At 56.5% G+C, this 57671-nt stretch carries 49 protein-coding genes (2 of these 49 running past the window's edge); 34 read left to right on the top strand and 15 right to left on the bottom strand.

Going from position 1 to position 57671, the window contains the following annotated elements:
• The 3 genes in view from nagC to nagB are tightly spaced (at most 27 nt apart) and all read right to left on the bottom strand, a layout consistent with a single transcriptional unit that may run on beyond the window.
• On the bottom strand, positions 1-292 hold the 5' end (the start) of the coding sequence (gene nagC, locus ACUTSW_RS09835; RefSeq protein ID WP_445584288.1) for a DNA-binding transcriptional regulator NagC. 929 nt of this gene lie to the left of the window's left edge; the window shows 292 of its 1221 coding nt (coding positions 1-292); it begins with the start codon at positions 290-292; its stop codon lies beyond the left edge, outside the window.
• A gap of 27 nt (positions 293-319) precedes the next feature.
• Positions 320-1459: an N-acetylglucosamine-6-phosphate deacetylase gene (gene nagA / locus ACUTSW_RS09830; RefSeq protein WP_445584287.1), complete on the bottom strand. Its 1140-nt coding sequence runs from the start codon at positions 1457-1459 to the stop codon at positions 320-322.
• 18 nt (positions 1460-1477) lie between these two features.
• A complete protein-coding gene (gene nagB, locus ACUTSW_RS09825) occupies positions 1478-2278 on the bottom strand; it encodes a glucosamine-6-phosphate deaminase (RefSeq protein ID WP_006324089.1) in 801 nt (266 codons plus the stop codon).
• Positions 2279-2612: 334 nt separating this feature from the next.
• On the opposite strand from nagB, the gene nagE reads away from it, so the two are divergent.
• The 8 genes from nagE (at position 2613) to ACUTSW_RS09785 (ending at position 15857) form a co-directional block, all read left to right on the top strand.
• Positions 2613-4649, top strand: coding sequence for an N-acetylglucosamine-specific PTS transporter subunit IIBC (gene nagE, locus ACUTSW_RS09820; protein ID WP_445584286.1), 2037 nt, complete (start codon positions 2613-2615; stop codon positions 4647-4649).
• A gap of 241 nt (positions 4650-4890) precedes the next feature.
• Positions 4891-6555, top strand: coding sequence for a glutamine--tRNA ligase (gene glnS, locus ACUTSW_RS09815; protein WP_004949671.1), 1665 nt, complete (start codon positions 4891-4893; stop codon positions 6553-6555).
• A 577-nt stretch (positions 6556-7132) separates the two neighbouring features.
• Complete coding sequence (gene chiP / locus ACUTSW_RS09810; RefSeq protein WP_006324091.1) at positions 7133-8536, top strand: chitoporin ChiP; 1404 nt, start codon at positions 7133-7135, stop codon at positions 8534-8536.
• A 48-nt stretch (positions 8537-8584) separates the two neighbouring features.
• Complete coding sequence (gene chiQ, locus ACUTSW_RS09805; protein ID WP_063202542.1) at positions 8585-8911, top strand: ChiQ/YbfN family lipoprotein; 327 nt, start codon at positions 8585-8587, stop codon at positions 8909-8911.
• An 18-nt stretch (positions 8912-8929) separates the two neighbouring features.
• Complete coding sequence (locus tag ACUTSW_RS09800) at positions 8930-11587, top strand: beta-N-acetylhexosaminidase (protein ID WP_445584285.1); 2658 nt, start codon at positions 8930-8932, stop codon at positions 11585-11587.
• A 71-nt stretch (positions 11588-11658) separates the two neighbouring features.
• Positions 11659-12813 (top strand): sugar efflux transporter, encoded by a 1155-nt coding sequence (locus tag ACUTSW_RS09795; RefSeq protein ID WP_445584284.1) that lies wholly within the window; start codon positions 11659-11661, stop codon positions 12811-12813.
• Positions 12814-12861: 48 nt separating this feature from the next.
• Positions 12862-13893: a UDP-glucose 4-epimerase GalE gene (gene galE / locus ACUTSW_RS09790; RefSeq protein ID WP_445584465.1), complete on the top strand. Its 1032-nt coding sequence runs from the start codon at positions 12862-12864 to the stop codon at positions 13891-13893.
• Positions 13894-13895: 2 nt separating this feature from the next.
• Positions 13896-15857, top strand: a complete 1962-nt coding sequence (locus tag ACUTSW_RS09785; protein ID WP_445584283.1) for a glycosyltransferase — start codon at positions 13896-13898, stop codon at positions 15855-15857.
• 205 nt (positions 15858-16062) lie between these two features.
• On the opposite strand, the gene fur is transcribed toward ACUTSW_RS09785, so the two are convergent.
• The 4 genes from fur to ybfF form a co-directional block, all read right to left on the bottom strand.
• Positions 16063-16509, bottom strand: coding sequence for a ferric iron uptake transcriptional regulator (gene fur / locus ACUTSW_RS09780; protein ID WP_004949689.1), 447 nt, complete (start codon positions 16507-16509; stop codon positions 16063-16065).
• A gap of 322 nt (positions 16510-16831) precedes the next feature.
• Positions 16832-17371, bottom strand: coding sequence for a flavodoxin FldA (gene fldA, locus ACUTSW_RS09775; protein ID WP_004949690.1), 540 nt, complete (start codon positions 17369-17371; stop codon positions 16832-16834).
• A gap of 229 nt (positions 17372-17600) precedes the next feature.
• Positions 17601-17888: a LexA regulated protein gene (gene ybfE / locus ACUTSW_RS09770; protein WP_004949692.1), complete on the bottom strand. Its 288-nt coding sequence runs from the start codon at positions 17886-17888 to the stop codon at positions 17601-17603.
• 256 nt (positions 17889-18144) lie between these two features.
• Positions 18145-18918 (bottom strand): esterase, encoded by a 774-nt coding sequence (gene ybfF, locus ACUTSW_RS09765; protein ID WP_445584282.1) that lies wholly within the window; start codon positions 18916-18918, stop codon positions 18145-18147.
• 284 nt (positions 18919-19202) lie between these two features.
• Between ybfF and seqA the strand changes: the two genes are divergently transcribed.
• The 4 genes from seqA to ACUTSW_RS09745 all read left to right on the top strand — a co-directional run bounded on the left by seqA (position 19203) and on the right by ACUTSW_RS09745 (position 22600).
• Positions 19203-19742: a replication initiation negative regulator SeqA gene (gene seqA, locus ACUTSW_RS09760; protein ID WP_013811904.1), complete on the top strand. Its 540-nt coding sequence runs from the start codon at positions 19203-19205 to the stop codon at positions 19740-19742.
• A 77-nt stretch (positions 19743-19819) separates the two neighbouring features.
• Entirely contained in the window at positions 19820-21463 is a 1644-nt protein-coding gene (gene pgm / locus ACUTSW_RS09755; protein WP_311993576.1) for a phosphoglucomutase (alpha-D-glucose-1,6-bisphosphate-dependent), read from the top strand.
• A gap of 187 nt (positions 21464-21650) precedes the next feature.
• Entirely contained in the window at positions 21651-22301 is a 651-nt protein-coding gene (locus tag ACUTSW_RS09750) for a PadR family transcriptional regulator (RefSeq protein WP_004949702.1), read from the top strand.
• Positions 22301-22600, top strand: coding sequence for a DUF3861 domain-containing protein (locus ACUTSW_RS09745; protein WP_445584281.1), 300 nt, complete (start codon positions 22301-22303; stop codon positions 22598-22600). Before ACUTSW_RS09750 ends, ACUTSW_RS09745 begins: the two co-directional genes overlap by 1 nt.
• A gap of 27 nt (positions 22601-22627) precedes the next feature.
• Here ACUTSW_RS09745 and kdpE read toward each other — a convergent pair whose 3' ends face one another.
• The 6 genes from kdpE to ACUTSW_RS09715 all read right to left on the bottom strand — a co-directional run bounded on the left by kdpE (position 22628) and on the right by ACUTSW_RS09715 (position 30566).
• Complete coding sequence (kdpE, locus tag ACUTSW_RS09740) at positions 22628-23317, bottom strand: two-component system response regulator KdpE (protein ID WP_004949708.1); 690 nt, start codon at positions 23315-23317, stop codon at positions 22628-22630.
• Between the two features lie 18 nt (positions 23318-23335).
• Positions 23336-26029, bottom strand: coding sequence for a two-component system sensor histidine kinase KdpD (kdpD, locus tag ACUTSW_RS09735; RefSeq protein ID WP_445584280.1), 2694 nt, complete (start codon positions 26027-26029; stop codon positions 23336-23338).
• Positions 26030-26102: 73 nt separating this feature from the next.
• Positions 26103-26672 carry a potassium-transporting ATPase subunit KdpC gene (kdpC, locus tag ACUTSW_RS09730; RefSeq protein ID WP_006324099.1) on the bottom strand — a complete coding sequence of 190 codons (570 nt, stop codon included), beginning with the start codon at positions 26670-26672 and terminating at the stop codon, positions 26103-26105.
• 19 nt (positions 26673-26691) lie between these two features.
• Entirely contained in the window at positions 26692-28761 is a 2070-nt protein-coding gene (gene kdpB / locus ACUTSW_RS09725; protein WP_062869933.1) for a potassium-transporting ATPase subunit KdpB, read from the bottom strand.
• Between the two features lie 27 nt (positions 28762-28788).
• The gene (gene kdpA, locus ACUTSW_RS09720; protein ID WP_166728372.1) at positions 28789-30477 is read right to left on the bottom strand and encodes a potassium-transporting ATPase subunit KdpA; all 1689 of its coding nucleotides are present in this window, start codon (positions 30475-30477) and stop codon (positions 28789-28791) included.
• Positions 30477-30566: a K(+)-transporting ATPase subunit F gene (locus tag ACUTSW_RS09715; RefSeq protein WP_004949718.1), complete on the bottom strand. Its 90-nt coding sequence runs from the start codon at positions 30564-30566 to the stop codon at positions 30477-30479. The genes kdpA and ACUTSW_RS09715 overlap by 1 nt, the downstream gene beginning before the upstream one ends.
• Before the next feature lie 444 nt (positions 30567-31010).
• On the opposite strand from ACUTSW_RS09715, the gene ACUTSW_RS09710 reads away from it, so the two are divergent.
• The 12 genes from ACUTSW_RS09710 to nei all read left to right on the top strand — a co-directional run bounded on the left by ACUTSW_RS09710 (position 31011) and on the right by nei (position 41299).
• The gene (locus ACUTSW_RS09710; RefSeq protein WP_004949720.1) at positions 31011-31217 is read left to right on the top strand and encodes a YbfA family protein; all 207 of its coding nucleotides are present in this window, start codon (positions 31011-31013) and stop codon (positions 31215-31217) included.
• A gap of 143 nt (positions 31218-31360) precedes the next feature.
• Positions 31361-32317, top strand: a complete 957-nt coding sequence (locus tag ACUTSW_RS09705; protein WP_445584279.1) for a YbgA family protein — start codon at positions 31361-31363, stop codon at positions 32315-32317.
• A 15-nt stretch (positions 32318-32332) separates the two neighbouring features.
• Positions 32333-33763 (top strand): deoxyribodipyrimidine photo-lyase, encoded by a 1431-nt coding sequence (gene phrB, locus ACUTSW_RS09700; RefSeq protein WP_445584278.1) that lies wholly within the window; start codon positions 32333-32335, stop codon positions 33761-33763.
• A 22-nt stretch (positions 33764-33785) separates the two neighbouring features.
• The gene (locus tag ACUTSW_RS09695) at positions 33786-34766 is read left to right on the top strand and encodes an MBL fold metallo-hydrolase (protein WP_445584277.1); all 981 of its coding nucleotides are present in this window, start codon (positions 33786-33788) and stop codon (positions 34764-34766) included.
• A gap of 17 nt (positions 34767-34783) precedes the next feature.
• Positions 34784-35527, top strand: coding sequence for a type 2 GTP cyclohydrolase I (locus tag ACUTSW_RS09690; RefSeq protein ID WP_445584276.1), 744 nt, complete (start codon positions 34784-34786; stop codon positions 35525-35527).
• Positions 35528-35679: 152 nt separating this feature from the next.
• Positions 35680-36342, top strand: coding sequence for a 5-oxoprolinase subunit PxpB (gene pxpB / locus ACUTSW_RS09685; RefSeq protein WP_445584275.1), 663 nt, complete (start codon positions 35680-35682; stop codon positions 36340-36342).
• Positions 36336-37268, top strand: coding sequence for a 5-oxoprolinase subunit PxpC (pxpC, locus tag ACUTSW_RS09680; RefSeq protein ID WP_445584274.1), 933 nt, complete (start codon positions 36336-36338; stop codon positions 37266-37268). Before pxpB ends, pxpC begins: the two co-directional genes overlap by 7 nt.
• The gene (gene pxpA, locus ACUTSW_RS09675) at positions 37258-37995 is read left to right on the top strand and encodes a 5-oxoprolinase subunit PxpA (RefSeq protein WP_062869940.1); all 738 of its coding nucleotides are present in this window, start codon (positions 37258-37260) and stop codon (positions 37993-37995) included. The genes pxpC and pxpA overlap by 11 nt, the downstream gene beginning before the upstream one ends.
• Positions 37996-38050: 55 nt before the next feature.
• Positions 38051-38782, top strand: coding sequence for a DUF969 domain-containing protein (locus ACUTSW_RS09670; RefSeq protein ID WP_445584273.1), 732 nt, complete (start codon positions 38051-38053; stop codon positions 38780-38782).
• Positions 38779-39798, top strand: coding sequence for a DUF979 domain-containing protein (locus ACUTSW_RS09665; RefSeq protein WP_445584272.1), 1020 nt, complete (start codon positions 38779-38781; stop codon positions 39796-39798). Before ACUTSW_RS09670 ends, ACUTSW_RS09665 begins: the two co-directional genes overlap by 4 nt.
• 8 nt (positions 39799-39806) lie before the next feature.
• The gene (pcp, locus tag ACUTSW_RS09660; protein ID WP_004949741.1) at positions 39807-40451 is read left to right on the top strand and encodes a pyroglutamyl-peptidase I; all 645 of its coding nucleotides are present in this window, start codon (positions 39807-39809) and stop codon (positions 40449-40451) included.
• A 56-nt stretch (positions 40452-40507) separates the two neighbouring features.
• Positions 40508-41299, top strand: a complete 792-nt coding sequence (gene nei, locus ACUTSW_RS09655) for an endonuclease VIII (protein WP_445584271.1) — start codon at positions 40508-40510, stop codon at positions 41297-41299.
• 59 nt (positions 41300-41358) lie between these two features.
• Here the strand turns inward: nei and ACUTSW_RS09650 are convergent, their stop codons facing one another.
• Positions 41359-42651, bottom strand: a complete 1293-nt coding sequence (locus ACUTSW_RS09650) for a citrate synthase (protein ID WP_445584270.1) — start codon at positions 42649-42651, stop codon at positions 41359-41361.
• 735 nt (positions 42652-43386) lie between these two features.
• On the opposite strand from ACUTSW_RS09650, the gene sdhC reads away from it, so the two are divergent.
• The 8 genes from sdhC to sucD all read left to right on the top strand — a co-directional run bounded on the left by sdhC (position 43387) and on the right by sucD (position 53102).
• Positions 43387-43776 carry a succinate dehydrogenase cytochrome b556 subunit gene (gene sdhC / locus ACUTSW_RS09645; RefSeq protein ID WP_004949747.1) on the top strand — a complete coding sequence of 130 codons (390 nt, stop codon included), beginning with the start codon at positions 43387-43389 and terminating at the stop codon, positions 43774-43776.
• Positions 43770-44117: a succinate dehydrogenase membrane anchor subunit gene (gene sdhD, locus ACUTSW_RS09640; protein ID WP_004949748.1), complete on the top strand. Its 348-nt coding sequence runs from the start codon at positions 43770-43772 to the stop codon at positions 44115-44117. Before sdhC ends, sdhD begins: the two co-directional genes overlap by 7 nt.
• Complete coding sequence (gene sdhA / locus ACUTSW_RS09635) at positions 44118-45884, top strand: succinate dehydrogenase flavoprotein subunit (protein WP_062869946.1); 1767 nt, start codon at positions 44118-44120, stop codon at positions 45882-45884.
• A gap of 16 nt (positions 45885-45900) precedes the next feature.
• The gene (locus ACUTSW_RS09630) at positions 45901-46617 is read left to right on the top strand and encodes a succinate dehydrogenase iron-sulfur subunit (protein WP_063202493.1); all 717 of its coding nucleotides are present in this window, start codon (positions 45901-45903) and stop codon (positions 46615-46617) included.
• 276 nt (positions 46618-46893) lie between these two features.
• Entirely contained in the window at positions 46894-49701 is a 2808-nt protein-coding gene (gene sucA / locus ACUTSW_RS09625; protein ID WP_004949754.1) for a 2-oxoglutarate dehydrogenase E1 component, read from the top strand.
• Positions 49702-49719: 18 nt separating this feature from the next.
• Positions 49720-50946, top strand: a complete 1227-nt coding sequence (gene odhB, locus ACUTSW_RS09620) for a 2-oxoglutarate dehydrogenase complex dihydrolipoyllysine-residue succinyltransferase (protein WP_445584269.1) — start codon at positions 49720-49722, stop codon at positions 50944-50946.
• Positions 50947-51063: 117 nt separating this feature from the next.
• Positions 51064-52230 carry an ADP-forming succinate--CoA ligase subunit beta gene (sucC, locus tag ACUTSW_RS09615; protein WP_004949756.1) on the top strand — a complete coding sequence of 389 codons (1167 nt, stop codon included), beginning with the start codon at positions 51064-51066 and terminating at the stop codon, positions 52228-52230.
• Positions 52230-53102: a succinate--CoA ligase subunit alpha gene (gene sucD / locus ACUTSW_RS09610; RefSeq protein ID WP_004949757.1), complete on the top strand. Its 873-nt coding sequence runs from the start codon at positions 52230-52232 to the stop codon at positions 53100-53102. The genes sucC and sucD overlap by 1 nt, the downstream gene beginning before the upstream one ends.
• Before the next feature lie 62 nt (positions 53103-53164).
• Here the strand turns inward: sucD and ACUTSW_RS09605 are convergent, their stop codons facing one another.
• The gene (locus ACUTSW_RS09605) at positions 53165-55063 is read right to left on the bottom strand and encodes a bifunctional metallophosphatase/5'-nucleotidase (RefSeq protein WP_445584268.1); all 1899 of its coding nucleotides are present in this window, start codon (positions 55061-55063) and stop codon (positions 53165-53167) included.
• A 683-nt stretch (positions 55064-55746) separates the two neighbouring features.
• Between ACUTSW_RS09605 and cydA the strand changes: the two genes are divergently transcribed.
• Both cydA and cydB read left to right on the top strand, forming a co-directional pair.
• Positions 55747-57315: a cytochrome ubiquinol oxidase subunit I gene (cydA, locus tag ACUTSW_RS09600; protein WP_004949759.1), complete on the top strand. Its 1569-nt coding sequence runs from the start codon at positions 55747-55749 to the stop codon at positions 57313-57315.
• A 14-nt stretch (positions 57316-57329) separates the two neighbouring features.
• On the top strand, positions 57330-57671 hold the 5' end (the start) of the coding sequence (gene cydB / locus ACUTSW_RS09595) for a cytochrome d ubiquinol oxidase subunit II (protein ID WP_004949760.1). Its footprint extends 798 nt past the window's final position; only the first 342 of its 1140 coding nucleotides appear in the window; the start codon lies at positions 57330-57332; its stop codon lies off the right edge, out of view.

Here is a 57671-nt window from a genome sequence, read left to right as displayed (position 1 = left end):
CGTCGTGACGCCCAAGACGCACCGCTACGGTGTGGAAGTACCGGGTTTCGGAGACAATGGAAATGGCGCGACGGCCGCCGGTGGAGGCTTGCTGATCGACTTCTTTGATCAGCCCGCGCTCCAACAGCTGGCGAGTAATTTTTGTGACACTGGCGGGCGCTAGCTGGCTGAGTTCGGCTATCTGAATGCGCGAGATCGGACCCTGCTGGTCGATCAGGCGGTACACTGCTGCGCCGTTGAGTTGCTTGACTAAGTCAACGTTCCCTATTTGTGCCTGTCCGCCAGTACTCATCAATAATTTTACTCGCTGTTCATTAAGTTAAACCTCGTTACCGTTAACGAGCGTTTTGGTGATATTAAAATCACGGGTAAATGCGGTCAGGTTTGCCACCTTGCCGGCTTCGATTGTGCCTAACAGGTGGTCTACGCCGATGGCGCGCGCCGGATACAAGGTCGCCATCCGCAGCGCTTCGTCCAGCGCAATGCCGACGTGCTCTACGCTATTTTTCACCGCGTCGATCATGGTCAGCGCAGAGCCGCTCAGGGTGCCGTTCTCATCCACGCACAGCCCGTCGCGATAGTATATTGTTTTACCGGCAAAAATAAATTGGTCAATCTCTGCGCCCGCCGGGGCGGTGGCATCGGTGACCAGCACCAATTTATCACCTTTCATGCGCTTGGCGTTACGGATACTCGCCCAGGCCACGTGATGGCCGTCGGCAATGATGCCGGTATACACTTCAGGCGTATCGAAAATCGCCCCCATCAACCCAGGTTCGCGCCCGGTGATATACGGCATGGCGTTATACAGATGGGTCGCGAAGGTGACGCCGGCGGCAAAGCCGGTGCGGGCCTGATCGTAGGTGGCGTTCGAGTGGCCGGCGGAGACCACGATGCCCGCCGCGGTCAGCTGTTTGATAAAGTGCGGCTCCACCATCTCCGGTGCCAGCGTGACTTTGGTGATCACATCGGCGTTGGCGCACAGATAGTCGATCATCTCGCGGGTCGGTTTGCGGATAAACGCCGGGTTGTGGGTGCCTTTTTTCAGCGGGCTAAGATACGGCCCTTCCAGATGCAGGCCAAGCGCCTGATTCGGGTGTTTTTTCAGATAAGTGCGCATCACATCGATGCTGTGCTTCATAAACTCGTCGCTGCTGGTGATCAGCGTCGGCAGATAGCTGGTGCAACCGGATTTTTCGTTGGCGCGCTGCATGATTTCCAGCGTCTCTTCCGAAATGGCTTCCAGCGAATCGTTAAATTGTACGCCGCCACAGCCGTTAAGCTGCACGTCGATCAAACCGGGGGCCAGGATAGCGCCACCCAGATCGCGCGTTTCCATGCCGGCCGGCAGTTCAGCCAGCGGACAGACTCGTTCAATCAGTCCATCAGCGATGATTACCGCATGGTCGTCAAGCACGTCGTGGCCGGTGAAAATCCGGCATTGGGTTAAAGCGAACATCGTAGCCCCCTGCAAAAATTAAAGACTCTTAACGCTTTCCGCTTCTAATTCGCGGAAGTATTTAACGGTTTTGACTTTCAGTTCCATGGTGGAAGGCTCATCGCACACCACAACCGCCTTGGCGTGCAGCTGCAGGCAACTGATGGTCCACATATGGTTGATATTGCCTTCCACTGCGGCTTCCAACGCCTGTGCCTTGGCATGGCCGGTCACCAGGATCATCACTTCTTCTGCGTCGAGCAGCGTACCTACACCTACGGTCAGCGCGTATTTCGGCACCAGGCTGACATCCCCGCCGAAGAAGCGGGAGTTGGCGATACGGGTATCTTCAGTCAGCGTTTTGATGCGGGTACGCGACGCCAATGATGAAGCCGGCTCGTTAAACGCGATATGACCGTCAACGCCGACGCCGCCCATGAACAGATGGATTTTACCGTAAGATTTGATTTTTTCTTCGTACTTACGGCATTCGGCGTCAACGTCCGGCGCATTGCCATTCAGCAGGTTGATGTTTTCACTTGGAATATCAACGTGATCAAAGAAATTACGGTACATGAAGGTATGATAGCTTTCCGGGTGCTCCTGCGGCAGGCCAACGTATTCATCCATGTTGAAAGTCACAACATGCTTAAAGCTTACTTCACCTGCTTTGTGCATCGCAATCAGATGTTTGTAGGCTTCGAGCGGAGTACCGCCGGTTGGCAGGCCGAGCACAAACGGACGCTCCGCAGTGGGTTTGAATGCGTTGATGCGCTGGACGATATGGCGAGCGGCCCATTTGCCGACTTGTGCAGTATCTTTCAGTGGGATAAGTCTCATCTAACACCTCTTTGGGTAAGTAAACTAAAGCTATACTGTACGGGCCTGTATAAGAGTCTAAGCGTAATCCAACTTTATGATTCTCACGTGAAGCGTCAGTCCCGATGATTTTTCGAATGATAAAATAAGTTTTGTGTGATGGCTAGCAATGTGGCAGCTTAAGACTACTTTTTGGTGATATAAATCACAAAAAAGGAGCTTTTAATTTGCGATACGAAATAATTTTTTTACACTCCGCATGAGTGATACGTGCCATGCGTTATTTCTAAAAGGTAGTGAGAGAGTTAAATAAACTACTAATAGGGTCCGTCCGCGGACAACATAGGGGGAAAAGGTGAACATTCTTAGTTATTTGCAAAAAGTGGGCCGCGCCTTGATGGTGCCGGTTGCCACGCTGCCCGCCGCCGCGATCTTGATGGGCGTCGGGTATTGGATTGACCCTACTGGTTGGGGCGCCTCCAACGCTCTCGCTGCTTTCTTTATTAAATCCGGCTCTGCCATTATCGAACACATGTCGGTGCTGTTCGCCGTCGGTGTGGCTTACGGCATGTCCAAAGACAAGGACGGCGCCGCTGCGCTGACCGGCTTTGTCGGCTTCCTGGTATTAACCACCCTGTGTTCACCGGCCGCCGTGTCGATGATTCAGAAGATCCCTCTCGACCAGGTGCCTGCCGCGTTTGGCAAGATTGAGAACCAGTTCGTCGGTATTCTGGTGGGTATCATCTCCGCCGAAGTCTACAACCGCTTTAGCAGCGTTGAGTTGCCAAAGGCGTTGTCGTTCTTCAGCGGCCGCCGTCTGGTGCCTATCCTGATCTCCTTCCTGATGATCCTGGTGGCCTTCATCCTGATGTATCTCTGGCCGATGATCTTCGGTGGCCTGGTTAACTTCGGTGAACACATTCAGAAGCTGGGCTCTGCCGGCGCCGGTATCTATGCATTCTTCAACCGTCTGCTGATCCCGGTCGGTCTGCATCATGCGCTGAACTCGGTATTCTGGTTCGACGTGGCCGGCATTAACGACATCCCTAACTTCCTCGGCGGCCAGCAGTCTATCGAATCCGGTAAAGCGGTTGTCGGCATCACCGGCCGTTACCAGGCGGGCTTCTTCCCAATCATGATGTTCGGTCTGCCGGGTGCGGCGCTGGCGATCTACCACTGCGCGCGTCCGGAAAACAAAGCCAAAGTGCTGGGTATCATGATGGCGGGCGCCTTTGCCGCCTTCTTTACCGGGATCACCGAACCGCTGGAATTCTCCTTCATGTTCGTGGCTCCCGTGTTGTATGTGATCCACGCGATACTGACCGGTATTTCGGTATACATCGCCGCCAGCATGCACTGGATTGCCGGTTTCGGCTTCAGCGCCGGTCTGGTGGATATGGTGCTGTCGTCACGTAACCCATTGGCGACCCACTGGTTTATGCTGATCCCGCAGGGCCTGGTGTTCTTCGCCATTTACTACGTGGTGTTCCGCTTCACCATCAACAAGTTCAACCTGATGACCCCAGGGCGCGAACTGGCGGTTGCCGGTGACGAAACCGACGGTTATGACGTCAACGTTGGTACCGACGGCGGTAAAGACGAAAACGAAACCACTACCCTGGCACGCCGTTACGTGGGCGCCATCGGCGGTTCTGACAACCTGACCGGCATCGACGCCTGTATCACCCGTCTGCGTCTGAACGTGAAAGACTCTGCGCTGGTGAACGACGCGGTGGCGAAACGTCTGGGCGCTTCCGGCGTGATCCGCCTGAACAAACAAAGCGTGCAAGTGATTGTCGGCACCCGTGCGGAGCTGATTGCCAGTGCCATGCGCAACGTGGTCGCCGCAGGTCCGATAGCGGCCACTGTAGTGCCGGCTGCCGCGCCTGTTGCCGAAGCCAAGCCGCAAGCAGTGCCTAATGTGCCTAAGGTGGCTTTTGAGACGCTGGTGGCACCGGTAAGCGGTGAAGTGGTGTTGTTGGATCAGGTTCCTGATGAAGCCTTTGCCAGCAAAGCGGTGGGTGACGGCGTGGCTATCCGCCCGACCGACAAAACCGTGGTGGCGCCGGCGGACGGCACTATCGTGAAAATCTTCAACACCAACCATGCTTTCTGTCTGGAAACCGACAAGGGCGCGGAGATCGTGGTGCACATGGGTATCGACACCGTGGCGCTGAACGGTCAGGGCTTCAAACGTCTGGTAGAAGAGGGCGCTGAGGTGAAAGCCGGCCAGCCGATTCTTGAGCTGGATCTGGACTTCCTGAACGCCAATGCCCGCTCGATGATAAGCCCGGTGGTGGTCAGCAACTCTGACGACTACGCCGGTCTGGCGGCGCTGGCGACCGGTTCCGTGGTGGCCGGCCAGACCAAGCTGTTCGACATCCAGAAGTAAAGTGTTTTACCTGAGTAGTACCCAGGGTGTTTAACGAGTCATGACGGAACACACCCTACCTTTGGCGGGAAGAGAGCGATCTCTTCCCGCTTTTTTATGGGCGCAATTTGCCCCGTTGTGGTGCTGTGGTCTATTGCGGTGCAGCGCGGCGCATTTTTCGTGAAACAAACGGTTGTTTCCGGGCGTGGCTTGTTGGATCATAGGCGGTTATGTGTAGCGCTTTGCATTGAGGAATAGTCAAATGAGTGAGGCTGAAGCCCGCCCAACCAATTTTATCCGTCAGATCGTCGATGAAGATCTGGCGTCAGGGAAACACGCGTCGGTACATACCCGTTTCCCGCCGGAGCCAAATGGCTATCTGCATATTGGCCATGCCAAATCCATCTGCCTGAACTTCGGCATCGCCCAGGATTATCAGGGGCAGTGCAACCTGCGTTTCGATGACACCAACCCGGTAAAAGAAGACATCGAATTCGTTGAGTCAATCAAGCACGACGTAGAGTGGCTGGGCTTTGAGTGGAGCGGCAACGTCCGTTACTCCTCGGATTACTTCGATCAATTGCACCACTATGCGGTTGAGCTGATCAACAAAGGTCTGGCCTATGTCGACGAACTGTCGCCTGAGCAGATCCGCGAATATCGCGGCAGCCTGACGGCGCCTGGCAAAGACAGCCCGTATCGCGGCCGCAGCGTGGAAGAGAATCTGGCGCTGTTTGAGAAAATGCGCAAGGGCGAGTTTGCCGAAGGCGCTGCCTGCCTGCGAGCCAAAATCGACATGGCTTCACCGTTCATCGTGATGCGCGATCCTGTGCTGTACCGCATTAAATTTGCGGAACACCATCAGACCGGCAACAAGTGGTGCATCTACCCGATGTACGATTTCACCCACTGCATTTCCGATGCGCTGGAAGGGATCACCCATTCGCTGTGTACGCTGGAGTTCCAGGACAACCGCCGTCTGTATGACTGGGTGCTGGATAACATCACCATCCCTTGCCATCCGCGTCAGTACGAGTTCTCGCGCCTCAATCTTGAGTACGCCATCATGTCGAAGCGCAAGCTGAACCAGTTGGTGACCGAGAACATCGTTGAAGGCTGGGATGACCCGCGTATGCCGACCGTTTCCGGTCTGCGCCGCCGTGGTTATACCGCAGCGTCGATCCGTGAGTTCTGCCAGCGCATCGGCGTGACCAAGCAGGATAACAACGTCGAAATGGTGGCGCTGGAAGCATGCATTCGTGAGGATCTGAACGAGAACGCGCCGCGTGCGATGGCCGTGCTGGATCCGGTGAAAGTGATCATCGAGAACCGGGCGGAAGGTGTGGAAATGGTCACCATGCCAAACCACCCGAACAAGCCGGAAATGGGCAGCCGCGAAGTGCCGTTCAGCAGTGAGATTTATATCGATCGCGCCGACTTCCGCGAAGAAGCCAACAAGCAATACAAGCGTCTGGTGCTGGGCAAAGAAGTGCGTCTGCGCAATGCGTATGTGATCAAGGCTGAACGCGTTGAGAAGGATGCCGAGGGTGAGATCACCACCATCTTCTGCAGCTACGATGCGGACACGCTGAGCAAGGATCCTGCCGATGGCCGCAAGGTGAAAGGCGTGATCCACTGGGTCTCCGCTGCACATGCGCTGCCGGCGGAAATCCGCCTGTACGATCGCCTGTTCAACGTGCCGAACCCGGCGGCGGCAGAGGATTTCCTCGCCACCATCAACCCGGAGTCGCTGGTCGTCAAGCATGGCTTCGTGGAGCCAAGCCTGGCTGCCGCACAGCCGGAAAAAGCCCACCAGTTCGAACGTGAAGGCTATTTCTGCGCCGACAGCCGCGACTCTTCGGCTGAGCATCTGGTGTTTAACCGCACCGTTGGCCTGCGTGACACTTGGGCGAAAATCGACGCCTGAGCCTGATACACCGCTGATGGATGAAAGCGCAACTTCGGTTGCGCTTTTTTTATGGTGTTTGCCTCTTTTCCCCTCCGATCATGCCTCATTTCATCAATCTGAATTAAAACTTTCATCACAGCGGTTAATCATCAATTCCTTGATATAAAGCATCCTTCAGTTAATATTATCTTATATATTCGTGATGCGAATTAATGTCATTTGGAGAGCGCTCTCATGGTTTCCTTTCTGGCTGACGATTTTCATTGAGCTGAAACCATTAATCGTCTCTGGTTGACCTTGTATCAGTATTTATTCTGATTTTATTGAATTTTTTATTCGACACCCTCATTGCATAGCGGCGTAACGGTATCTCATCGATATGTGCTCTTTGTCATACTTTGACAAATCTCTCTCATTTTTCATTTGATAATTCGCGTCGCGAAAAATAGTCTGTCTGTAGCAATAAGTGCTGTGGGGATTTCACCCCGCCGCAATATTTTTTTACCCGATTGGGTTTTTTATTGGCAGTCGTGCAGGGCAGTGGTGAACACGGGCGGCTGCAACTTTTAAAGTTAAGTCAAAGAGGAATTTCATTATGGGTACGCACGGTGCTCAGCGTAAAACGCTGGCGCTCGCTATAGCGGGTGCGCTGTTGGGAACAGGGTTTGCCATGGCCCCTGAGGCGAAAGCCGCAGGGTTTGTCGATGATTCCACGCTGACCGGCGGTATTTATTACTGGCAACGTGAGCGCGACCGTAAAGATCTCAATCCGACCAGTGACGATTACAATAAATACACCACCAACCTGTCGCACTCGACGGCTAACCTGAGCCTGGATTTCGCTTCGGGCTATGCCTGGGATATGTTCGGTCTGGACGTGGGCGCGTTCACCGCCATTGAGCTGGCCGAGTCCAGTGCCAGTGGCCACCCGAACGAAATCGCATTCTCCTCGAAAAACCGTACCTATGATGAAGACTACAGCGGCGACAAAGGCGGCATCAGCCTGTATAAAGCGGCCGGTAAGTTCAAATACGGCCCGCTTTGGGCGCGTGCCGGTTATATCCAGCCAAGCGGTCAGACGCTGCTGGCGCCGCACTGGAGTTTTATGCCTGGCACCTATCAGGGGGCCGAGGCCGGCGCCAAGTTTGACTACGGCGATGCCGGCGCGTTGAGCTTCTCCTACATGTGGACCAACAAATACAAGGCGCCATGGCATATCGAGATGGACGACTTCCGCCAAAACGATAAAAAAACCGGCGTGTCTTACCTGCACTCATTAGGCGCCAAGTACGACTTCAAAAATGATTTGGTGCTGGAAGCGGCGTTCGGTCAGGCCCAGGGCTATGTAAACCAATACTTCACCAAGGCGTCTTATAAGTTCGATCTGTTGGGCAACCCGTTAACCACCAGCTACCAGTTCTACGGTGCGGAAGACCGCATCAGTGACAAAAACGATGCTAACAGCATTTACGACGGCCTGGCCTGGCTGCAGGCGTTGACCTTCGGCTACACCACCGGTCAGTTCAACTGGCGGCTGGAAGGCACCATGGTGAAAGCCGAAGGCAATCAGGGCTTCTTCCTGCAGCGTATGACGCCAACCTACGCCTCCTCCAACGGCCGCCTCGACGTGTGGTGGGATAACCGCTCCGACTTCAACGCCAACGGCGAGAAAGCCGTTTATGCCGGCGTGATGTACGACCTGAGCAACTGGAATCTTCCGGGCATGGCAGTGGGCGGTTCTTACGTGTATGCCTGGGATGCCAAACCAAGCACTAACCCGATCTACGATCAGAGTCAGCGCCTGAAAGAGAGCGCCTGGAGTCTGGACGCCATGTACACCGTTCAGGAAGGCCGTGCCAAAGGCACCTTGCTGAAACTGCATTACACCCAGTACGACAATCACACCAATATCCCAAGCTGGAGCGGCGGTTACGGCAACATCTTCCAGGATGAGAAAGACGTCAAATTCATGGTTATCGCGCCATTCACCATCTTCTGATGCCTTCCCCGGCGGTGACGCCGGGGATGCTTAAAAGGGAATATAACGATGAAAAAAATGATGCTGACGTTGGCCGCTGTGGTCACGTTGAATGCCTGTGTGCAGCCCGCCGCACCGCCGGAAGATACCAAATTGAAACAGGCGTACAGCGCCTGCATTAACACTGCGGAAGGTTCGCCGGAAAAACTGCAGTCGTGCCAGGCGGTGCTGAACGTGCTGCGGCAAGAAAAGCAGCACCAACAGTTTGCCGCGCAGGAAACGGTGCGCGTGATGGATTATCAAAGCTGCATTCAGGCAGCCCACAGCGGTAACGGCCAGGCTTACGACGCCAAATGCGGCAAGATTTGGAAAGAGATCCGCGAAAATAACAATTAATTAAGGATGATGTTAACGATGAACAAATTTAAATTGAACGCGCTTGCTGCCCTGACGGCGACCGTTGGATTGTTTGGCGGCGTGGGGAACGCAATGGCCGATCAACAACTGGTGGATCAACTGAGCCAGTTAAAACTGAATTTAAAGATGGTGGACAACCGCGCGGCCGACAGCGGCCTGGATTGTGGCAAGTTGGGTGCCGACTGGGCGGCCTGCAATAAAGTCGTGATCAGCCTGACCAACGATAATCAGGACATTAAAGGCCAAGACTGGGCGATTTATTTTCACAGTGCCCGCCAGACCATGAGAGTGGATAACGACCAGTTTAGGGTCTCTCATTTGACCGGGGATCTGTACAAACTGGAACCGACCGATAAATTTACCGGGTTCCCGGCCGGTAAAGCGGTGGAAATTCCGATTATTGCGGAATACTGGCAGCTGTTTAAAACCGACTTCGTGCCGCGCTGGTACGCGACCTCCGGCGATGCCAAGCCAAAAGTTCTGGTTAATACCGATACCGAAGATCTGAATCAGTTCGTTGCGCCCTTTAGTGGCGACCAGTGGAAGCGCACCAAGGATGACAACAATATCCTGATGACGCCGGCCTCTCGCTTCACTAAAAACGCCGAATTGAAAACCTTACCGGCAGCGTCGCTGCGTGGCCAAATCGTGCCGACGCCGCTGGAAGTGAAAGTGCACCCGCAGGATGTGGATCTGAGCAAAGGCGTGGCGCTTGAACTGAGCGCGTTGAGCAAGCCCGCTGCCGACGCGGCGGCTGAACGCTTTGCGCTGCTGGGGGTGACCGATAACGCGGGCGGCTACCCAATAAAAACCGATATCCAGCCAGGTAAATTTAAAGGTGAGCTGGCGGTGCCGGGCGCTTATGAGCTGAAGATTGGCAACAAGGAAGCGCGGGTCATCGGCTTCGATCAGGCCGGGGTGTTCTATGGCCTGCAGTCTATTTTGTCGCTTGTCCCGACAGACGGCAGCGCCAATATTGCCACGCTGGACGCTAAAGATGCGCCGCGCTTCCAGTATCGCGGCATTTTCCTCGACGTCGCGCGCAACTTCCACCAGAAGGATGCGGTGCTGCGTTTGCTCGATCAGATGGCGGCTTACAAACTCAATAAATTCCACTTCCACCTGAGCGATGACGAAGGCTGGCGCATCGAGATCCCGGGCCTGCCTGAGTTGACCGAAGTAGGGGGACAACGTTGTCACGACCTGAGCGAAACCACCTGTCTGCTGCCGCAATACGGTCAGGGGCCCGACGTGTATGGTGGGTTCTTCTCGCGCCAGGATTACATCGACATTATCAAATACGCCCAGGCGCGCCAGATTGAGGTGATCCCGGAAATCGATATGCCGGCGCATGCCCGTGCGGCGGTGGTTTCGATGGAGGCGCGCTACAAAAAACTGCATGCCGCCGGGAAAGAGAAAGAGGCCGACGAGTTCCGTCTGGTGGACCCGACCGATACCTCGAACACCACTTCGGTGCAGTACTTTAACCGACAGAGCTACCTGAATCCGTGCCTGGACTCATCCAAGCGCTTTGTCGACAAGGTGATCGGCGAGATTGCCCAGATGCACAAAGAGGCCGGGCAGCCGCTGCACACCTGGCACTTTGGCGGCGATGAGGCGAAAAACATTCGCTTGGGCGCGGGCTATACCAATCTGACCAAGCCGGAGGCGGGCAAAGGCATCATCGATCAGAGCAAGGAAGACAAACCTTGGGCGAAATCTCAGGTGTGCCAAGCGATGATTAAAGAAGGCAAAGTGGCCGATATGGAGCACCTGCCAAGCTACTTCGGGCTGGAAGTCAGCCAACAGGTGAAGGCGCACGGCATTGACAGAATGCAGGCTTGGCAGGATGGCCTGAAAGATGCGAAAGACGCCAAGGCATTCGCTACCCAACGCGTTGGGGTGAATTTCTGGGATACCTTGTATTGGGGCGGTTTCGATAGCGCGAACGATTGGGCGAACAAAGGTTACGAAGTTATCCTTTCCAACCCGGATTACGTCTACATGGACTTCCCGTATGAGGTGAACCCGGACGAACGCGGCTACTACTGGGGGACTCGCTTCAGCGACGAACGGAAAATGTTCAGCTTCGCGCCGAACAACCTGCCGCAGAACGCCGAAACCTCGGTTGACCGCGACGGCAATCACTTTACCGCCAAGAGCGACAAGCCGTGGCCGGGCGCTTACGGCATCTCCGCACAGATGTGGAGTGAAACCCAACGCACCGATCCGCAAATGGAATATATGATTTTCCCTCGCTCATTGTCGGTGGCCGAACGCGCATGGCACCGTGCCGGTTGGGAACAGGATTACCGGGCGGGGCGTGAGTATAAAGGCGGGGAAACTCATTTTGTCGACGGCAAGCAATTGGATCGGGACTGGCTGCGTTTTGCCAATATCCTGGGGCAGCGCGAGTTGGCGAAGTTGGACAAGGGTGGGGTGAGCTATCGCTTGCCGGTGCCGGGCGCCCGTGTGGTGGGCGGCAAGCTGGAAGCCAATATCTCGCTGCCGGGCTTGGGCATTGAGTATTCCATCGATGGCGGCAAACAGTGGCAGCGTTATGACGCCAAAGCCAAACCTGCGGTAGCCGGCGAAGTGCAGATTCGGGCGGTAAGCCCGGATGGCAAGCGTTATAGCCGTGCAGAGAAAGTGTAAGCCTTAACCGTGGCCCGTCTGATTGCAGGCGGGCCATTTTTTTCAACGGTAGCGTTCGGCGGTAATCAATCATGAATTCGATACGGCTGACGTTTCTGGTAGTCGCTTTTTGCTCCGGTATTGCCGGCGCACTGCAAATACCGACGCTGAGCCTGTTTCTTACTACTGAAGTGCAGGTCACGTCGTTATGGGTCGGGCTTTTTTACGCGGTTAACGCCGGCACGGGCATTGTGGTCAGTTTCTTGCTGGCAAAAAAATCTGATCGCCTGCGTGATCGGCGCAATCTGATTTTAATCTGTTATTTATTGGCTGCGGGCAACTGCCTGCTGTTTGCGTTTAACCGCAATTATTTGACGTTAATTACGGCAGGTGTGTTGTTAACCGCTATCGCCAATACGGCGATACCGCAATTATTTGCCCTGGCGCGTGAATATGGAGAGAAAACGTCGCATAACGTGGCGATGTTCAGCGCAATGATGCGCGCCCAGCTTTCGCTTGCCTGGGTCTTTGGTCCGCCATTGGCTTTTATGCTGGTGGTGAATTACGGCTTTACGGCCATGTTTATGTTTGCCGCTGGGATATTCCTGTTGGTCACGCTGCTGGCCTGGCGGATATTGCCCGGGGTGGTGCTAGCCGAAGAGGGCTGCGTCGGTATTGCTCCGCCGCTGCGGCAAAAAGGGGCCTTCGATAAAGACGTTGGCCTGTTGTTTTGCGCCTCGGTATTGATGTGGACCTGCAGCGCCATGTATTTGATCGACGTGCCGCTGTATATCACAGCCGGGCTGGGCTTGCCGCATAGCCTGACCGGTTGGATCATGGGGCTTGCCGCCGGAGTCGAGATCCCGATCATGATTCTGGCCGGGCGTTATGTGAACACAATAGGCAAACGCCCGATGATGGCGGGTGCCATGGTGGCCGGCATTGTGTTTTACGCCGGCATGTTGTGGTGTACCTCGGCCGGCGGATTACTGGTTTTACAGGTGTTTAACGCGATATTTATCGGCATTATCGCCACCGTCGGCATGTTGTATTTTCAGGATCTGATGCCGGATCGTGCAGGAATGGCCACCACGTTGTTTACCAACAGTATTTCAACCGGCGTGATCCTGGCCGGAATATTACAAGGTTTTCTGACCGAATATGGGCCGCACTTCTCCGTTTATTTGTTAGCCGTAGTACTGCTTTTAATTGCTTTGCCCGTGGGGGGGAAAGTCCGGGAAGTTTAGTAGTTTCTGAGTGAGTCGTTTATTTTTAAACACAAACAAGGATACATGATGGCTATATTAGTGACGGGTGGTGCCGGTTATATCGGTTCGCATACGGTATTGGCATTGCTGGAAAGGGGAGAGGAGGTTGTCGTGTTGGACAATTTGTCCAACAGTTCGCCGGAGTCGCTGTTTCGGGTAGAGAGGCTGACCGGTAAAAAAGTGATTTTCTATCAAGGGGATATTCAAGAACACCATTTACTGGATCACCTCTTTCGCCAGCATGATATTCAGGCGGTTATTCATCTCGCCGGGTTGAAGTCGGTTCGAGAATCTACCGAGGAGCCGCTGAAATATTATCAAAATAACATTTCCGGCTCGCTGATCGTGCTGGACAGAATGCGCCATGCCGGTGTTCGGAAATTTATTTTCAGCTCTTCCGCCACCGTTTACGGGCCGGCGGAATATACCCCGCTCACGGAGAGTTGCCGCGTCGGGCAGACGACGAATCCTTATGGCACCTCCAAGTTTATTGTGGAACAGATTTTGGCGGAGTTTGCCAGAACCGCACCGCAGATGGCGATCACCGCGCTACGTTATTTTAACCCGGCCGGGGCGCACGAGTCTGGTTTGATCGGTGAAGATCCCGCAGGCATTCCCAATAATCTTCTGGCTTATCTGGCACAGGTGGCTATTGGCAAACTTGCGGTGTTGCCGGTGTATGGCAACGACTATCCCACCAGCGATGGCACCGGGGTACGTGATTATATTCACGTTATGGATCTGGCCGAAGGGCATTTGAAAGCGCTGGATAATCTGCGACCGGGTTTTAACGTGTATAACCTGGGCACCGGCAAAGGCTATTCGGTGCTGGAGATTATCCAGGCATTTGAGCGCGCCTGCGGATTTAAAATCGCCTATCAAATTAACCCGCGCCGTGCAGGAGATATTGCCGAGTGTTGGTCTGATCCGACGCTGGCGGCGGAAAAATTAGGCTGGAAAGCCAAAAGAAGCCTGGAAAAAATGGTTCGCGACGCCTGGCATTGGCAGAGCAAGAATCCACAGGGATACGGCCATTGCACACCGCTGCTGGGAGGCTGACGATGAAGCTTGATGACGAGCATTTGGGATTGATGCAGCATGAGCTGTTTCGTGCCGACTATGAGGCCTGGATTAATAACCTGAAGTTAGCGTTCGTGAAATCTCAGCGCCAGCGTTCCCCGGCGTTGCTGGAACAGTACCGGCGTGGGGTCAGCCAGCTGCGGGCGTGGCTGGTTGAGCAAGGGCGTTTATTCGATGCCGCGCAGTGTTCCTCGTTGTTCTGCGTTCCTACTCGTCCGCTGGCCGCGCAGGAAAAATTGCTGCACCGCATTTGGCTGGGCGGGGCGATTCCCGACGATGCCAGAGAGGTTATTTCCCAATGGGGAGATGCGCAGCAGGCTGTTCGCAACACAATCGCCGACGAATGGGTCGGGATGTTGTGGGTATGGGATGCGCGGCAACTCAAAAATGAGGCGTACTTTTCCCCAGCTTCGGAAGTGAAAGGCGGTCTGCTGGGGGAGTTCGATGCCGGCAACCACCGGTTGCAGGTGCATTCGCTGAGCGAACTGGCGCAAAAAAGGCTCGGCGGCAACCTGGATTTTATCCACGCGCTCCATGATAAGCGCTATTACGCCACGCTTTCTGACTACTTTCGCTTTTTGATCCTGATTGAAATGGGCGGAATGTATATGGATATCGACACTCTTCCGCACCGTTCGGCGACGTTTTTCCTGCTGAAACCCGAAGTGCCGGATTACCTTCAGTTTCTGCCCAATGGCGAGGTCAGCCACGTCAGCGGGTTGAATTTGTTTCTGGATGAAACCGGGATGATCATTGGCCGCAGCGGCGATAGGTCGCTGTGCAAAATATTGGCGGGTCTGGATCAGATCTATGCGGCGCAAAGCGGTGACGTGCCGGATAAAAACCCTCTTTATGAAAGAAGGCTGTTCGACGCGTTTTATCTGTTGTGGTGCCGCCACATCGGCAGGACTGTCCTTAGCCACGATCGTTTCTGCAAGGATCATGGGGTTCATTATGACGCTGTTCCGCAGGCGGTGACCTGTGGTATCCGCGGCATGCGCCTGTTGGAGGATGTGCTAACCAATGAGACGTTGCCGCTCGGGGAGGAGGAACTGCGCAGCTATCGACAGTGTATAAGCCGGCTGGAGCAGGTGGATTGGCAGCTTGAGCAACCGACGGATCTGGCGCGCCATGCGGAAATATTTACCGTCGATGAAGTGCCGCGCATGGCCTACCCGGCGCAGATAAGGTCCGATATCGATCACTACCATTACTATTCGGTGCTGTCCCATGACCGCGCGCTGGATCGGGTGAACCAGCTTTTTGGCGAGTATTTGATAGCCGATAACCGGCGGCAGATCGACGAGGGCAATTACTGGCGGTTAACCGTCGGAGCGGGCGATGCGGCATTGCCGCTAGCGCAGGGCGGGCTGCATTTTCTGCCGGGGCGGCAAGCTGGCGAAGCGGACAGGATCCGCATGGCGAAGCTGCTTTTTGCCACCAGCTACCTGGAATACTGCTCTGCCGGCAACCCGGCCGGGATGGATCTGGTATCGCTGCAGCAGGCGCAAAATATCGACCCCTATCTGGACCTGATTACCCTGGCTTACGATCGGTGCGGGGCGTTTATCGGATTTTTCACTGCGGCGAGTCTCGACGAGTTGTATGGCGTTGAGGCGAGCTATCTATATCGCGATGAAATAAAGCCGCTTGATGAGGCCTACGACGATTTTGTGCACAGCCAGTGCGGTGCGGACGATTACTTTGTCTGCAGTCTGGCCATTGAGAGCCGATTCCGCGGACAGGGTCATTTTAACCCCCTGTTTGCCCTGATTAAGCAGCAGGCGCAGCAGCGCCGGGCGAAACATATTGTGCTGTGCGTATGGCAAAGCAGCGATGCCTGCCAAATCTACCTGAATAAAGGGTTCCGCGTTCGCGGCGTTTTCGACTATGCCTGGCCAATTTTCTTCGATCGGCTGCTGTTTCTTGAATATGCATTGTGACGAGTTTGCCCATCCGCGTGTCGGCGGGTGAGTTGACGGTGACGTGAGCGTCAGTGGGAAGTGAGAGAAGTACCGTGGAGAAGTGCCGCTGCAATTGTTGTCTTTCTGATGTGATTTTCCCCGGGCCTGTCCGGGGATTTTTTTGCCCTGATCTGGAGGCATAAAAAAACCGCCGTTAAGGCGGTTCTCAATGCCGGTCAGGGCATTATTTTTTGTCGTGCAAGGTGTCGTCTTCACGGCAATCACCGATTTCACAGTGACCATACAGGTAGAGGCTATGGTTGGTGAGCTTGATGCCGTGCTGCTTGGCGATATCACGCTGACGCACTTCGATAGACTCATCGCTGAATTCGATCACTTTGCCGCAATCCAGGCAAATCAGGTGATCGTGGTGATGCTGTTGGGTCAATTCGAACACGGACTTGCCGCCTTCGAAGTTGTGACGGGTCACAATCCCGGCATCATCAAACTGGTTCAGTACGCGGTAAACCGTCGCCAGGCCAATTTCTTCGCCCATGTCGATCAGTTTTTTGTACAAATCTTCCGCACTGACGTGATGGCATTCCGGATTTTGCAGTACTTCCAGGATTTTGAGTCGCGGAAGCGTGACTTTTAGGCCGGCCTTCTTCAATGCGGTGTTGTTGTCAGTCATGCGGATTCAGTCCTGTTACTATGCTAATCAAGTTGAGGCATTCTTGCCTGTGGCATCGGTCGGCACAAAGAGTTAATTGCGTGTCATTATAGAACCGGTTGCCCTAAATGGAAACCGCCGGTTGTTAACAAAGATATCATGGCACAATTGCATGTTACACACGCAACGTCTTGATGGATGGGATAAACCGATATCTCAGTCTACCTTGACGATGTGGGAAGTTACAAACATGTAGCTTCTATTGCAGAAATCCGTGCTGCCGATGAACGGCCCTGCTGGCAACACTATGCACTTTGCAGGGCTTTTGTTCAACCTTTGAGGGTTAGCCGACGATATCGGCCAGGCTCAGTTCTTCGCTGATCTGCTTCACCCAGGCTGCGACGCGTTCGTTGGTCAATTCCGGTTGACGATCTTCGTCAATCGCCAGGCCGATGAAGAAATTGTCATCCGCCAAACCTTTCGATGCTTCGAAGTGGTAACCCTTGGTCGGCCAGTGGCCTACAATCGCGGCGCCGCGTGGCTCGATGATGTCGCGGATGGTGCCCATCGCATCACAGAAATATTCCGCATAGTCTTCCTGATCGCCACAACCGAACAGCGCAACCAGCTTGCCGTTGAAATCGATTTCTTCCAGCGTTGGGAAGAAGTCATCCCAATCGCACTGGGCTTCGCCGTAGTACCAGGTAGGAATACCCAACAGCAGAATGTCGAAAGCTTCCAGATCCTCTTTGCTGCTTTTGGCGATGTCGCGGATTTCCGATACCTCTTTGCCAAACTGCTGCTGAAGAATTTTCTGGATCATCTTGGCAATGTTTTCGGTATTGCCAGTGTCGCTGCCAAAGAAAATGCCTACATTAGCCATATCGCGTATAACCTTTAAATTCAATTAATTGCATTGCACGATGTTAGCGTTGAACGCGATAACACCGATTAAAATGATGACATGGCAAGAAGCTGCCTCTTACCGGTAAGTGCGTATCATGCCAGAGATTTACCCCGGGGTTTTATCGCGTTTATGCGATGCCGGGAGGAATAAAACGGTGTTGATCGGTGTCATCCATAACACCGCGCCGCATGTGCGGCTGCAAAGATCAATGTTCCGGCTGTTCATCCGCCAGTTGTGCCAGCAGCATTTGCTCAATAAGCTCGCTGCGGCTGATATTGCGCTGTTCCGCCAGTTTGTTCAGGGCGTCCACCGCATCCGCGTTGATTTTCAGTTCCACACGCCGTAAGCCACGGACTTTATCGCGTCGAAGCTGATTACGCTTATTGATTCTAAGCTGTTCATCTCGGGATAGCGGGTTGGTTTTCGGGCGCCCCGGACGGCGTTCATCTGCGAACAGATCCAGCGTCGTGCGATCCGTTTGTTCTTTTGCCATAGGTAGCGGTACTGCAAGGGAGTTTGCATCAAAAAGCGTATACGCTTCCGGACGGTTCGGTTAACACACTTCGGGCCAATAAACCCTAACCCAAATTTACCCCCAGCCTGGCGTTACTGAACACGCTGAGCAGGGCGGCAAAATTATAGCGCGCCATATTACCCCAGCAGATAGAGCAACGACAATGTTTAACTGAGCCGAAAACGCGCTAAGCCGTTATCTTTAGCGCGTTTTTTCGCCAGAGGGCAGTTTTTATTCAGGCTTCGTCGAGAAAACGGTGGATGGCGCGCAGTACCGCCTCCGGTTTTTCCGCGTGAACCCAGTGGCCTGTGCCGGCAACCACGTGCGCTCGCGCCTGCGGGAACTGACGCGCGATATCTTCACGGTAGCTGTCCTGCACATAGGGCGACAGGCCGCCGCGGATAAACAGCGTCGGGTGCGGCCATGCGGGGACGTCCTGCCAGCCGGTGACGTTTTCGTATTGGTCTATCAGTACCGGCAGGTTAAAGCGCCACTCGCCCTGATGAAAGGATTTCAACAGGAACTGGATCACGCCTTCTTCTTGCAGGTAGCTGCGCATCAACTCCGCGGCCTGCTGGCGTTGGGTGATGCCGGTCGCACTCACCGCTTTTAAGGCGGCGAAAATCTCGTCGTGGCGACGAGTGCGGTAATCCACTGGCGCCACGTCGATAACAATGAGCTTTTCAACCCGTTCTGGGGCGATCGCCGTCAGCGCCATTGCCGCTTTGCCGCCCATAGAGTGGCCGATCACAATCGCCTTCTCCAACTGCAACTCATCGAGCAGCGCCAGCAGGTCCTGCGCCATTTCCGGATAGGTCATTACCGCAGAACGCGGCGAAAGGCCGTGGTTACGCAGATCGACTTTAATCACGCTGTGCTGTTGATTCAGATCGCGCGCCAGCACGCCCAGGTTGTCCAGATTGCCGAACAGCCCGTGGATCAGCACGACCGGCAGGGCGGCGGAGTCGGTGGCCAGTAGTTGATAATGTAATTTCATGGCGAAGTTCATACTGAGAGAGATTCAGATTAGGGTATCATGATTAAAACACACGACGAATATACCCGTCGCCTTTCAGGCAGCAGCGTGGTTAGCGGAAACTTGAAATCCATAGGGGATAACACGGATTTTTCTCGTTTCGGGCTTGGCAGCGCCGGCTATAGGTATTAGTCTGCTTTTTCCGCCCGCAGGCACATAGTTGTGTTCGCCCTTGCGCTTTTAACCTTATAATCCCATGGCTTGAATGCAGGATCTGGCTTCAGGTTCTAAGTAGAAAAAAACAGTACTGGATAAAGATGAAAACTATTGAAGTCGACGAAGAGCTTTACCGTTATATTGCCAGCCACACGCAACATATTGGTGAGAGCGCGTCCGATATTTTGCGCCGTATGTTGAAGTTTACCGCAGGCCAGCCATTGCGCGCCGTGCCTGCCGCCAGTGCTCAGAGCGCCGAGCAGGAAAAAGTCGTCGCCGCGCAGCGTCCTCGCGATCGTGTGCGCGCGGTACGCGAGCTGCTGCTGTCGGACGAATATGCCGAGCAGAGCAGAGCTGTGAATCGTTTCATGCTGGTTCTTTCGACCCTGTATACCCTCGATGCGGCGGGCTTTGCCGCAGCTACCGATGCATTGCATGGTCGTACCCGCACCTATTTTGCCGGCGATCAACAAACCCTGCTGGCGAACGGAACGCATACCAAGCCAAAGCACGTTCCGGGGACGCCTTACTGGGTGATCACCAATACCAACACCGGTCGTAAACGCAGCATGGTTGAACACATCATGCAGGCTATGCAGTTCCCTGCGGAACTGACAGATAAAGTTTGCGGCACTATCTAATTTAGCGAACAGCCCGTCATGGTGGCCGTGAGCGACATATTGCCCGGTTGCCGGACAGGGAATAGGGAGATATGTCGATGGCGAATAACCCACGTGCCGGGCAGCCGGCTCAGCAAAGCGATTTGATCAACGTGGCCCAGCTGACGTCGCAGTACTATGTACTGCAGCCGGAAGCGGGCAACGCCGCACACGCGGTGAAGTTCGGTACTTCAGGGCATCGCGGCAGCGCCCTGCGCCACAGCTTCAATGAAGCCCATATCCTCGCTATCGCTCAGGCGATTGCCGAAGTGCGTCGCCAGCAAGGGGTTACCGGCCCTTGCTACGTCGGTAAAGACACCCACGCGCTGTCGGAACCGGCTTTCATTTCTGTGCTGGAAGTCCTGACCGCCAATGGCGTAGACGTGATCGTGCAGGAAAATAACGGCTTTACGCCAACCCCTGCGATATCTCATGCCATTTTGTGCCACAACCGCAACGGCGGGGCGCTGGCCGACGGCATCGTCATTACCCCTTCGCACAACCCACCTGAAGACGGCGGCATCAAGTATAACCCGACCAACGGCGGCCCGGCCGACACCAACCTGACCTCGGTGATTGAAAAGCGCGCCAACGAGCTGCTGGCGCAACAGCTGAAAGGCGTTCAGCGCCAGTCGCTGGACAAAGCCTGGAACAGCGGTCATCTGCACGCGCAGGATTTGGTACAACCTTATGTGGAAGGGCTGGTGGACGTGGTTGACATGCCCGCCATTCAGCGTGCCGGCCTTAAGCTGGGGGTTGATCCGCTGGGCGGCTCCGGCATTGCCTACTGGCAGCGCATTGCCGAGCACTACAAGCTGGATCTGACGTTGGTCAACGACTCTATCGATCAGACCTTCCGCTTTATGCACCTGGACCACGACGGCATTATCCGCATGGACTGCTCGTCGGAATCTGCGATGGCCGGCCTGCTGGCGTTGCGCGACAAGTTCGATCTGGCGTTCGCCAATGACCCGGACTACGATCGCCACGGCATCGTCACGCCTAAAGGCCTGATGAACCCGAACCACTATCTGGCCGTTGCCATCAACTACCTGTTCCAGCATCGCCCGCAGTGGGGCGCGGATGTGGCCGTGGGTAAAACGCTGGTTTCCAGCGCGATGATTGACCGTGTAGTGGCCGATCTGGGCCGCAAACTGGTGGAAGTGCCGGTCGGTTTCAAATGGTTTGTTGACGGTCTGTTCGACGGCAGCTTCGGTTTTGGCGGCGAAGAGAGCGCCGGGGCTTCGTTCCTGCGTTTCAATGGCACCCCGTGGTCGACCGACAAAGACGGCATCATCATGTGCCTGCTGGCGGCGGAAATCACCGCAGTGACTGGCGAAAACCCACAGAATCATTACGAAGATCTGGCCAAGCGTTTCGGCGCACCGAGCTATAACCGTATTCAGGCACCGGCTACCCATGCGCAGAAAGCCGCATTGGCCAAGCTGTCGCCGGAAATGGTCAAGGCCAACACGTTAGCGGGTGACCCGATCACCGCTCGTCTGACGGCGGCTCCAGGCAACGGCGCCTCCATCGGCGGCCTGAAAGTGATGACCGACAACGGCTGGTTTGCCGCGCGTCCTTCAGGTACCGAAGAAGCCTACAAAATCTATTGCGAAAGCTTCCTGGGTGCCGAGCACCGCGAAAAGATCGAGCATGAAGCGGTAGAGATCGTCAGCGAAGTGCTGGCCTCCGCCAAATAATCTCTTCTTTTTCCTGATGAAAAGCGCTGTTTTTACAGCGCTTTTTTTATGCCTGCAATTTAGATATATCTATTTACAAAGAGCCGTTGCACATTTCGATATATCGATCTAGATTAGATATATCGAAGTGAGTTAGATATATCTAAATCACCTCGTCAACTGACTATTCATTGAGAGGTAAAACCCTATGTTCCATCGATTAGGTTTACACCGCCGGCACGGTTGCCACCATGACGGCGAAGAAGGGCACGAACATCGTCGTCGCGGCGGGCGCCATCACTTTGGCGGCGAGCACGGCGAAGAACACGGACGTGGTGGGCGTGGCGGCCGTGGTGGGCGTCACCGCATGTTTGAACATGGCGATTTGCGGTTGGTGTTGCTGGCGCTGGTGGCGCGCAAACCGAGCCACGGCTATGAGCTGATCAAGGCGATCGACGAGGCTTCCTCCGGTTTGTACGTGCCAAGTCCAGGCGTTATTTATCCGACCCTGACGCTGTTGGAAGAGCAGGACTTCCTCGAGCCGATAACCACCGGTAACGGCCGCAAAAGCTACCAAATCACCGCGTTGGGCCAGAGCGAACTGCAAAAGCACCAGGCTGCCGTCGATCTGATCCTTGCCCGTTTGGCCGGGGCCGGCCGCAGTCATCATCATCACGGTAACCTGGCGGAAGGTATCTCAGAAGCCATGAACCGTCTGCGCAGTTTGCTGCGCGGCAACGTAATGCGCGCCGATCTCTCGCCGCAGCAGGTTGAACGTATCAATCAGGCGTTGCTCACTGCAGTAACGGCGATCGAAAGCGAAATGAACATTAACACGACAACGCAGGAGAACGACTGATGCCAGGCCACCGTTTCCGTATCACCGTTGAAGCCCTGAACGATCGCAAAGGCGATCCGGTCGATAAAGCGCCGTTGAGTTTTGAAGTGGAAAATCACGACGATATTCTCGGCATCGTCGAGCGAATCAAATTGCGTGAAGATCTGAATTTTGGCGAAGATAAAAGTGCGGCCTTCGCCGTCGGCCTGAAGCTGTTTTCGGAGGTGATGATCGAGAACCGCAAGTATCCGGTGTTCGCACCGCTGCGCGAGGCGTTCAAGGAGTTCATGGTGGGGTTGAAGAAGGGCCCACAACAGTAGGGGAGCCGCATGCGGCCCCCGTCAACCTCAAGGCATAAACCGGTACCCGACGCCGGTTTCGGTCAGCAGATGTTTCGGCCGGGCCGGGTCGGCTTCCAGCTTTTGCCGCAGGTGCCCCATATAAATGCGCAGATAGTGGCTGTGTTCGACGTAGTTCGGCCCCCAGACGTGGCTCAGCAACTGACGTTGGGTGATCACTTTGCCGGAGTTGGCCAGCAATTCGGCCAGCAGGCGAAACTCTATTGGCGTCAGGTGCAGATCTTCGCCATTGCGCAGCACCCGGCGGTTGATCAGATCGACGGTGATTTCGGAAAAACTGACCAGCGGGCTTTCTTGTTGGCTGCCGGAGTGGCGGCGCAAGGCAACCCGCACCCGCGCCAGCAATTCGCCGATGCCGAAGGGCTTGCTGAGATAGTCGTCCGCCCCGGCGTCCAGTGCGGCGATTTTGTCCTCTTCGGCATTGCGCGCCGAGAGAACGATCACCGGAATGGCGCTCCACTGCCGCAGATCGCGGATATAGCTCAACCCGTCGCCGTCCGGCAACCCTAAATCGAGAATAATCAGATCCGGTTTACGCGTGCCGGCTTCAATCAGCCCACGCTGTAGCGTCTCGCTTTCAAACACCCGCAGACCTTCGCTTTCCAATGCGATGCGCACGAAACGCCGGATCTCTTTTTCATCTTCGACAATCAGAATGTTGGTTGGCGTGCTGCTCACAGTGCTCCCAGGGGGTGATTACAGATCAAAGGATTCGCCATCAATTTCGGGCGGTTTCTCCAGCGGAAGAACAAAACGGAAACTGGCGCCGCCGTTGGCGCCGTTTTCCGCCCAGATGCGGCCGCCGTGCACTTCAATAATGGCACGGCAAATCGCTAACCCCAACCCCACGCCGGGGATTGCCGACTCTTTATTGCCGCGGGCGAATTTATCGAAAATCAGCTGTTTTTTCCCTTCGGGAATGCCGGGGCCATTGTCCCAGACTTCGACTTCCAGCCACTCCGGCAGAGCATGGGCGCGAATGCCGATAATAGCATCGATGCCGGCGTATTTATTGGCGTTTTCCAACAGGTTAGTGAAGACGCGTTCCAGCAGGCTGCCGTCGCAATTGACCAGCACCAGCTCAGGCGGCAGCTCGACCTTGATCTGGTGTTGGGTCAGCAGCGGCTCCAGCATATGCAGCGATGCGCCGACGATCTCTTCCAGCGATTGCCACTCTTTTCGCAGGTTAAAGCCGCCGGACTGAATGCGCGCCATATCCAGCAGGTTATTCACCAGCCGGGTGGTGCTCAGCACCTGCTGGCGGATCTGGCTGGCCTGCGGCGCATGACTGGAGCCTTCGGCCGCCAGATCGAGCGTCAAAATCTCCGCCTGACCGAACAGCACCGTCAGCGGGGTGCGTAAATCGTGGGACAGCGCCGCCAGCAGGGAGTTGCGCAATTGTTCGCGCTCGGCGTCCAGCTTGGCCTCTTCGGCGCTGCGCGCCAGGTGCAGCCGCTCCAGCGCGCTGGCGATCAGCACCGCAAAGGTCTGCAGCAGCCGCTGCTGCTCCGGCACCATTAACTGGCGCAGGTTGCCGGGTTCGATAGCCAACAGGCCGAAGGTCTGCTTCGAGGCGGTTAACGGCAGCAGTTGATAAGGCACACCGGGCAGGGTGTCGGTGCCTGCGCCGGCCGGCATCCCCTTGTCAAAGCTCCAGCGGGCAATGGCTTCATCCACCGACAACAAGCCTCCGGCCTCGCCGACCATCTGTTGCAGCTTGCCGTCCTCTTGTGGCAGCAGCAGCACGGTTTTGGCCTGGAAACTGCTGGAGAGGAAATGGCGGCTGGTTTTGGCGATATCTTCGGGGGTCAGCGCCTGGCTCAGACCGCGTGAAATCTCATACAGGTGGCGGGCCCGCTGTTCGCGGTAGCGGGCGACGCGAGCCTGGTAACGCACCCCGGCGGTCAGGTTACCTATGGTAATGCCGACGATCAACATAACGCCGAAGGTCAGCAGATACTGCATATCGCTGACGGCAAACGACCATTGAGGTTGAACGAAAAACAGATCGAAACTGGCGACGTTGATCACTGCGGCCAGCACAGACGGCCAGCGGCCGAAGAACAACGCGACGATCGCCACGCCGAGCAGATACACCATCACCAGGTTAGCCTGGTCAAAGCCCGGCAGCAGCCACTGGGAGAGCAGGGTAATCAGGGCGCACAAAGCTACGGCGACGGCACAGCCGCGCAATTGCATACGCCACTTTTCGGTGAAGTTACGGTTGTCGTGCTCTTTGCCGGGCGGCGGGAAGCTGTCGTTTTCCAGTGCGACAATCACCAAATCGAGATCCGGCCCCAGGCGGCCAAGACGATCGGCGAAGCTGCCGCGCAGTTTCCAGCGCTGTTCGCCACGCCGGCCGATAATGATTTTGCCCAAGTTATGCTCGCGGGCGTAGCGCAGCACCGCACGTTCTTCGGAAGGATCGGACAGGGTGGCGGTTTCTGCACCCAGCTCCTGCGCCAGTCGCAATGCCCGCAGGATCGCCCTGCGTCGGTTTTCCGGCAGCCGGTGCAGCTTCGGCGTTTCCACATACACCGCATGCCAGTGGCAGCCCAGACGCGCCGCCAGCCGGGCGGCGATGCGCACCAGCTTTTCGTTGCCGCTGTTGTGGCCGACGCACAGCAAAATGCTGTCGCGGGTGTGCCACACTTTTTCTCGGCCCTGGGTATCGCGAAAGGCGCGCATTTGGTCATCGACCCGATCGGCGGTGCGGCGTAGCGCCAGCTCGCGCAGGGCGATCAGGTTGCCCTTGCGGAAGAAGTGCTCGATGGCGCGTTCGGCCTGGCCGGGGATATACACCTTGCCTTCATTGAGCCGCTGGCGCAGATCGTCCGGCGGCAGATCGACCAGCACCACTTCGGTCGCTTCGTCGAATACGTGATCGGGCACGGTCTCGCGTACCCGCACCCCGGTTACGCCGCCGACCACGTCGTTCAGGCTCTCCAGATGCTGCACGTTCACGGTGGTGAGCACGTCGATACCGGCGTCCAGCAACTCTTCTACATCCTGCCAGCGTTTCGGGTGACGCGAACCCTGGGCGTTGCTGTGCGCCAGTTCGTCCATCAGCACCAGCGCAGGATGGCGCGCCAGCGCGGCATCGAGATCAAACTCCTGCACCAGCCTGCCGCGATACTGGATACGCTTTTTCGCCAGCACGTCCAGCCCGGTCAACAGCGCGGCGGTTTCGCTGCGCCCGTGGGTTTCGACTACGCCAACCAGCACGTCCAGCCCCTGGCCGCGCAGGCGCTGCGCTTCTTGCAGCATGGCGTAAGTTTTACCCACCCCGGCGCAGGCACCGAAGAACACCTTCAGCCGGCCGCGCGGTTTTTCATTGGCTACCGCGAGCAGGCTGTCAGGATCGGGGCGCTGCTGTTCTTCTTCGACCATTACAATTCCTTGCGTAACAAAGCAAAAATGGGTTCGGCAAGCCGAACCCTCTCACTATGCTGAATGCGGCGTATTACCGCAATGCGTCGAGCGCCAGGTTCAATTTCAGCACGTTAACCACCGATTCGCCCATAAAGTTGGGGGTTGCCTGATCGGTGCTTTCGTCAATCAGCTTGGCGATCTGCTCCTGCGGCAATTGGCGCGCTGCGGCAACCCTGGCCAGTTGATATTGCGCCGCAGCGATGGAAATCTGCGGATCCAGCCCGCTGCCGGAGGCGGTCAGCAGATCGACCGGGATCGGGCCTTTCGCCGCCGGGTTGGCTTGACGCAACTGTGCCGCACGTTCGGCGATGGCTTTATCCAGCGCCGGGTTGGTGGCGGCCAGATTGCTGCCGGCGGACGCCATGGCATTATAGGCTGAATCACCGGTGGCTGAAGGGCGACCCCAGAAATACTCCGGTTTGGTAAAGTTTTGGCCGATCAGTGCCGACCCCACCACCTTGTCGCCCTGATACAACAGCGAGCCGTTTGCCGCGCCGGAAAACAGCAACTGCGACAGCCCGGTGGTCAACAGCGGATAGGCAATGCCGGTAATCAACGTCAGCAGAATCAGCATCACCAGCGAAGGACGTAAATATGACATGTTCATTTCCTCTTAATTCTTAACCGGCGATATGCAAGGCGACCAGAACCAGATCGATCAGTTTGATGCCGACAAAGGGCACCAGTAGGCCACCCACACCGTACATCCACAGGTTACGGCGCAGCAGCGCTGCGGCGCTCATTGGCTTATAGCTCACCCCTTTCAGCGCCAGCGGGATCAGGAACACGATCACCAGGGCGTTGAAAATGACCGCCGACATAATGGCGGAAGCGGGGGAGTGCAGGTGCATCACATTCAGCGCGTTCAACTGCGGATAGGTTGCCGCGAACGCCGCCGGGATAATGGCGAAATACTTCGCCACGTCGTTGGCGATACTGAAGGTGGTCAGCGAGCCGCGCGTCATCAGCATCTGTTTACCGATATGCACCACTTCAATCAGTTTGGTCGGGTTGGAGTCCAGATCGACCATGTTGCCCGCCTCTTTGGCGGCCTGGGTGCCCGAGTTCATCGCCACCGCCACGTCGGCCTGCGCCAGCGCCGGGGCATCGTTGGTGCCGTCGCCGGTCATCGCCACCAGCCGGCCTTCCGCCTGGTACTGGCGGATCAGCGCCAGTTTGGCTTCCGGCGTGGCTTCCGACAGGAAGTCATCCACACCGGCTTCGGCAGCGATCGCCGCAGCGGTCAAGGGGTTATCGCCGGTGATCATCACCGTTTTGATGCCCATTTTACGCAGCTCGGCGAAGCGCTCTTTAATACCGCCCTTGACGATATCTTTCAGCGCCACCACGCCCAACACCCGTGGCCCTTCGGCCACCACCAGCGGCGTACCGCCGGTGCGCGCTACACTAGCCACCAGATCGTCCACCGCCTGCGGGAAGTGGCCCTGATTGGATTCCACATGGCGGCGAATGGCATCCACCGCCCCTTTACGGATCATGCGGTCCTGCACGTTGACGCCGCTCATGCGCGTCTGAGCGGAGAAGGGCACGAAAGTGGCGTTCAGTGCCTGCAGGTCGCGCTCGCGCAGGTTAAAGCGCTGTTTGGCCAGCACCACAATGCTGCGGCCTTCCGGCGTTTCATCGGCCAGTGAGGACAACTGCGCCGCATCGGCCAGATCCTGTTCCTTCACGCCAGGTGCAGGCAGAAACTCGGAGGCCTGACGGTTGCCTAGCGTGATGGTGCCGGTTTTGTCCAGCAGCAGCACGTCGACGTCGCCGGCCGCTTCCACCGCACGGCCGCTGGTGGCGATCACGTTTGCGCCCAGCATCCGGCTCATCCCCGCCACGCCGATGGCAGACAGCAGGCCACCGATAGTCGTTGGGATCAGGCAGACCAGCAGCGCCACCAGTACGGTGATGCTGACGACTGACCCGCCCTTGGCGGCATCCACGCTGTATTGCGAGAACGGGAACAGCGTAGCGGTCGCCAGCACGAACACGATGGTCAGCGCCACCAGCAGAATGGTCAGTGCCACCTCATTCGGGGTTTTACGCCGCTTGGCGCCTTCCACCATGGCGATCATCCGATCGAGGAAGGTTTCGCCCGGGTTGACGCTGCACTGCACCACCAGCCAGTCGGACAGCACGCGGGTGCCGCCGGTCACTGACGAGAAGTCGCCGCCGGATTCGCGGATCACCGGCGCAGACTCACCGGTAATGGCGCTTTCATCTACTGACGCGCCGCCTTCCAGCACCTCACCGTCACAAGGGATGGTATCGCCGGCTTCCACCAGCACCACGTCACCCTTGCGCAGGCTCTCGGCGGACACTTTCTCGGTGGCGCCGTCACGGCGCGGCGCGGCCAGTTTCTTCGCCCAACTGGTTTTCTTGGTGCCCCTCAGGCTTTCTGCCTGCGCTTTGCTGCGCCCCTCGGCCAACGCTTCGGCAAAGTTGGCGAACAGTACGGTGAACCACAGCCACAGGGCGATACTGCCGGTAAAGGCGGCGCTGCCGTCGGTCTGTTTGGCCAGGATCGCCAGCCAGATGACGGTAGTCAAAATGCTGCCGATATACACCACGAACATCACCGGGTTACGCCATTGGGTGCGCGGATCCAATTTTTTCACCGCATCGATCAGCGCGGTACGGACCAATGCCGGTTCAAACAGTGCGCGTTGTTTGCGAGTCATTTCTTTATTCTCTCTCTATGACGTCTGTTAGTTTGCCAACCAGAGCTGCAGGTGCTCGGCCACCGGTCCCAGCGCCAACGCCGGTACGAAGGTTAATGCGCCTACCAGCAGCACGGTGCCGATCAGCAAGCCGATAAACAGCGGTCCGTAGGTCGGCAGGGTGCCGTTGCCCGCAGGCTGACGTTTTTTCGCGCACAGCGAACCGGCAATGGCCAGCACCGGCAGGATGACCCCGAAGCGGCCGACGAACATGGCGCATGCCAGCAGCAGGTTGTAGAACGGCGTGTTGACGCTCAAGCCGGCAAAGGCGCTGCCGTTGTTGTTGGCGGCGGAAGACAGGGCATACAGCACTTCGCTGAAGCCATGCGCGCCTGGGTTAAGGATGCCTGCACGGCCTGCGTCGGTGGCGATGGCCAGCGCCGTGCCCAGCAACACCAGGGTCGGCGTGACCAGGATCGCCAGCGCGGTCATTTTCATGTCATAGACGTCGATCTTTTTGCCCAGGTACTCCGGCGTGCGGCCGATCATCAGCCCGGCGATAAACACCGTCAGCAGCACGAACAGCAGCATGCCGTACAGGCCGGAGCCCACGCCGCCGAATACCACCTCGCCAATCTGCATCAGCCACATCGGCACCATGCCGCCCAACGCGGTGAAGGAGTCGTGCATCGCATTGACCGCACCGCAGGAGGCTGCGGTGGTCACCACCGAGAATAGGCTGGTGGCGAGAATGCCAAAGCGTGATTCCTTGCCTTCCATATTGATGTTGCTGTCGGCGCCCAGCGCGCTCAGATGCGGGTTACCGGCCAATTCGGCGAACATCACCACGATCACCGCCACCACGAAGATCAGCGCCATCGCCCAGATCAGCGCGTGTCCCTGACGGTTCTCACCGGCAACCTGACCGAAGGCAAAGCACAGCGCGCACGGGATCAGGAAGATCGCCAGCATCTGTACAAAGTTGGTCAGGACGGTCGGGTTCTCGAACGGATGCGCCGAGTTGGCGCCAAAGAAGCCGCCGCCGTTGGTGCCGAGCATCTTGATCGCTTCCTGCGAGGCTACCGGCCCCATCGGCAGCGTCTGCTGCGCGCCTTCCAGCGTAGTGGTGTGCAGATAAGGCAGGAAGTTTTGCAGCGTGCCCTGGCTGACGAAGAACAGCGCGATCAGCAGCGAAATCGGCAGCAATACGTACAGCGTCACGCGGAAAATGTCGATCCAGGCGTTACCTATGGTGGCGCTGGAACGGCGAGTGAAGGCACGGATCAGCGCAAAGGCCACTGCGATGCCGGTGGCGGCGGACAAGAAGTTTTGCACTGCCAGCCCGGCCATCTGGCTGAGGTAACTGAGGGCGCTTTCGCCGCTGTAAGCCTGCCAGTTGGTATTGGTGACAAAGCTGACGGCGGTATTGAACGCCAGATCCCACGACAACCCAGGGAAACCCTGCGGGTTAAGCGGCAGCGAGCCCTGGCCCATCAGAAGTGCGAACAGCAGTACCAGGCCAAGCAGGTTGAACCACAGGATCGCCAGCGCGTATTGCCACCAGTTCATCTCGGCGGTGTCATTGCCGCAGCAGCGCCAGACGGTGGCTTCCACCTGGCGCAGGGCGGGCAGCGGTTCGCCTTCGATCAGGCGTGCCAAAAAGCTGCCCAAAGGCCGGGCCAGCAGCACAAGCACCAGCAAGAAGCTGGCAATCAGTAAAAAGGCTGAAGCTGCCATCAGAAATCCTCCGCGTTGAACAGGGCATAAACCAGATAGCCCAACAGCAGCAGAACCAACAGCGCACCACCAATAACGCTGATACTCACAGGACACCTCCAGAGGTGTAGTTTTTGATACTGCGAGTGTAGGGAGGGCGGTAAAAAGAAGATGAAAAAATAGCGCTGGGCAGTGTAAAAAAAGTATAAAAATGGCTGAAATTACAGCGAAAAATGGCTTTTTAACGGCGGCTTTGTGAGCGGGTGGCGCGTTTCAGCCTGTGTTCTGCGCTGCCTGGGGAAGCGGTACGCGTAAACAGGCTGTAAATAACCATAATATAACCAATGGTTAGTTAGTTATTAACCTGGGTGTAACAAAATTACGGAATGGCGGATTTTTTTGCGATTTTTTGTACAATTTAGTGGTCGGATGAGTAGTAAACTTTCATCAGTTGCGCTAAAATTTTGTTCAGTTACCAAATTGTCGCATTTACATTGTCTACGCCAGCGCTGTTTTCAGAAAATCAACGGCCGGGCGTTTTCGAGGAGGTTCGCATGTCTACTTATCACGCTTATTCATTGCATCGGATTCTCCTGCGCCGCAGCGCAGTGATCCTGGCAGGGACTTTGGCTTTACCGGTTATGCTGTTCCGCAGCGACCGGGCACGTTTTTACAGCTATCTGCACCGCGTCTGGTCTAAAACCAGCGATAAGCCGGTCTGGCTGCAACAGGCGGAGCTGGCGTCCTGCGATTTCTACTGATCGCCGCCAGAGTCCCCTGAAACCCTCGCCTTGCGGCGGGGGTTTTTTTATGTGCGCAGCCTGCTCATTACGCAGCTAACTGTCGTTTCCCCGCGTGAATTCCTCTACACTTTTAGCATCGTCCAGGACTGTGGGAGCACATCATGAGTGACAAAATTCCGATCGGGATCAGCGCCTGCCTGTTGGGCGACGCGGTGCGTTTTGATGGCGGCCATAAACGCCTGGCCTTTGCGGTGGAGCAACTGGCGCCCTATGTGCGCTTTGAGTCGGTGTGCCCGGAAATGGCGATCGGTTTGCCCACCCCACGCCCGGCACTACGGTTGAGCAAACAACAACATCCGTCGCCGGTGATGCGCTACAGCAACGACGACAGCGTCGACGTGACCGACAAAATGCAGCGGTTTTCCGAGCAACGCGTCGCGGAACTGGGGCATTTGTGCGGCTATATCGTCTGCGCCAAGTCCCCGAGCTGCGGTATGGAGCGAGTGCGGGTTTACAGCGAAAACGGAAAAGAGTCGCGCAAAAACGGCGTCGGGCTATTCACGGCCGAACTGCTGTGCCAGATGCCCTGGCTGCCGGTAGAAGAAGACGGGCGGCTGAATGATGCCACCCTGCGGGAAAATTTTGTCGAGCGGGTTTACGCGCTGTATGAACTGAATATGTTGTGGCGCAAGGGGCTGACCCGTGGCGGACTGATCGCTTTCCACAGCCGTTATAAGCTTTCGCTGCTGGCGCATTCGCAGCCGGAATACCGCGAACTGGGCCGTTTTGTCGCCGATATCGAAAAGTGGGAGTCGCTCGAGGCATTCGCCATTGAATACCGCAGCCGCCTGATGAGGCTGTTGGCGCACAAGGCGACGCGCCGCAATCACACCAATGTGTTGATGCACGTGCAGGGGTATTTCCGCCGCCAGCTCAGCTCGGCTCAGCGGCAGGAGTTGGCGCAACTGATCGACCGCTATCGCCAGGGAATGCAGCCGCTGTTGGCGCCGATCACCCTGCTTAAACATTACATGGCCGAATACCCGGATCGCTATCTGGCCGATCAACGTTATTTCGAACCCTATCCCGAAGCGTTGCGTTTGCGTTACGGCCACTAACCGACAAGGAGTTTTATGGCCACGCATCTGGTCTGGCTACGTAACGATCTGCGTATAACCGACAACAAAGCGCTGCACGCCGCCTGTTGCGATCCCGCCGCCCGCGTGCTGGCGGTGTTTATCGCTACCCCTGGACAGTGGCGGCAGCATGAGATGGCACCGCGTCAGGCGGCATTTATTCATGCCAACCTGCAGCAGGTTCAGCAGGCGCTGGCGGATCGCGGTATCCCGCTGGTCTGCCATCAGTGCGATGATTTTTCCGCCGCTGTTGACTGGCTGGTGGCGTATTGCGCGCAAGAGCGGGTGAATGCGCTGTTTTATAACCGCCAGTACGAGATTAATGAACTAAAGCGTGATCAACAGGCGCAACGGCGTTTATCCGGGCAGGTGATTTGCCAAAGCTTCGATGACAGCCTGCTGTTACCGCCGGGCAGCGTACAAACCGGCGGCGGAGAGATGTACAAAATTTATACGCCGTTCCGTAAGGCTTTTATCCAACGGCTGACCGAATCCGACGTCCGTTCCTTGCCGGCGCCCAAACGTCGTGAAGGCGGCGCGTTGCCGGTGTCAGCTGCGCCGGCGGCGTTCGATTATCCGCAGGTTGAGGCGGGTGCAGATTTTCCCGCCGGGGAAGAGGCGGCGCTGCAGCGGCTGCGCGCTTTCTGCCGCGAGCAAGTGCAGGATTACCTGCAACAACGCGACTTTCCCGCTATTACCGGTACCAGCAGCCTGTCGCCGTATCTGGCGATTGGCGTACTGTCGCCGCGCCAATGCTTTAACCGCCTGCGCGCCGAATGCCCGCAGGTGCTGGAAAACAGCGACAGCGGCGCTTTTGGCTGGCTGAACGAATTGATCTGGCGCGAATTTTATCGGCATCTGATGGTGGCCTATCCTGCGTTATGCAGGCACCGTCCCTTTATCGAGTGGACGGATAGGGTACGCTGGAGGAATAACGACGCACTGTTGCTGGCCTGGCAGCAAGGTGCGACCGGCTACCCGATCGTCGATGCCGCCATGCGTCAGCTGAATAAAACCGGCTGGATGCATAACAGGTTACGCATGATCAGCGCCAGTTTTTTGGTGAAAGATCTGCTGATCGACTGGCGCGCCGGCGAACGCTATTTCATGTCGCAGCTGTTGGACGGCGATCTGGCGGCGAATAACGGCGGCTGGCAGTGGGCGGCCTCAACCGGCACCGACGCCGCGCCGTATTTCCGCATCTTTAACCCGACCACCCAGGGCGAACGTTTTGATCCGCAAGGCACTTTTATCCGTAAATGGTTGCCCGAGCTGGCGGATGTACCGGACAATGCTCTTCATCAGCCCCATCTCTGGGCGGAAAAACAGCAACGCATGCTGGATTATCCTTTGCCGATTGTCGATCACAAGCAGGCCCGGCTGGAGACGCTGGCGGCCTTTGAAGCGGCCAAGCGGGGGGAATATTAAGGCAACAGCAAGGAGCGAAAGAATGATGAACAAGGTGCTGGCCCTGTGCCTGAGCGGCTATTCAGCCCTGGCGCTGGCCGGCTTTGACGTGGTAGCACTTGGCGTTGACGGCGGCGTCAGCGACGGCAATCTGACATCCTATCTGATCCGCAGCGACAACCAGCCGCAGTACCTGGCGCTCGATGCCGGTTCACTGTTGCCGGGCATTGCCAAAGGGCTGGAAAAAGGCAGTTTCCCGCAGGTGACCCCCGAACTGGCGGCGCCTTATACCCCTCAGGGTTACGTGTTCCGGCAACTGATCGGTGGTTACTTTATCAGTCACGGTCATCTGGACCACGTGGCCGGGCTGATTATCGGTTCGCCGGAGGACGGCAAGAAAAATATTTATGCCCAGGCCGATACCATCCTGACCTTGCGCAATCATTACTTTAACTGGAAGGCTTGGCCGAACTTCACCGACGCCGGTAACGGATCGCGGCTGGGCACCTATCGGTTGCAAACGGTGCGGCCGCAGCAGCGCTTTACCCTGGGCGTCACCGGCCTGAGCGGCGTGATGTATCCGCTCAGCCACGATCGTTATTCCTCCTCGATGCTGCTGGTGTCCGATCGCAGCGGCTCCTTCGCCTATTTCGGCGACACCGGGCCGGATGCGCTCGAGCAGTCGCGCAATCTGGATACCGCCTGGCGCGCGCTGGGGCCGTTAATTGAACAGAAAAAGCTGAAGGGGATGATTATTGAAACCTCTTACCCCAATGGCGTTGAAGATAAAAACCTGTACGGCCACCTGACGCCGGCGTGGCTGTTGAAAGAGCTGAAAAGTCTGGCTCAGTACAGCGGCGGCGAAGGCTCGCTGAAGGGTTTTCCGGTCGTGATCAGCCATATCAAACCCAGCCTGAAGCAGGGCGAAGACGTGCGCGCTACCATTAAACAGCAGTTGGATCAGGGCAACGATCTGGGCGTGAAGTTTATCCTGATGGCACAGGGCGATCGGCAAACATTTTGAATTGAAGAGAGAAGATTATGCGTAACCTCGATCTGGAAAATTTGATCAACAGCGAACTGAACAGCGCCGCGTTTCAGGACTATGCGCCGAATGGCCTGCAGGTAGAAGGGCGGCCGCATGTGAAACGCATCGTCACCGGCGTGACCGCCTGTCAGGCGCTGCTGGATGCGGCGGTGGAGCAGCAGGCGGACGCCATCCTGGTGCATCACGGGTATTTCTGGAAAAACGAAGCGCCGGCGGTGCGCGGCATGAAACGCAATCGGCTGAAAACGCTGCTGACCAATGACATCAACCTGTACGGTTATCATCTGCCGCTGGATGCCCACCCGGTGCTGGGCAACAACGCGCAACTGGCGCACCTGCTTGGCATTCGCGTTATCGGTGAAGTGGAACCGCTGGTGCCGCACGGCGAGTTTGAACAACCGCTGACCGGCGCTGAGTTGCAGCAGCGCATTGAGAGCCGACTGGGCCGTGCAGTGCTGCACTGTGGCGATAACGCGCCGGCGCACATTCGTCGCGTGGCCTGGTGTACCGGCGGCGGCCAGGGTTTCATCGATAGCGCGGCGCGTTTCGGTGTGGACGCCTTTATCAGCGGCGAGGTATCGGAACAAACCATCCACACTGCACGGGAAATGGGCATTCACTTCTTCGCTGCCGGTCATCACGCCACTGAGCGTGGCGGTGTGAAGGCGCTGGGGGAATGGCTGGCGCAGCATCATGGTTTTAACGTGACCTTTATCGATATCCCGAACCCCGCCTGATTTTTCCTCAGGATCTGGCCCGGCCTGCGCGCCGGCCGGATCCTTTTTGCGCCTTAATTCCTTATTTTTTCAATGGTTGCGTTCTATTGACAGCCGGAGCTGCGTCACGCATAACTGGTGTGTTTTTCATCGCGGTAATTAAGGAGAATCAGGTGCAACGACAACGAGCGCGTTATTACCTGTTGGGGGAAAGAGCCGTAGTGCTTGAACTGTCGCCGCCGATGACGCTGCCGAGCCAGCAGCGGATCTGGGCGCTGGCCGAAATATTTAATCATCATCCTGATGTGCTTGAAGTGGTGCCGGGAATGAACAATCTTACGCTGTTGCTCAATACGCCACAGGCAGACGCCGAAGCGATGTTGGCGCAGCTGCAGCAGGGCTGGGACAGCGAGGAAAGTCTGATGCCGCCATCGCGCCAGGTGGACATTCCGGTGATCTACGGCGGCGAATATGGGCCTGATCTGGACGCGGTGGCGCACCACACCGGCATGACGCCGCAGCAGGTGGTGGAATGCCATTCTTCGGCGGCCTATGTGGTTTATTTCCTTGGCTTTCAGCCGGGTTTTTCTTATATGGGCGGCATGCCGGAAAAATTGGCGACGCCGCGCCGCGCCGAACCGCGTCTGGCGGTGGCAGCAGGCTCCATTGGCATCGGCGGCAGCCAGACCGGCATTTATCCGCTGGTCACCCCTGGGGGCTGGCAGTTGATTGGCCGCACGCCGCTGTCGTTATTCAACCCTTATGACATGCCGCCGACGCTGCTGCGCCCCGGCGATAACGTGCGCTTCGTGCCGCAGAAGGAGGGCGTATGTTGAAGATCCTGCGTGCGGGCATTTACACCACGGTACAGGATGCGGGCCGTCACGGTTTCCGCCATCTGGGCGTTAGCCAGGGCGGTGCGCTTGACCTGCCGGCGTTGAAAATCGCCAACCTGTTGGTGGGGAATTCACCAGGTGATGCCGGGCTGGAAATCACCCTTGGCCAATTCAGCGCCGAATTCACCCAGTCAGGGTGGATCGCGCTGACCGGGGCAGGTTGCGATGCAAAACTGGACGAAAAACCGCTGTGGACCGGCTGGCGTTACCTGGTTAAAGCGGGCCAGCAGCTGGTCATGAACATGCCTAAACGCGGCATGCGCAGCTATTTGGCGATTTCCGGCGGCATCACCGTGCCCGAAATGCTCGGCTCGCGTAGCACGGATATCAAAGCTGCCTTTGGCGGGCTGGAAGGGCGCAACCTGAAAGACGGCGACAGCCTGCCGTTGGGCAAGCCGGTTTCCGTGCCGCAAAACAGCTGTGGCGTTAAGCAACTGTTGTTCAATAATCGCATCCGCGCCTTGCCGGGACCGGAGTATGCCGAGTTCAGCCCCGAGGCGCAGGAGGCTTTCTGGCGTACCGCCTGGCAGCTCAGCCCGCAGAGTAACCGCATGGGATATCGCCTGCACGGCAGCAATGCGCTGGGCCGCACCACCGACCGCGAAATGCTGTCGCACGGCCTGCTGCCGGGCGTGGTGCAGGTGCCGCATAACGGCCAGCCGATCGTGCTGATGGCCGATGCGCAAACTACCGGCGGTTACCCGCGCATTGCCTGCGTGATCGAGGCCGATCTCTACCATTTGGCGCAGATCCGTCTGGGCGAGGCTATCCACTTTGTTCCCTGTACTCTGGTGGAGGCGCAACGCGCCAAGGCCGAGCAGGATCGCTTTATCCAACAAATTGCCTGGGGGTTAGATGCTCGTTGATCTGAACGCCGATCTCGGCGAAGGTTGTGCCAACGACGAGGCGCTGTTGCAACTGGTCAGTTCGGCCAATATTGCCTGCGGTTTTCACGCCGGCGATGCACAAACCCTGCGTCAGTCGGTCCGTTGGGCGCTGCAATATGGTGTGGCTATAGGCGCGCACCCCAGTTTCCCCGATCGCGAGAATTTTGGCCGTACCCGCATGCAACTGCCGCCGGAAACGGTGTATGCACAGGTGGTGTATCAACTGGGCGCGGTGGCGGCGATGGCCCGTGCCGAAGGCGGGGTGATGGTGCATGTGAAGCCGCACGGCATGTTGTACAACCAGGCAGCGGTTGAGCCGGCTTTGGCTGAGGCCATCGCCCGGGCGGTGAAGGCGGTCGATCCCGCTCTGCGGCTGGTGGGGTTGGCGGGCAGCGAGCTTATTCGCGCCGGAGAGAAACTGGGGTTGGCGACGCGGCAGGAAGTGTTCGCCGATCGCGGTTATCAGGCCGATGGCACGCTGGTGCCGCGCGGTCAGCCGGGTGCGCTGATCACCAGCGACGAACTGGCGCTGGAGCAAACGCTGGAAATGGTGCGCCATCATCGGGTGCGCACGCAGGACGGCACCTGGGCGGCGGTGCAGGCGGAAACCGTCTGTTTGCACGGCGACGGTGAACATGCGTTGAGTTTCGCCCGCACGCTGCGCGAACGTTTCGCCGTAGAGGGCATTAGCGTCAGCGCAGATTAAGAGCAGTACACAACATCACTTCTAAAAAACGATTGGAAACTACCGAGGGACGATCATGGAACAGGCCATTAATCTCTGGCCATTGATTGGCATTGTCGCCATCGTGGTTGGATTTGTTTTGCGTTTCAACCCAGTGCTGGTGGTGATTGCCGCCGGCATCATTACCGGGTTGGCGGCGTTGATGCCGCTGGACGTCATTCTGGAAAAACTGGGTGAAGGCTTCCTCAGTACCCGGAATCTGCCGCTGATCCTGCTGTTGCCGCTGGCGGTAATAGGTCTGCTGGAACGTCACGGGCTGAAAGAGCGCGCGCAGGCGTGGATCGCCAAGATCAAGAGCGCCACTGCAGGGCGGTTGTTGATCGTCTATCTGTTTGTGCGTGAAATCACCGCCGCCATGGGGCTGACCAGCCTGGGGGGCCACCCGCAAATGGTGCGTCCGCTGCTGGCGCCGATGGCGGAAGGGGCAACCGAAAATCGCTACGGCGAGTTGCCGGAACGCACGCGGCATCGCCTGCGTGCCATGTCTGCCGCCACCGATAACGTCGGGCTGTTCTTTGGCGAGGACATCTTCGTGGCCTTTGGTGCGATCATCTTCATGCATAATTTTATGCTGGAGTCAGGCGGTATCCAGACCGAGCCGTTGCATATCGCTTTATGGGGCATTCCGACCGCCATTTTCGCTTTCCTGATCCATGCCTTCCGGCTTTACCGGATGGACAAACAGCTCAGCGCCGAGCTGGCGCAGCTTAACCAGGCGGCGTTGCGGGCCAAAGGAGATGCTCAATGAGTTTCCAACAACAATATCTCTACTGGCTGGCCGGTGCGGTGCTGTTGATCGTGGCGGTGATGTCGTTCCGCGATCGTGCCAACCCGCGCCGCATCACCACCGGCCTGTTCTGGGCGCTGTACGGCCTGGTGTTCCTGGTGGGCGACTGGACCTACAGTCTGCTGGGCGATGTATTGGGCGAGGGCAGCAATGAGAAACGCATGTTGCATATCATCGTCGGCGTAGTGGTAATAGTGATGGCATTGATCGCCGGTTTCGGCGGCATGCGGCTTGGCCGCTACCATCAGCGTACTCCGCAACAGCGTGAGGAAAGTGCCAAGCGGTTGGGCAATCGACTGTTTATTCCTGCATTGGCGATCCCGGTGGTGACGGTGACAGGCGTGTTGCTGTTCAACAATATTCCGGCTCTGCAGAAGGCGGTGTTCGGCAGCGGCAATCACGCCACGTTGATTACGCTGTTCTCGATGGCGCTGGGTGTGGTACTGGGCGGCATTATTGCGGTGCGAATGACTCGCGAAACCCTTTCGCAGCCGATACAGGAAGCGCGTCGTCTGTTGGATTCGGTCGGCTGGGCGTTTATTTTGCCGCAGATTCTGGCCACGCTGGGGTTGCTGTTCACTGCCGCCGGCGTCGGCACCGCGATTTCCCATCTGACCCAGGAATACCTGGCGGTCGACAATCGCTTTATCGCCGTGGCGGTTTACGCCATCGGCATGGCGATGCTGACCATGGTGATGGGTAACGCCTTCGCCGCCTTCCCGATCGTCACTGCCGGCATCGGCATCCCGATCCTGGTGCTGCAGCACGGCGGTAATCCGGCAGTCATGGCGGCAATCGGCATGTTTTCCGGTTATTGCGGCACGCTGATGACGCCAATGGCTGCTAACTTTAATATTGTGCCGGCGGCGTTGCTGGAATTGCCGGACAAGAATGCGGTGATCAAAGCGCAGGTGCCTACCGGGGCGCTGTTGCTGTTGGTGAACGTGTTCCTGCTTTATTTCCTGATGTTCCCGTAGGAGAACTCATGCAAAAGGTATTAATTACGGGCTTTGAGCCCTTTGGCGGAGAACGCGTTAATCCTTCGTGGGAAGTGGTAAAGCAACTGAACGACAGGGAGTTTGTTGGCACGCGCATCATTGCGCGCCAGCTGCCCTGCGTGTTTGGCGTAGCGCTCGAGGTGCTGAACGCGGCGATTGATGAGGTAAAGCCGGTGATGGTACTGGCCATCGGCCAGGCCGGAGGACGCACCGATATCACTATAGAGCGGGTAGCGATCAACGTCGATGATGCGCGCATTCCTGATAATCAGGGCCGGCAGCCGATCGACGAACCTATCCTTGAAGCCGGGCCGGCGGCCTATTTCAGCACCTTGCCGATAAAGGCGATGGTCAACTCGATGCGTGAAGCCGGCATACCCGCTTCGGTATCGCAAACCGCCGGGACCTACGTCTGCAACCACGTGATGTACGGCCTGTTGCACCGGTTAAACGGCCAGCAAGAGATTAAGGGTGGGTTTATTCATATTCCTTATCTGCCGGAGCAGGCTGCCGCCCACCCTGGCGCACCCAGCATGGCGTCGCAGACGGTGCTGTTCGCTCTGGAGTTGGCTATCTCCATCGCGTTGCAGGTGGAGCACGATCTGAAAGTGGTGGGCGGCGCGACGCATTAATCGTGTTTTCTATGGGCCTCTCGCTGCGGAGGTCCGGCTAATTCAGGAGTTGCAATATGCCGGAAGGACCGGAAATTCGCCGGGCGGCGGATGCGCTGGCTGCGGCGGTGATCGACCAGCCGCTGACGGAAGTGGGTTTCGCTTTTCCCCAGCTTAAACATTACCGCGATCGGTTAATCGGTGAACGTATCATTGCTATCGAGCCACGCGGCAAGGCACTGCTGACCCACTTTTCTAACGGGCTGACGATGTACAGCCACAACCAGTTGTATGGCGTGTGGAAAGTGGCAAAAGCGGGAGAAGCGCCGGATACCAGGCGTGACTTGCGTGTGCGGCTGGAAACGGCGCAGCGGGCAATTCTGTTGTACAGCGCTTCGGAGATTACCCTTGGGCCGCGTGAAGAGATAGAGCAGCACCCATTTTTACAGCGAATTGGCCCCGACGTGTTGGACATGACGCTGACAGTGGCGGCTGTAGAACAACGGCTGCTGTCGCCGGCGTTTCGTCGCAGACAACTGGGGGGCATGTTGCTCGACCAGGCTTTTCTCGCGGGTTTGGGCAACTATCTGCGTGCCGAAATTCTCTGGCAGGCAGAGCTGGCACCTCAACATAAGCCACAGGATCTGGAGCCTGACGTTTTACAGCGATTGGCGGAGGTTCTGCTGGCTGTGCCTCGCCTGTCTTACCAGACGCGCGGACGGGTGGATGAGAACCGTCATCATGGCGCACTGTTCAGCTTTAAGGTTTTCCATCGCAGCGGTGAGCCTTGTGAGCGCTGCGGCGCGATGATTGTCAGAACCCAACTGTCGTCACGGCCGTTTTATTGGTGCCCCGGTTGCCAAAAGTAGCAAAAAAAACGCCGCCCGATCGGGCGGCGCTGTGCTGCTTTATGTAGGGTAAAGCGGCGTTATTTGTTTTTCAGCTGGGATTTGAAATCACGTTCGGCATAGCCGGTATACAGCTGACGCGGACGGGCAATTTTGATGCCTTCGTCATGCATTTCGTTCCAGTGTGCAATCCAGCCGATGGTACGGGCGATGGCAAAAATAACGGTGAACATGGAAGAAGGGATACCCATCGCTTTCAGGATGATGCCTGAGTAGAAGTCGACGTTCGGGTACAGTTTCTTCTCGATGAAGTACGGGTCGTTCAGCGCGATGTGTTCCAGCTCCATCGCCACTTCCAACAGGTTGTCGTCCTTCTTGTTCAGTTCTTTCAGCACTTCGTGACAGGTTTCACGCATCACTGTGGCGCGCGGATCGTAGTTCTTGTACACGCGGTGGCCGAAGCCCATCAGACGGAACGAATCGTTCTTGTCTTTCGCGCGCTTGATGAACTCTGGGATGTGCTCAACGGTTTTGATCTCTTCGAGCATCTTCAGTGCGGCTTCGTTGGCACCGCCGTGCGCCGGCCCCCACAGGGAGGCGATACCGGCCGCAATACAGGCAAACGGGTTAGCGCCCGAAGAACCTGCGGTACGTACGGTAGACGTGGAGGCGTTTTGCTCGTGGTCGGCGTGCAGGATCAGGATGCGATCCATTGCGCGTTCCAGCACTGGGTTCACCACGTACTCTTCACACGGGGTAGCGAACATCATGTGCAGGAAGTTGCCAGCGTAGGACAGATCGTTACGTGGATAAACGAACGGCTGGCCCAGGGAATATTTGTAACACATCGCCGCCACGGTAGGCATTTTGGACAGCAGGCGGAACGCGGTGATCTCGCGGTGGCGCTCGTTGTTCACATCCAGCGCGTCGTGGTAGAACGCCGCCAGCGCCCCGGTCACGCCGCACAGCACCGCCATAGGGTGCGAGTCGCGACGGAAGCCACGGAACAGATGGGTAATCTGGTCGTGGATCATGGTGTGGCGGGTTACGGTGGTTTTGAAGGTCTCGAATTCTTCTGCGGTCGGGGTCTCGCCGTACAGCAAGATGTAGCACACTTCCAGGTAGGAAGACTCTTTCGCCAGCTGTTCGATCGGGAAACCGCGGTGCAGCAGCACGCCTTTGTCACCGTCGATAAAGGTGATTTTGGATTCGCAGGAAGCGGTAGAAGTAAAGCCGGGATCAAATGTGAAATAACCTTTGGAGCCCAGAGCGCGGACATCGAGGACATCGGGGCCCAGTGTCGGGGATAATACGCCCAGTTCGATCGGAGCTTCACCATTGTTAATGGTTAGCGTCGCTTTCTTATCAGTCATTTACTGTCTCCTTAGCGCCTTATTTTAAAAACCTCTAACAACTGAAATACCTTAATTCTCCGCAGGTTGCCCGCAAAAAATGGAGCGGACGCTAACTCTGTGAGCGACTGCGCAATTGCGCGGGTAGGGTACAGAGTGCTAACCAGGCGAACGAGGCGGGTGACCAGTTGTTAACGATTCATCGGAATTCGTTATATTCTGTTAATCGTACCTACGACGTGTTCGGGGGTTTTATGAACCTATCCCAATAAGCTGTTTTATCTGCCTTATTTGCTTTTACCTGCGGTGATTTGTTGCAAACATGACCGGCAAAAACGGCTATTGGGATAGGTTCTGCCAAATACACTGTTGCATATCTTGAACACTGGGGGAAGTGTATCCGCTGACCTATAGCGCATCATAGGACCGTTTGTGCCCCTATATGTAATGGAAATGTTGATCTCTTGTCAAATCAGATAATTAATTTTGTGCCAATTGTGAAATTCGTGATGTAAATCACTGTTCGGGGGAAATGTTACCAAACAGATTGTATGGGAATTGTAATCAGAATGTGATCCTCCTATACTGCCGCCAGGTCTCCGGATTACCCTGAAGTAGGAGCACCCAGCGTTATAAATGCGCACCGTTTAAGCTCAGAGGATGTTGAGGTTTAAGCGTGTGACGTGTAAGGGTTTTGGCTCTTAACGCTGTCTGATCCCCGCCCAGGTCCGGAGGAAGGAAAATAATAAGAGCTGTGTGGGCAAAAACGTGAAAAAACAAAGACCTGTCAACCTGGATCTGCAAACGATTCAGTTTCCCGTAACTGCGATAGCGTCCATCTTACACCGAGTCTCTGGCGTAATTACCTTCGTTGCCGTGGGTATCCTCCTCTGGCTGCTGGGCCTGTCTCTCTCTTCCCAAGAGGGTTTCATGCAGGCTGCTGCCATCATGAATAGCTTCGTTGTCAAATTCATATTCTGGGGCATCCTCACGGCGCTGGCCTATCACATTTGCGGTGGCATCCGTCACTTGTTAATGGATTTTGGCTATATCGAAGAGAGTTTAGCCGCCGGTACCCGTTCCGCCCAGGTGGCGATCGGTCTGACCGTCGTGCTGTCAGTTCTGGCTGGAGTCCTCGTATGGTAAACAATGTTTCTGCATTAGGGCGCAACGGCGTACACGACTGGTTGTTACTGCGTGCTTCCGCTATCGTCATCACCCTGTACGTGCTGTATATCCTGGGCTTCTTCGTCACGGCTCCGGATCTCACCTATGAAATCTGGCGCGGCTTCTTCGCCACCTCTATTACGAAAGTGTTCACGCTGCTGACGCTGCTGTCGATTTTGGTTCACGCCTGGGTCGGTTTGTGGCAGGTGTTGACGGACTACGTCAAACCGCTGGCAGTGCGTCTGGTGTTGCAACTGGCAATCGTTGTCGTGTTGCTGGTCTATTTGCTGTACGGAACAATCGTAGTGTGGGGTGTGTAAATGAAACTGCCGGTCAGAGAGTTTGATGCTGTAGTTATCGGTGCTGGTGGCGCAGGTATGCGCGCGGCACTGCAGATTTCTCAAGCGGGCTCCACGTGCGCCCTGATATCCAAAGTATTCCCGACCCGTTCCCATACCGTGTCTGCACAGGGCGGCATTACCGTAGCCCTGGGCAATAACCACGCAGATAACTGGGAATGGCATATGTATGACACGGTGAAAGGTTCCGATTACATCGGTGACCAGGACGCCATCGAATATATGTGTAAAACCGGCCCGGAAGCGGTTCTGGAGCTGGAACACATGGGGCTGCCGTTCTCCCGTACCGATGAAGGCCGCATCTATCAGCGTCCGTTCGGCGGCCAGTCACTGAACTTTGGTGGCGAGCAGGCGGCACGCACCGCGGCGGCGGCGGACCGTACCGGTCACGCCCTGTTGCACACCCTGTATCAACAGAATCTGAAAAACCACACCACCATTTTCTCCGAGTGGTATGCGCTGGATCTGGTGAAAAACCAGGATGGCGCGGTGGTCGGCACCACGGCTATCTGTATCGAAACCGGTGAAGTGGTGTACTTCAAAGCCAAAGCTACCGTACTGGCGACCGGCGGTGCAGGCCGTATTTACCAGTCCACCACCAATGCGCATATCAACACCGGTGACGGTGTCGGCATGGCGTTGCGCGCCGGCGTGCCGGTGCAGGACATGGAAATGTGGCAGTTCCACCCGACCGGCATCGCCGGTGCTGGGGTATTGGTGACCGAAGGTTGCCGTGGTGAAGGCGGTTACCTGCTGAACAAACACGGCGAGCGTTTCATGGAGCGCTATGCGCCGAACGCCAAAGACCTGGCGGGCCGTGATGTCGTTGCCCGTTCGATCATGATTGAAATCCGCGAAGGCCGCGGCTGTGACGGTCCGTGGGGGCCACACGTCAAGCTGAAGCTGGATCACCTGGGTAAAGAGGTACTGGAATCCCGTCTGCCGGGCATTCTGGAACTGTCGCGCACTTTCGCACACGTCGATCCGGTAAAAGAGCCGATCCCGGTGATCCCGACCTGTCACTACATGATGGGCGGCATACCGACCAAGGTGACCGGCCAGGCACTGACCGTGAACGAGAAAGGCGAAGATGTGGTGATCCCGGGTCTGTTTGCCGTGGGCGAAATCGCCTGCGTATCGGTACACGGCGCCAACCGCCTGGGTGGTAACTCGCTGCTGGATCTGGTGGTATTCGGTCGTGCTGCCGGTATGCATTTACAGGAATCTCTGGCGGAGCAGGGCGAGAGCCGTGACGCCAGCGAATCGGATGTGGATGCGTCGCTGGAGCGCCTGAACCGCTGGAACAACACCCGTTCGGGTGAAGATCCGGTTGAAATTCGCAAGGCGCTGCAAGCCTGTATGCAGCACAACTTCTCGGTATTCCGTGAAGGTGATGCCATGGCGAAAGGGCTGGAAGAGTTGAAAGAGATCCGTGAACGTCTGAAGAACGCACGCCTGGACGATACCTCCAGCGAATTCAACACCCAGCGCATCGAATGCCTGGAGTTGGATAACCTGATGGAGACTGCGTTTTCCACCGCCGTGTCGGCCAACTTCCGTACCGAGAGCCGCGGGGCGCACAGCCGCTTCGACTTCCCGGATCGCGATGACGCCAACTGGCTGTGCCATTCGCTGTATCAGCCGCAATCGGAAAGCATGACGCGTCGTGAAGTGAACATGCAACCGAAGCTGCGCCCGGCATTCCCACCGAAAGTGCGTTCCTACTGATCGCGGAGATCGATTGATGAAACTCGAATTCTCAATATATCGCTATAACCCGGATGTTGATGATGCTCCGCATATGCAGGATTACACCCTGGAAGCGGAAGACGGCCGGGACATGATGCTGCTGGATGCGTTAATCCAGTTGAAAGAGAAAGATCCGACCCTGTCGTTCCGCCGTTCGTGCCGTGAAGGCGTGTGCGGTTCCGATGGCCTGAACATGAACGGCAAGAACGGCCTGGCATGCATCACCCCCATCTCGGCGTTGCGCAAAGGCAACAACAAGATTGTGATCCGTCCTCTGCCGGGTTTGCCGGTGGTGCGGGATCTGGTGGTTGATATGGGCCAGTTCTATACCCAGTATGAAAAGATCAAGCCTTACCTGCAGAACGACGGCAAGAATCCTCCGGCGCGCGAACACCTGCAATCGCCGGAACAACGGGCTAAACTGGATGGTCTGTATGAATGCATCCTGTGCGCCTGTTGTTCGACGTCTTGCCCATCGTTCTGGTGGAATCCTGACAAGTTCGTAGGGCCTGCTGGCCTGTTGGCGGCGTACCGCTTCCTGATCGACAGCCGTGACACGGAAACACAAGAACGTTTAGACGATCTGGACGACGCTTTCAGTGTTTTCCGCTGCCATAGCATTATGAATTGTGTCAGTGTATGCCCTAAAGGCTTGAACCCGACGCGTGCGATCGGTCATATCAAGTCCATGCTGCTGCAACGCGGCGCATAAGCGCAATGAGATGCTGCGCCGGGCTGGTTCCGGCGCACATCGCAAAGGAGGGAGCCTCTAAAAACTGACCCGCGGCTGCGGCGCTATGCAGCCTGGTTCGTCCGCCGGTTTTTAGAGGTTCCTTGTAAGGGACCGCAAGGTCCATAACAAAACGTATCAGGCCTTATTAGGGTCATAAGATATGTCGAGTGAACCGTTTCTACGGCAAACCGTATCCATCACGGTAATTATGTTAACCACGGCGAAAACTAAAGCTTCAAAGCTTAAGGGATCATGATGCAGAACGGCGCAATGAAGGCCTGGCTGGATTCCTCCTATCTGGCGGGCGCGAACCAGTCTTACATAGAACAGCTCTATGAAGACTTCTTAACCGATCCGGGTTCCGTTGAAGATAGCTGGCGTTCCATTTTTCAACAGCTACCAACCGCGGGTGTTAAACCCGATCAGCTTCACTCTCAAACGCGTGACTACTTCCGCCGCCTGGCGAAAGACTCTGCGCGTTACAATACCACCATCAACGATCCAGACACCGACGCCAAACAGGTCAAGGTACTGCAGCTGATCAACGCCTTCCGTTTCCGCGGACATCAGCATGCCAATCTCGATCCGCTCGGCCTGTGGCAGCAAGAGACCGTTGCTGACCTCGATCCCGCTTACCACAATCTGACCGACGCCGACTTCCAGGAAACCTTCAACGTGGGTTCTTTTGCCATCGGCAAAGAAACCATGAAGTTGGGCGACCTGTATGCTGCGCTGAAGCAGACTTACTGCGGTTCGATCGGTGCGGAATACATGCATATCACCAATACCGAAGAGAAACGCTGGATCCAACAGCGCATCGAATCGGTAGCGGGGCGCGCCAGCTTTACTAACGAAGAGAAACGCCGTTTCCTGAATGAGCTGACCGCAGCGGAAGGCCTGGAACGCTATCTCGGCGCTAAATTCCCGGGAGCGAAACGCTTCTCTCTGGAAGGCGGCGATGCGCTGGTGCCCATGCTGAAAGAGATGGTTCGCCATGCCGGCAAAAACGGCACGCGCGAAGTGGTGCTGGGTATGGCTCACCGCGGCCGTCTGAACGTGTTGATCAACGTGCTGGGTAAAAAGCCCGCCGACCTGTTCGACGAGTTTGCCGGCAAGCATAAAGAACACCTCGGTACCGGTGACGTAAAATATCACCAGGGCTTCTCCTCCGACGTCGAAACCGAAGGCGGCATGGTTCACCTGGCGCTGGCGTTCAACCCGTCGCACCTGGAGATCGTCAGCCCGGTGGTTATGGGCTCCGTACGTGCCCGCCGCGATCGTCTGGACGAAGCGCGCAGCAACATGGTGCTGCCAATCACCATCCACGGTGATGCCGCCATTACCGGCCAGGGCGTGGTTCAGGAAACCCTGAACATGTCGCAGGCTCGCGGTTACGAAGTGGGCGGCACGGTGCGTATCGTCATCAACAACCAGGTTGGTTTCACCACCTCCAACCCGCTGGATGCGCGCTCGACCCAATACTGTACCGATATCGCCAAAATGGTTCAGTCGCCGATCTTCCACGTCAATGCTGACGATCCGGAAGCGGTGGCGTTTGTTACCCGTCTGGCGTTGGATTTCCGTAACACCTTCAAACGCGATGTGATGATCGATCTGGTCTGCTACCGTCGTCATGGGCATAACGAGGCCGACGAGCCAAGTGCAACCCAGCCGGTGATGTACCAGAAGATCAAAAAACACCCGACGCCGCGCAAGCTTTATGCTGACGTTCTTACCGAACAGAAAGTCGCGAGCCTGGAAGATGCCACGGAAATGGTCAACCTGTATCGCGATGCGCTCGATCGCGGCGATTGCGTGGTTGAAGAATGGCGTCCGATGAATCTGCATTCCTTTACCTGGTCGCCGTACCTGAACCACGAGTGGGACGAAGAGTACCCAAGCAAGGTTGAGATGAAACGCTTGCAGGAACTGGCTCGTCGCATCAGCACCGTACCGGAAGCGATCGAAATGCAGTCCCGCGTAGCGAAAATCTACGGTGACCGTGCAGAGATGGCCGCAGGCAACAAAGCGTTCGACTGGGGTGCGGCTGAAACGCTGGCCTACGCCACTATGGTCGATGAAGGCATTCCGATTCGTATCTCCGGTGAAGATGCCGGGCGCGGGACCTTCTTCCACCGTCATGCGGTGGTGCATAACCAGAAAAACGGTTCGGTCTACGTTCCGCTGGCAAATGTGCACAGTGGGCAGGGCGAGTTTAAAGTCTGGGATTCCGTGCTGTCTGAAGAGGCGGTGTTGGCGTTCGAATACGGCTACGCCACTGCGGAACCGCGCACCCTGACCATCTGGGAAGCGCAGTTCGGTGACTTCGCCAACGGCGCTCAGGTCGTGATCGACCAGTTCATCAGCTCCGGCGAGCAGAAATGGGGCCGTATGTGTGGCCTGGTGATGCTGCTGCCGCACGGTTACGAAGGCCAGGGTCCGGAGCACTCCTCCGCGCGTCTGGAACGTTACCTGCAGCTGTGTGCGGAACAAAATATGCAGGTGTGCATCCCGTCCACCCCGGCGCAGGTTTACCATATGCTGCGTCGTCAGGCGCTGCGCGGTATGCGCCGTCCGTTGGTGGTGATGTCACCGAAATCCCTGCTGCGTCACCCGCTGGCGATTTCTTCTCTGGAAGAACTGGCTAACGGCACCTTCCTGCCGGCTATCGGCGAGATCGACGAGCTGGATCCGAAAGAGGTCAAACGCGTGGTGATGTGCTCCGGTAAGGTCTATTACGATCTGCTGGAACAGCGCCGCAAGAACGACCAGAAAGACGTGGCCATCGTACGTATCGAGCAGTTGTATCCGTTCCCGCACCAGGCCGTTCAGGCCGTGCTGGAGAAGTATGCTCACGTGCATGATTTCGTCTGGTGCCAGGAAGAGCCGCTGAACCAGGGCGCCTGGTACTGCAGCCAACACAATTTCCGTGAAGTCGTGCCGTTCGGGGCTTCTTTACGTTACGCCGGACGTCCAGCCTCCGCCTCTCCGGCGGTCGGTTATATGTCCGTACACCAGAAGCAGCAACAGGCTCTGGTTAATGACGCGCTGAATATTGAATAAAGATTAAGGGAAAGCTAAATGAGTAGCGTAGATATTCTGGTTCCTGACCTTCCTGAATCGGTTGCCGATGCGACCGTAGCCACCTGGCACAAGAAACCAGGCGACAGCGTCCAGCGTGACGAAGTTCTGGTTGAAATCGAAACTGACAAAGTTGTGTTGGAAGTGCCGGCCAGCGAAGCAGGTATTCTTGATGCGATCGTGGAAGAAGAGGGCGCAACCGTGCTTTCTCGCCAGATCCTCGGCCGTATTCGCCCGGGCAACAGCTCTGGCAAGCCGACCGAAGAGAAGAGCCAGGCTAAAGAAGCCACTCCGGCCCAGCGCGCAACCGCCAGCCTGGAAGAAGAGAGCAACGATGCACTCAGCCCGGCGATCCGCCGTCTGATTGCTGAACACGATCTCGACGCTGCAGCCATCAAAGGCAGCGGCGTGGGTGGCCGCATCACTCGCGAAGACGTGGAAGCGCATCTGGCTAACGGCAAGAAAGCCGACAAGCCGGCCGCAGCCGCAGCCGCAGTTGAAGCCGCACCGCAGCCTGCCCTGAGCAACCGCAGCGAAAAACGCGTGCCGATGACCCGTCTGCGCAAGCGCGTGGCCGAGCGTCTGTTGGAAGCGAAGAACAGCACTGCGATGTTGACTACCTTCAATGAAATCAACATGCAGCCGATCATGGATCTGCGCAAGCAGTACGGTGAAGCCTTCGAAAAACGCCACGGTGTACGTCTGGGCTTCATGTCCTTCTACATCAAGGCGGTGGTTGAAGCGCTGAAACGCTTCCCGGAAGTGAACGCTTCCATTGACGGTACTGATGTGGTCTACCACAACTATTTCGATATCAGCATTGCGGTATCTACCCCACGCGGCCTGGTGACCCCGGTACTGCGCGATGTAGACAGCATGAGCATGGCGGACATCGAGAAGAAAATCAAAGAGCTGGCGGTCAAAGGCCGTGACGGCAAATTGACCGTGGAAGAACTGACCGGCGGTAACTTCACCATTACCAACGGTGGCGTATTCGGTTCACTGATGTCTACCCCGATCATCAACCCACCGCAGAGCGCCATCCTGGGCATGCACGCCATTAAAGATCGCCCAATGGCGGTGAATGGCCAGGTTGTGATCCAGCCAATGATGTATCTGGCACTTTCTTACGATCACCGCCTGATCGACGGCAAAGAGTCCGTTGGTTACCTGGTGACGGTGAAAGAGATGCTGGAAGATCCGGCTCGTTTGCTGCTGGACGTATAACCCTGATGGGCGCGGTACGCCGCGCCCACACTCTGTGCTATGTGGCCGACAAAAGTCATGCGGTTTTCCGCCAAAATGGCTCGGCTAAAACCTTCAGAACTGAATGGATAGAACATCATGAATTTACACGAATATCAGGCAAAACAGCTGTTTGCTCGGTATGGCATGCCGGCACCAACCGGTTACGCCTGTACCACACCGCGTGAAGCAGAAGAAGCCGCATCCAAAATCGGCTCCGGCCCGTGGGTGGTAAAATGTCAGGTTCATGCTGGCGGTCGCGGTAAAGCTGGCGGCGTTAAAGTGGTTAACAGCAAAGAAGACATCCGTGCTTTCGCTGAAGCCTGGCTGGGCAAGCGTCTGGTGACCTACCAGACTGACGCGCTGGGCCAACCGGTTCACCAGATCCTGGTAGAAGCGGCGACCGACATCGATAAAGAACTGTATCTGGGCGCGGTAGTTGACCGTGCAAGCCGTCGTGTGGTGTTTATGGCATCCACCGAAGGTGGCGTTGAGATTGAAAAAGTTGCGGAAGAAACCCCGGAACTGATCCACAAAATGACCATCGACCCACTGGCAGGCCCACAGCCTTACCAGGGCCGTGAGCTGGCCTTCAAACTGGGCCTGACCGGCAAGCAAGTCGGCCAGTTCGCCAAGATCTTCATGGGCTTGGCGACGCTGTTCCTGGAGCGCGACCTGGCGATGGTTGAGATCAACCCGCTGGTAGTCACCAAGCAGGGCGATCTGATCTGCCTGGACGGCAAATTGGGTGCCGACGGCAACGCACTGTTCCGCCAGTCTGAACTGCGTGAAATGCGTGACCCTTCTCAGGAAGACGAGCGTGAATCCCGTGCTGCACAGTGGGAGCTGAACTACGTTGCCCTCGACGGCAACATCGGTTGCATGGTTAACGGCGCGGGTCTGGCGATGGGCACCATGGACATCGTTAAACTGCACGGCGGCGAACCGGCCAACTTCCTCGACGTAGGCGGCGGCGCGACCAAAGAGCGCGTGACCGAAGCGTTCAAAATCATCCTGTCTGACGACAAGGTGAAAGCGGTTCTGGTTAACATTTTCGGTGGTATCGTGCGCTGCGATCTGATCGCCGACGGCATCATTGGCGCAGTCGCCGAAGTGGGCGTTAACGTCCCTGTGGTCGTGCGTCTGGAAGGGAACAATGCCGAACTGGGCGCCAAGAAACTGGCGGACAGCGGTCTGAATATCATTGCTGCGACCAGCCTGACTGATGCGGCTCAGCAAGTTGTTGCGGCAGTGGAGGGTAAATAATGTCCATTTTAATCGATAAGAACACCAAAGTAATTTGCCAGGGCTTCACCGGTAGCCAGGGGACCTTCCACTCCGAGCAGGCTATCGCTTACGGCACTAAAATGGTCGGTGGCGTTACGCCGGGCAAAGGCGGCACTCAACACCTGGGTCTGCCGGTGTTCAACACCGTGCGTGAAGCGGTCGAAGCTACCGGCGCCACTGCGTCCGTGATCTACGTCCCGGCGCCGTTCTGCAAAGATTCCATTCTGGAAGCTATCGATGCAGGCATCAAACTGATCATCACCATCACCGAAGGCATCCCTACGCTGGATATGCTGACCGTGAAAGTGAAGCTGGATGAAGCCGGCGTGCGCATGATTGGCCCGAACTGCCCAGGCGTTATCACTCCGGGCGAGTGCAAAATCGGCATCATGCCAGGCCACATCCACCTGCCGGGCAAAGTGGGCATCGTTTCCCGCTCTGGCACCCTGACCTATGAAGCGGTTAAGCAAACCACCGATACCGGTCTGGGCCAGTCTACCTGTGTGGGCATCGGCGGCGACCCGATCCCGGGCTCCAACTTCATCGATATCCTGAAAATGTTCCAGGAAGATCCGCAGACTGAAGCGATTGTGATGATCGGCGAGATCGGCGGTAGCGCGGAAGAAGAAGCGGCAGCTTACATCAAAGAACACGTCACCAAGCCGGTTGTTGGCTACATTGCCGGCGTTACTGCGCCGAAAGGCAAACGTATGGGCCACGCAGGCGCCATCATCGCCGGCGGTAAAGGCACTGCGGACGAAAAATTCGCAGCGCTGGAAGCGGCCGGGGTTAAAACCGTACGCAGCCTGGCTGACATCGGTGAAGCGGTAAAAGCGGTATTGAACCGCTGATACGGCAATAGTCTCTCGACATGATTGGCCACCCTTTTGGGTGGCCTTTTTTATGGAAGGGGTCAGAAGCTGTTGAGCGCCTTGATCAGCGTGATGCGATCCTGCAGACGTTGTTTTTGCATTGCGTCGTTGCTGTTTCCCCGTTGCTTTTCGAGCGAGGAGAGGGCGGCGTTATAACCGGCGGCGTCACTGAATAATGCATCCTTAACGTTGATTGATGCCACGTTGGTATAACGGCCGTCATCGGTGGTGGGGACGCGGATGATGCCTTGATTTAACAGACTTTTGACGATCGCCCGCTGGGGGTCATAGCCTTCCATGCCCACCAGTTTCCAGCGCTGCTGCGGCAGCCCTTGATATTGTCCTTTTTTCACTTCCGTCAGATAACGCAGGGTGAGATTGCGGATGGTGCCTTCCTCCTCGCCGTATTGCGCCTTGCTGTCGGACAGCACCGGGAAGGATTGCCCCTCCAGCGCACCGCCTTTTTGCGTCAGATGCCCCATGCGATAGCTGTTCATGCCCAGGCGAATCGGCATCTCGTCGGTAACCGGGGTGCCATCGGCCAGGCGTAAATCGGTAATGCGCGAACCGGCGGGTTGGCGCAGATCGATGCTGTAGGTGACGCCGTCGAAAAAGTCGTTGGTGGAGTATTTGGAGGAGCGACGCGCCGGGTTAAAGCTGTAGGTAACATCACCCGGCTTAAGCTGGTTAAAGTAACCGGCGGACCATTCCATATACTGTTTTAACGCTTTGCCGTTGAGCTGATAAACGGTGATTTCACCGCCGGCGTATTGATAGTTAAACGCGATATCCTTGGCCTTGATTTCACCGACATCGAGTTTGGCGGAGTCATTATCGATTTGCAGGGCGATCACCTGCGCCTGCGGCGCGTAATAATGGGCGGCTTGCTGGAACAGGGCGCTGATGCCGGTATCCTGAATATGCACTTGCGGAATACCCTTGATCTCGTCGGCCGGCACCAGATCGCTGCCGGTCAGCGTCGCTACCACCCGATTGGCATTGGCGCGCAGAATATCGTGATACGGCTGGTAGAGGGCCAGCATGCCGCTGTCGGGCGTGATGCCCTTAATCGGGTAGGTAAAACTGTCTTTGTTGATCAGGGCGAACTTGCCGTCGCGCCGTTCAAACTGCAGATCGATGCGCGATAGCGCACGGCCATATTTATCCGGCTCGGTAATAATGACGCCGTTGACCACTGCCTTGTCGATTTTTACATGCATATGTCCGGCAACGATCGCGGCCAGTTGCGGGTTGGCGTTGGCAATGTCGGCCACGCCGGTGCCTGGCCGCTGGTTTTCGTTATCGATACCCATATGCGCCACCAGAACGATGGCGTCGACCTGGCCGTCAATCTCGCTGATTACGTTCTTCACCGCTTGCACAGGGTCGGTAAAGTTCAGCCCTTTGGTGCGATCGGTGCCTTTGGCAAACTCGGCGGTCATTGGCGTATCCATGCCGATAATGCCGATTTTAACGCCCTGGCGTTCGATAATTTTGTACGCCGGCAGGAACGGCTTGCCGTTATCCCAGAAAATATTGCCCGCCAGCGCGGTGCCTTCAAACTGCTTGAGTGGCGTCGCCAGCACCGGCAGGCCGAAATCGAACTCGTGGTTGCCCATCACCCAGACGTCGTACTTGAGCGCGTTGAAGCCCAGCATCATCGGGCTGATGGCCTCATGTTTGAAGGTTTCGACAAAATTGCCCTGAATGGTGTCGCCGGCGTCAACCAGGATCAGGTTGGGTTGTTCGGCACGCAGTTTTTTAATCTGAGTGGCGATCTGGCTCAGGCTGCCTGCCAGGTTTTCGGTATCGCTGGCGTAGTCCCAGGGCACGAAGGTGCCGTGCAGGTCAGAGGTGCCCAGCAACGTAATATTCACCGTTTCCGCGGCGATGGCGCTCCCTGAGAGTCCAAGAACAGAGGCAAAAAGAATTTTTTTCATAAGTTATTGTAGGCCAAAGATTTTTTATACAAGATTCTATTTTGCTACAAAAATGCAACCTTTACGATCAAATAGCTAAAAATAGACTAATATTGGAGAGAGTTTTTTGCTTTTGTGACTGAAATCACTGTGTTCGATTATTGGAAATAAAAAGTTAATTATGTCGCATAATAAGCGCGTAATAATACAATGACACCGCTTTTAAATTACATTTATTTAACACAAAAATATCATTAAAAAACAATTAAACCATTACGCAACATGACCCTAAGAAAATTATGAGAAATGTGCTGATGAATATGGAAATAATACTAAGATAGGCTTAAATTGTTTCAGATCAAATTAGCCCAGAGTCCCTCTTTTGGCCAGGATTTGACCTGTAACCAAAAGTCTAACCCACATCACGCAAAAACCTATTTATTGTGTGGGATTGGGCGAGTATCATCCATGTTGTGATTATGGATGGTTGATCTTGTTGCATTTGTTACCCGTTGTCGGTTTTCAGTGGTGTGCTTGACGTTGGCCCGCGTGGCCTTGCGGTGAGTGCGCGGTTGAAAGCGGAGAAGCTGGATCAAATTTGTTGTTTTTAAGGGCATTCACTGCGGGGCGTTACCGGTGTCTTCGAAAGAAGTATTACCGATAACCGCATGTCGGAGTCTTCCTGCGAGGAGCAAGGAGTCAAGATGTTTGATATTGTCGAACTGTCGCGCTTACAGTTTGCTTTAACGGCGATGTACCATTTCTTATTTGTCCCATTAACGCTAGGCATGGCGTTTTTGCTGGCAATTATGGAAACGGTATATGTGCTGTCTGGCAAACAAATCTATAAAGATATGACCAAATTCTGGGGCAAGTTATTTGCGATTAACTTTGCTCTGGGTGTGGCCACCGGTTTGACCATGGAGTTCCAGTTCGGGACCAACTGGTCATATTTCTCCCATTACGTCGGTGATATTTTCGGGGCTCCGCTGGCCATCGAAGGTCTGATGGCGTTCTTCCTTGAATCGACGCTGGTCGGGCTGTTCTTCTTCGGCTGGGATCGTCTGAGCAAAGTGCAGCACATGGCGGTAACCTGGCTTGTGGCGCTGGGCTCGAACTTCTCCGCACTGTGGATCCTGGTTGCCAACGGCTGGATGCAGAACCCGATCGCCTCTGACTTCAACTTCGAAACCATGCGCATGGAGATGCTCAGCTTCTCCGAATTGGTGCTCAACCCGGTTGCGCAGGTGAAGTTTGTGCACACCGTGGCTGCCGGCTACACCTGTGGTGCGATGTTCGTTCTGGGTATCAGCTCTTACTACCTGTTGAAAGGCCGCGATGTCGCCTTCGCCAAGCGCTCCTTCGCCATTGCCGCCAGTTTCGGTATGGCTGCCGTACTGTCCGTTATCGTGCTGGGTGATGAATCCGGTTACGAAATGGGCGACGTGCAGAAAACCAAGCTGGCCGCTATCGAAGCCGAGTGGGAAACCCAACCGGCTCCGGCCGCCTTTACCCTGTTCGGGATCCCGAATCAGGATAAAATGGAAAACTCCTACGCGATTCAAATCCCTTACGCGCTCGGGCTGATTGCGACTCGCTCAACGGACACCCAGGTCACCGGCCTGAAAGATCTGATGGCGCAGCATGAAGTGCGTATCCGCAACGGCATGAAAGCCTACCAACTGCTCGAAGAGCTGCGTGGCGGCAATACCGATCCGGCCGTGCGCGCCGAGTTCAACAAAGCCAAGCAGGATCTGGGCTACGGTCTGTTGCTGAAGCGTTATACCCCGAACGTCACCGACGCGACGGAAGCGCAAATCCAGCAAGCGACCAAAGACTCCATCCCACGCGTGGCGCCGCTGTACTTCGCCTTCCGCATCATGGTGGCCTGTGGTGTGCTGATGCTGTTTATCATCGGTCTGTCGTTCTGGAGCGTGATTCGCGGGCGCATCGGTCAGAGAAAATGGCTGCATCGCGCGGCGCTGTATGGCTTGCCGCTGCCCTGGATTGCGATCGAAGCCGGCTGGTTTGTGGCTGAATACGGTCGTCAACCTTGGGCGATCGGTGAGGTGCTGCCGACGGCTGTCGCCAACTCTTCACTGACTGCGGGCGACATTCTGTTCTCGATGGGGCTGATTTGCGGCTTGTACACCCTGTTCCTGGTGGCTGAGATGTACCTGATGTTCAAATTTGCGCGTCTGGGTCCAAGCAGCCTGAAAACTGGCCGCTACCACTTTGAACAACCGACTGCCGCCGTGCAGGAAGCGCGCTAAACAGGAGTCCACGTATGTTTGACTATGAAGTACTGCGATTTATCTGGTGGGCTCTGATTGGCGTACTGCTGATCGGTTTCGCCGTCACCGACGGTTTCGACATGGGCGTCGGCATCCTGCTGCGCATTATCGGCAGAACCGATACTGAGCGTCGGGTGATGATCAACTCTATCGCTCCGCACTGGGACGGTAACCAGGTGTGGCTGATCACCGCAGGTGGCGCGCTGTTCGCCGCCTGGCCAATGGTCTACGCGGCGGCGTTCTCCGGTTTCTATGTCGCGATGATCCTGGTGCTGTCAGCCTTGTTCTTCCGCCCGGTCGGTTTTGACTACCGTTCGAAGCTGGAAAACAGCCGC

The organism is Serratia sp. TSA_198.1 (assembly GCF_052686505.1).
Note: the sequence above shows the minus strand (reverse complement) of the source record. Positions and strands in the feature narration are given on the sequence as shown.

Excerpts from the sequence above, each read along its gene's own strand:
- odhB (WP_445584269.1), top strand. The coding sequence starts at position 49,720 with ATGAGTAGCGTAGATATTCTGGTTCCTGACCTTCCTGAATCGGTTGCC.
- kdpA (WP_166728372.1), bottom strand. The coding sequence starts at position 30,477 with ATGGCAGCTTCAGCCTTTTTACTGATTGCCAGCTTCTTGCTGGTGCTT.
- kdpC (WP_006324099.1), bottom strand. The coding sequence starts at position 26,672 with ATGTCATATTTACGTCCTTCGCTGGTGATGCTGATTCTGCTGACGTTG.
- pxpA (WP_062869940.1), top strand. The coding sequence starts at position 37,258 with ATGCTCGTTGATCTGAACGCCGATCTCGGCGAAGGTTGTGCCAACGAC.
- sucA (WP_004949754.1), top strand. The coding sequence starts at position 46,894 with ATGCAGAACGGCGCAATGAAGGCCTGGCTGGATTCCTCCTATCTGGCG.
- ACUTSW_RS09630 (WP_063202493.1), top strand. The coding sequence starts at position 45,901 with ATGAAACTCGAATTCTCAATATATCGCTATAACCCGGATGTTGATGAT.
- ACUTSW_RS09710 (WP_004949720.1), top strand. The coding sequence starts at position 31,011 with ATGTCTACTTATCACGCTTATTCATTGCATCGGATTCTCCTGCGCCGC.
- ybfE (WP_004949692.1), bottom strand. The coding sequence starts at position 17,888 with ATGGCAAAAGAACAAACGGATCGCACGACGCTGGATCTGTTCGCAGAT.
- nagB (WP_006324089.1), bottom strand. The coding sequence starts at position 2,278 with ATGAGACTTATCCCACTGAAAGATACTGCACAAGTCGGCAAATGGGCC.
- pxpC (WP_445584274.1), top strand. The coding sequence starts at position 36,336 with ATGTTGAAGATCCTGCGTGCGGGCATTTACACCACGGTACAGGATGCG.
- ACUTSW_RS09750 (WP_004949702.1), top strand. The coding sequence starts at position 21,651 with ATGTTCCATCGATTAGGTTTACACCGCCGGCACGGTTGCCACCATGAC.
- fldA (WP_004949690.1), bottom strand. The coding sequence starts at position 17,371 with ATGGCTAATGTAGGCATTTTCTTTGGCAGCGACACTGGCAATACCGAA.
- ACUTSW_RS09605 (WP_445584268.1), bottom strand. The coding sequence starts at position 55,063 with ATGAAAAAAATTCTTTTTGCCTCTGTTCTTGGACTCTCAGGGAGCGCC.
- nei (WP_445584271.1), top strand. The coding sequence starts at position 40,508 with ATGCCGGAAGGACCGGAAATTCGCCGGGCGGCGGATGCGCTGGCTGCG.
- nagA (WP_445584287.1), bottom strand. The coding sequence starts at position 1,459 with ATGTTCGCTTTAACCCAATGCCGGATTTTCACCGGCCACGACGTGCTT.
- ACUTSW_RS09785 (WP_445584283.1), top strand. The coding sequence starts at position 13,896 with ATGAAGCTTGATGACGAGCATTTGGGATTGATGCAGCATGAGCTGTTT.
- ACUTSW_RS09690 (WP_445584276.1), top strand. The coding sequence starts at position 34,784 with ATGCGTAACCTCGATCTGGAAAATTTGATCAACAGCGAACTGAACAGC.
- kdpB (WP_062869933.1), bottom strand. The coding sequence starts at position 28,761 with ATGACTCGCAAACAACGCGCACTGTTTGAACCGGCATTGGTCCGTACC.
- cydA (WP_004949759.1), top strand. The coding sequence starts at position 55,747 with ATGTTTGATATTGTCGAACTGTCGCGCTTACAGTTTGCTTTAACGGCG.
- pcp (WP_004949741.1), top strand. The coding sequence starts at position 39,807 with ATGCAAAAGGTATTAATTACGGGCTTTGAGCCCTTTGGCGGAGAACGC.
- ACUTSW_RS09705 (WP_445584279.1), top strand. The coding sequence starts at position 31,361 with ATGAGTGACAAAATTCCGATCGGGATCAGCGCCTGCCTGTTGGGCGAC.
- seqA (WP_013811904.1), top strand. The coding sequence starts at position 19,203 with ATGAAAACTATTGAAGTCGACGAAGAGCTTTACCGTTATATTGCCAGC.
- sdhA (WP_062869946.1), top strand. The coding sequence starts at position 44,118 with ATGAAACTGCCGGTCAGAGAGTTTGATGCTGTAGTTATCGGTGCTGGT.
- sucD (WP_004949757.1), top strand. The coding sequence starts at position 52,230 with ATGTCCATTTTAATCGATAAGAACACCAAAGTAATTTGCCAGGGCTTC.
- pgm (WP_311993576.1), top strand. The coding sequence starts at position 19,820 with ATGGCGAATAACCCACGTGCCGGGCAGCCGGCTCAGCAAAGCGATTTG.
- ybfF (WP_445584282.1), bottom strand. The coding sequence starts at position 18,918 with ATGAACTTCGCCATGAAATTACATTATCAACTACTGGCCACCGACTCC.
- chiQ (WP_063202542.1), top strand. The coding sequence starts at position 8,585 with ATGAAAAAAATGATGCTGACGTTGGCCGCTGTGGTCACGTTGAATGCC.
- kdpD (WP_445584280.1), bottom strand. The coding sequence starts at position 26,029 with ATGGTCGAAGAAGAACAGCAGCGCCCCGATCCTGACAGCCTGCTCGCG.
- glnS (WP_004949671.1), top strand. The coding sequence starts at position 4,891 with ATGAGTGAGGCTGAAGCCCGCCCAACCAATTTTATCCGTCAGATCGTC.
- phrB (WP_445584278.1), top strand. The coding sequence starts at position 32,333 with ATGGCCACGCATCTGGTCTGGCTACGTAACGATCTGCGTATAACCGAC.
- ACUTSW_RS09795 (WP_445584284.1), top strand. The coding sequence starts at position 11,659 with ATGAATTCGATACGGCTGACGTTTCTGGTAGTCGCTTTTTGCTCCGGT.
- ACUTSW_RS09670 (WP_445584273.1), top strand. The coding sequence starts at position 38,051 with ATGGAACAGGCCATTAATCTCTGGCCATTGATTGGCATTGTCGCCATC.
- sdhD (WP_004949748.1), top strand. The coding sequence starts at position 43,770 with ATGGTAAACAATGTTTCTGCATTAGGGCGCAACGGCGTACACGACTGG.
- sucC (WP_004949756.1), top strand. The coding sequence starts at position 51,064 with ATGAATTTACACGAATATCAGGCAAAACAGCTGTTTGCTCGGTATGGC.
- chiP (WP_006324091.1), top strand. The coding sequence starts at position 7,133 with ATGGGTACGCACGGTGCTCAGCGTAAAACGCTGGCGCTCGCTATAGCG.
- ACUTSW_RS09665 (WP_445584272.1), top strand. The coding sequence starts at position 38,779 with ATGAGTTTCCAACAACAATATCTCTACTGGCTGGCCGGTGCGGTGCTG.
- fur (WP_004949689.1), bottom strand. The coding sequence starts at position 16,509 with ATGACTGACAACAACACCGCATTGAAGAAGGCCGGCCTAAAAGTCACG.
- ACUTSW_RS09800 (WP_445584285.1), top strand. The coding sequence starts at position 8,930 with ATGAACAAATTTAAATTGAACGCGCTTGCTGCCCTGACGGCGACCGTT.
- ACUTSW_RS09695 (WP_445584277.1), top strand. The coding sequence starts at position 33,786 with ATGATGAACAAGGTGCTGGCCCTGTGCCTGAGCGGCTATTCAGCCCTG.
- ACUTSW_RS09745 (WP_445584281.1), top strand. The coding sequence starts at position 22,301 with ATGCCAGGCCACCGTTTCCGTATCACCGTTGAAGCCCTGAACGATCGC.
- ACUTSW_RS09650 (WP_445584270.1), bottom strand. The coding sequence starts at position 42,651 with ATGACTGATAAGAAAGCGACGCTAACCATTAACAATGGTGAAGCTCCG.
- galE (WP_445584465.1), top strand. The coding sequence starts at position 12,862 with ATGGCTATATTAGTGACGGGTGGTGCCGGTTATATCGGTTCGCATACG.